Here is a 48365-nt window from a genome sequence, read left to right as displayed (position 1 = left end):
AAGCCTTGCCTAGCAACATATTTGGAGAATTCTAGGCCGCTAGTCCACTTAAGCAGATAAGCAGTACATGCGTTCGAGTACTCGTGAGGAGATTGCGGCGGACTACGCCGCGCTGCGCGAGGTCGTCTCACGCATCGGCGGGCACTCTTACGACGGGTTGACCACCCCGGAGCGCTTCACGTACCTCGAATCTCTCGAACGCGAGATGAGGCGGCTGCCGGTGGCCGGCCACGAGCTGATCAACCAGATCGAGTGCCAAGCCACCCCCTCCGAACTCGGTGGCAAGCTCGCTCACGTGTTGGCCGACCGCCTGCGCATCACCCGCGGCGAAGCGAGTCGCCGGATCAAGGACGCACGCGCTCTGGGAACGCGACAGACGCTGACCGGCGAGCCGCTGGCGCCGCGGTATGCGGCCGCCGCGGCCGCCCAACGCGCCGGACGCATCGGCGCCTCCCACATCGCCGCCATCCACCACTTCTTCGACGAGCTGCCCTGCTGGGTCGATGCCCCGACCCGCGACGCCGCCGAGGCAGACCTGGCCCGCTGGGCGAGCGAGCAGCGCCCAGAGGGCCTGCGCAAAGCCGCCGACCGGCTGACCTGCTATCTCAACCCCGACGGAAAGTTCAACGACGAAGACCGCGCTCGGCACCGGGGACTGACCTTGGGAACCCAAGACAGCGACGGCATGTCACCGGTGCGCGGGTGGCTGACGCCCGAAGCCAGAGCCACCTGGGAAGCGGTGTTCGCCAAACTGGCCGCGCCCGGCATGTGTAATCCTGATGACGACGCGCCGGTGGTCGACGGTGCCCCGCCCGAAGAGGCGGTGCAGCGCGACACTCGCACTGCGCCTCAGCGTAACCATGACGGCCTCAACGCCGCCCTGCGCGCGATGCTCGCGAGCGGAAACCTCGGCCAGCACAATGGGTTACCGGCGGCGATCGTCGTGACCACCACGCTCAACGACCTCGAAGCCGCGGCGGGTAAGGGCTTGACCGGTGGGGGCACCTTGCTGCCCATGTCCGACGTCATCCGCTTGGCCCGCCACGCCCACCACTACTTGGCGATCTTTGACAAGGGCAAACCGCTGGCGCTGTATCACACCAAACGACTCGCCTCACGCGGTCAACGAATCGTCTTATACGCCAAGGACCGCGGCTGCTCAGCCCCAGGCTGCGACGTACCCGGCTACTACTGCGAAGTCCACCACGTCCAAGACTGGGCCACCACGCACCAAACCGACATCGATCAACTCACCCTGGCCTGCGGAACCCACCACCGACTCCTCGACAAAGGCTGGTCCACCCGAAGGCGCGCCGACGGGGACATCGAATGGATCCCACCACCTCATCTCGACTACGGGCAGCCGCGCACCAACACGTTCCACCACCCCGAGAAGCTGATGTCAGACGGGGACGAGGACGACCCCTAGCTAACCGGCTTGCTTAGCAGGCGGGCGGTAGAAGATCACCAGCTGGCCGATCGCCCCGGCGAGGCCGAGCACGACCGAGATCACCAGGCCGCGCCAGCCGTCCATCCAGTTGTGCCCGAACACCACGTAATCCAGGCTGAGCTTTCCGGCGCCCAGGGTGGCGATGGCGACGGCGCTGACCGCCAGGACCAGGTTGTATTCCCAGCCCTCCTTGACGATGAAGAAGCCGTTGGCGCGGTGCACGGTCCAGGCCGCGACCAGCATCAACGACACGAAGCCCGCGGCGGGGATCGGTGTGAGCAGCCCCGCGGCCAGGCCCAGCCCGGCGGCCATCTCGGTCGTCGCGGCCACGGTGGCGTGGAATTTGCCCGGCTTCATGCCGATGCTTTCGAACCACCGCGCGGTGCCCGGGATGCGGCCACCACCGAAGAACTTGTTGTAGCCATGCGCGGCCAAAGTCACGCCCAATACCAGCCGCAGGATCAGTAACCCGACGTCGTAGGGAGTCATACCTGCAAACCTAGATCATGGGGCGGACCGGATAACAGGAGCGCCGAGCAGCTAACTCCGGTGATCCGTGTGGGAACATTGCGGGCGTTCCGACTTTGGCCCATCGGCAGCTGACCAGAAGGGGGTGCACCACGGCGCGTATCGCACGAGGCAGCGGCGCCCGCCGTCATGCGTCTGGGCTCGCTTCTGACGGGCATTCCGTGGTGTTACTGGACGGCACAGCGAGTCACGCCCGACAGCTGCTGGGCAACAAGGGTCACGGCATCGAGGTGATGCGCCGGCACGACCTGCCGGTGCCGCCGGCGTTCTGTATCACCACCGAGGTGGGCCTGCGGTACCTCGCCGATCCCGGGGCGACGATGGACGCGGTCTGGCACGACGTGCTCGACCGGATGAGCTGGCTGGAAGCGCAAACCGCGCGCACGTTCGGGCGAGGTCCGCATCCCCTGCTGGTCAGCGTGCGCTCGGGGGCCACCCAGTCCATGCCGGGCATGATGGACACGATCTTGGACCTCGGCATGAACGACGACGTCGAGCAAGCGCTGACCGCGGCCGGTGCCGCGGCGTTCGCCCGCGACACCCGCCGGCGGTTCGACCGGATGTACCGGCGCATCGTCGGGGTGGACGAACACCAGCCCGTGCCCGCCGACCCCTATGCACAGCTACGCGCCGGCATCGAGGCGGTGTTCGCCTCGTGGAACTCGCCTCGCGCGGTCGCCTACCGCGCGCACTCCGGCGTCGACGATCAGAGCGGCACCGCAGTCGTCGTCCAGGCGATGGTGTTCGGCAACAGCGGCCCCGATTCCGGTGCGGGCGTCCTCATTTCGCGCAACCCCATCACCGGTGACAACGCACCGTTCGGGGAATGGCTACCCGGCGGCCAGGGCGACGACGTGGTGTCCGGATCGGTCGACGTCGAACCGATCACCGCCCTACGCGACGAGCAGCCAGCTGTCTACGACGAGTTGATGGACGCCGCCCGCAGATTGGAGCGACTCGGGCTCGACGTTCAAGAGATCGAGTTCACCGTCGAAGACGGCAAGCTGTGGCTGTTGCAGACACGGGCCGCGGAGCGGTCGGCGCAGGCCGCCGTGCGCCTGGCGCTACAGCTACGGCACGAGGGGCTCATCGATGAAGCCGAGACGCTGCGCCGGGTGACCCCGGCGCACGTACAGACGCTACTGCTGCCCGCGCTACAACCCGAAATACGCTTGGCCGCAAATCTTTTAGCCAAGGGCCTACCGGCCTGCCCGGGCGTGGCGTCGGGTAAGGCATACACCGATGTCGACGAGGCGCTCGATGCCGTCGAGCGGGGCGAGTCAGTGATCCTGGTGCGCGACCACACCAGACCGGAAGACGTCTCCGGCATGCTCGCCGCGCAAGGCATCGTCACCGAGGTCGGCGGCGCCGCCAGCCACGCCGCAGTGGTCAGCCGCGAACTCGGCCGGGTGGCCGTGGTGGGGTGTGGGCACGGAGTCGCCGCGTCGCTGGCCGGCAAGTTGATCACCGTCGACGGCGCCGAAGGCGAAGTGCGCGAGGGTAATCTGAGCCTCTCCGCGTGGTCGGAAAGCGACACGCCCGAATTGCGGGAGCTGGCCGACATCGCGCGACGGATCAGCCCGCTGCGCGCCCACACCTCCGGTTGCCATATGCGACTGGATGACGCCGCGGAGGCCACGGTGGCGGCGGCGATGCACAGCGGGCATGCCGACGTCGTCTCGGCCACTCCGCTGATCGTCATGCTGACCGCGCTGCGCCTGGCGGGTGAGACCACGTCATGACCGAATTAGCTGTGTTGCAAGCGGTTCGGCTGAAAGGCCGGGTCCGTCCCGCCGACCTGGCCGCGACCCTGAACGAGGACCTTGCCGACGTCACGACAATCGTCGAACAGCTCACCGCGGCGGGCCTACTGGCCGACGGTGCGACGGTGCGGATCACCCCCGCCGGGCGCGAGCGGCTCGCGGCGCTGCTCGGCGAGGAGCGCAGTGCTGTCGACCGTGCCGCAATGGCCGCCGCTTACGACGACTTTCGCTCCGTCAACGCCGATTTCAAATCCGTGGTGACGGATTGGCAGCTCAAGGGCGGACCCGGCGGCACTCCCAACACCCACGATGACGCGAAATACGATGCCGCCGTGCTCACCCGCCTCGACGATGTGCACGCGCGTGTGCTGCCGATCATCGAGGTGGCCGCGGCGCAGCTGCCGCGGTTGAGCGCCTACTCGGCGAAATTGGTTGTGGCACTGGGCAAAGTGCGGGACGGTGAGACCGCCTGGCTGACCAGGCCGCTCATCGACTCCTACCACACCGTGTGGTTCGAGCTGCACGAGGAGCTGATTTCCGCCGTTGGCCTGACGCGCGCGGAGGCGGCCAGATCCGGCGACGCGCAGTAGCTACAGCGCCGCGTCGAGCAGCCGCAGGTAGGCGTCGATGTCAGGAACGGCCGACTCCGCCGCGTGCACGCTGACCGCGATGGTGTCGCCAATCCCGTGCACACCGTGCGTCAGCCCCATCACCGGCGACAGTGCCGGGTAGCCGGCCGTCAGCACCACCCGCGCGTCCCCGAAGGTCAGGTCGGCCGGCCCGCGGTAGACGCTGGACACCACGGTGTTGCCGGACACCTGCTCCGGGCGGATATCGAAGTCGAATTGTGCTACACCCCAACGCAATAGGGCCGCGGGCACCGCGGCGAAAGACCGGTCGGCGTAGCGCGTCGCCGGGTGCGCGAAGCGACGCCGGCCGTTGGCCAGCTCCGCCGCGATCCGCTCGGCGCGCGCCTCCAACCCCAGCTTTGGATACAGGCCCACCGTGACGTTCCCGAAGTGGTTGTACGCGTGCGGCGCACCGGGTTTGGCCACCGGGACCTCGGCACCCAGCGTATCGGCGGCATCACCCAGCAGCCGGGACAGCGCCGTGGATATTGCCGTCAGCGCGCCCACGGTGACCGTAGGGCCGCGCACCTGCTTGCGGTGTCGCACCAGCGTCCGCACCGAGCGGGCCGGGCCGGGGCGCGCATTCGTCGGCAGCAGGGGTCGGGGACCGGCCCCGGGGGCCAGCAACCCCGCGCGGGTGTCGCGCTCCAGCCGGCGATGCGCACGAACCGCCTGGGCGGCGCGCCACGGCAAGAACCCGGCCCGTAGCCGTCGCACCGGGGGCACGGGATCTGTTCGGCCGAACAGCCAGCCGGCCATCGCCGATGCCCGTGCCCCGTCGGCCAGGGCGTGCGCGACCTGCATGACCGCCACGGTCCCCGGTCCGGTGACGCCCGGGATGCCCAGCACCGGGGTGAAAACGTGCAGTCGCCAGGGCATCCGGCGAACGTCCAGTTGGTCACCGGCGAGGGCGACGACGGCCGCCAGGCAGCCGGCCCAGGTCTGGTCGTCGAGGTCGTGGCGGACCACCTGGTCGGGCCTGACTGCCGCCGGTACCCACTGCGGGTAGGTCAGCGGTCCACGATCGCGGACCCGCAGCGTCAGCTCCGGGCAGGCGCGCGCCCGCCGGCAGAGTTGCTCGACGACCGCCGGGTAATCCGCGGGCTCACCGTCGAACGCGTACAGCAAGAACTCGTCGTTGGGAATCTTGGCCGACATCCAGTAGAACTGCGCATCGACGGCGGCCATCCGCTGCGCGGCCATTCAGCGGGGTGAGCCGATGAACCCGAGCACCAGGTCGGCGACCTTGTCGGGCTGTTCGAGCTGCAGGAAGTGCCCCGCGTGTTCGACGATGGCCACCTCGCTGCCCGGCGGCAGCACCTTCTCCGCCCAGCGGGCGAAAGCCGGTGTCATGCAGCCATCGTCGCGGCCATGCAGGTACAGGCAGGGCCACACGGGTTCTTCGGTCCACAGCTCGTTCAGTTGGGCATACTGCGCCGGCGGCGGGGTGTTGCGAATCGTCGCGCGGTACGGTCCCAGCGCCGCGCGCCAGCTCTCCGGCGTCCCGATCGCCGCGTCGACGTGGCGCAGATCCTCGTCGGCACGATATCCCGGCGACCACCGCCGCCACAGCAGCGGCACCACCCAGGATGCGGAATGTTCTGGCAGCAAAGGGAATTGGAAGTACATGATGTACCAGCTGCGCAGCAGCTGACGCGCCAGATGGCCGGCCAGCCGCCCCCGATCGGCCGCGCCTGCCTTGCGACGAAAGGCCGCCGAAGGGGGCACCGACATGATCACCGCCTTGGTGAACGGGCTATCAGGCATGGCGGCCAGGCCGGTGGTCGCGATCGCACCCCAGTCGTGGCCGATCACCACGTCAGCGTCGGTGCCGCCCGCTGCTGAGCGCACCCGTAAGGCGTCGTCCATCATCGCCCCGACGTGATAGCTGCCGTCGGCCGGAATCGACGACGGCGCGTATCCGCGCATGAAGGGCGCCACCACCCGCCACCCCGCCTCGACGAGCCGGGGAGCGATCTTGCGAAATCCGTACGGTGTGTCGGGGAAGCCGTGCAGGCACAACGCGATGGGGGCATCGCGTGGCCCCCAAGTGAGTGCCTTCAGGTCCCCAGCAGGGCTGGGCACGTCGATCCACCCTGGTTCACCCATATTGACTCCCTGCTCGGCGCGTCCGCACGGACCAACCTAACGCGTGCGGGTCAAAGACGCACCGACCGCATGCCACAAGTGGTCAAATGGTAGCTGCGGCAGGGAGTTTCGTTACATCTGTGCGGCGGCTCCTTCCAGCTCGGCGATGACGATCTTGCGCATGCCGTACATCGCTTGGGTGGCCGCCGCCGCGCGAGCCCGATCGGGATCGCCGATCAACTCGTAGAGCCGATCCGGGACAATCTGCCAGCTCAGGCCGAACCGGTCTTTGCACCAGCCGCACTGCGATTCCTCGCCGCCATCGGTAAGCCGATCCCAGTAGTAGTCGACCTGGTCCTGGTCCTTGCAGTGGATCGTGAAGGAGACCGCCTCGCTGAAGTGGAAGTGCGGACCTCCGTTGATCCCGATGAACCGGGTGCCGTCCAGCACAAAGCTGCCCGACAGGACCGTGCCCGGCTCGCCGGGTCCGGCCTCCGTGGTTCGGTTGAAGCCCTCGACGTGCGAGTTCGGGAATACCGAGGTGTAGAACCTCGCCGCCTCCTCCAAGTCGTGGTCGAACCATAACGACGGGGTGATCGATGGCATGGGCCGCGGCCTCCTTATCGGCTCGTTGGTGTTCTCACCGATAGACCCCGGCGAGGGCGAAAACTCATCGCGTCGTCGCCCCGGCGAACGGTGCTTATACGCACTATGTAACGTCAGATCGCATGAGTGCCGTCAGCAGCGTCCCCCAGACGGTCGAGTTTTCCGGCGCCGGGGGGATCACCCTGGTCGCCGACGAATGGAATCGCGGGACCGGCGGCGCGGGACGGCCGAGTGTCCTCATGCTCCACGGTGGCGGCCAGAACCGGCATTCCTGGAAAAACACCGGGCAAACCCTCGCCGACGAGGGCCTGCACGTCGTGGCGCTCGACAGCCGCGGACATGGTGACAGCGATCGCGCACCCAACGCCGACTACGACGTCGAGACCTTGACCGCCGACGTCCTGCAAGTGATCGGGGCCATCGGCCGGCCGGTGATGATCATCGGCGCGAGCATGGGCGGGCTGACCGGGATCCTCGCCGCCCACCGGGCCGGGCCCGCCGAGGTGACCCGATTGGTCCTCGTCGACGTGGTGCCCCGATTCGAGAAGGGCGGCAGCGCCCGGATTCGCGATTTCATGATCAGCGGCCTCGACGGTTTCGAGTCGCTGGAGCAGGCCGCCGACGCCGTTGCCGACTATCTCCCGTACCGAGACAAGCCGCGCAGCCCCGAGGGGCTGAAGAAGAACCTGCGCCTACGCGACGGCCGCTGGTACTGGCACTGGGACCCGGCGTTCATGACCAAGCCCGGCGACGATCCCGAGCTGCGGACCGAGAAGTTCGAGCAGGCCGCGAAGAGCCTGTCGATTCCCGTCCTGCTCATCCGCGGGAAGCTGTCCGACGTGGTCAGCCCCGAAGGCGTTCGGCATTTCCTGGCCAGCGTGCCCCGCGCGGAGTTCGTCGAGCTGTCCAACGCCGGGCACACCGCGGCCGGCGACGACAACGACGCGTTCAGCGACGCCGTGGTGAAGTTCGTCAAACGCCACTAACTGCGACGGCGGCGACCCGCTTCGCCCCCGCTAGTTCGCCGGCTTCTCGGCGTGCCCGCCGAACTGCTTGCGCATCGCCGACAGCACCTTGTTGGCGAAGTCATCGAGTGAGCGCGAGGCGAAACGGGACTGCAGCGCGGTCGTCAGCACCGGCGAAGGGACTCCCTCGTCGATCGCCGCGATGGCGGTCCACCGCCCCTCCCCGGAGTCCGAGACCCGCCCGGAGAACTCCTGCAGATCGGGCGAATCGTGCAGCGCGATCGCGGTCAGGTCCAGCAGCCAGGAGCCGATGACGCTGCCGCGGCGCCACACCTCGGCGACCTCGGGGATGTCGAAGTCGTATTGGTAGAACTCCGGATTCGACAGCGGCGCCGTTTCGGCATCACCCTGCTGCACCTGCTTGCCGACGTCGGCGTTGCGCAGGATGTTCAGCCCCTCGGCGAGCGAGGCCATCATGCCGTACTCGATGCCGTTGTGCACCATCTTGACGAAGTGCCCGGCGCCGGACGGTCCGCAGTGCAGGTAACCCTTTTCCGATGGTGCGATCTCGCCGTCGCGCCCGGGAGTGCGCGGCGCCGCGTCCACCCCGGGCGCGACGCTGGCGAAGATCGGCTCCGCGTGTGCGAACGCCTCCTCGTGGCCGCCGATCATCAGGCAGTAACCGCGTTCCCGTCCCCACACGCCGCCACTGGTGCCGCAGTCTAGCAAATGAATCCCCTTGTCGGACAAGGTCTTTGCGTGCTTAATGTCGTCGCGATAGTACGAGTTGCCGCCGTCGATGACGATGTCGCCGGACTCCAGCGTCTTGGCCAGCTCCTCGATGACTCCCGTCGTGATAGTTCCCGCCGGCACCATCACCCAGACGACCCGCGGAGCGGTCAGCTTCTCGGCGAGCTCCTGCAGGGACGACGCTCCGGTGGTCCTCTCCTCCCCCGCCATCGCCTTGACCGCGTCGGGGTTGTGGTCATAGACCACGCATTCGTGCCCGTCCTTGGCGACGCGGCGAACGATGTTCGCGCCCATCCGGCCAAGGCCGATCATCCCGAGCTGCATCTCTTCCTGTTCTCCTTACTGTGACGACGTGTGCTTAGGCAGCCACGGCTGTTGCCAGCTGCGATGACCATGCAGCAGCGACTGCGCCGCCTCGGGTCCCCAGGAGCCCTGGTCGTAGTGATGGATCCGGCTCGGCTTGTCCAGCACGGGTTGCACGATCCGCCACGTCTCCTCGATGGCGTCTTCCCGGGCGAACAACTGGCGGTCCCCGGTGAGCGCGGCGTAAAGGAGCCGCTCATAGGGCCGCACGGCCTCCCCGAGATCCTCGGCGAACGAGGAGTCCAGGTGGACGTCGTGCCATTGGTCGCCGGCTTGGGCGGACAACTGCAGCCGCATCCCGGGATCGGGATCGATGCGCAACACGATCTGGTTGGGCTCGGGCGGCCGGCGATTGGGCAGGAACGAAAATCCCGGGACGTGGTGGAGGAACATCCGCACCTCGGTGACCTTCTCGGGCAGCGCCTTTCCGGCGCGCAGGAAGATCGGCACCCCGGCCCAGCGCCAGTTGTCGATCTCGGTCCGCAGGGCGATGTAGGTCTCGGTTTGCGAATCCTTCGCCACCCCGTCGACGTCGGTGTAGCCACGGTACTGGCCACGCACGCAGCGCTCGGGATTCAGCGCCGGCATCGCGCGGAACACCTCGGCCTTCTTGTCGTTCAGGTCATCGGCGCTGGGACCGACCGGGGGCTCCATCGCGACCAGCGCGAGCACCTGGAGCAGATGGTTCTGCACGACGTCACGCAGGGTGCCCACCGCGTCATAGAACTTGCCGCGGTCCTCGATGCCGAAATCCTCGGCCATGGTGATGTGGATTTCGGAAATGCTGTCGCGGTCCCACAGCTTGGCCAGGCCGTTGTTGGCGAAGCGCAGGTACTGCAGTTCTTCGACCGGTTGCTTGCCCAGGAAGTGGTCGACGCGCAGGATCTGGTCCTCGTCAAGCACCGCGCGCAGGCGGGCGTTCAGGTCGCGCGCCGAGGCCAGGTCGTGGCCGAACGGCTTTTCCACCGCGACGCGTGCGCACTCCAGCAGGTCGGCCTTGGCGAGGTTTTCGACGATCGGCGCGAACAGAGACGGCGGCATTTCCAGGTAGTACAGCGGCCGGCAGTCCTTGCCGATCTCCTTGGCGAGCTGACCGTAGAGCTTCTCGTCGGTGACGTCGCCGTGCAGATAGGACAGCCGCCCCGCGAGCCGGTCGAACACCGCGTCGTCGAACTTCTCACCGGACGCTTTGATGGCGTCGCGCGCCCGCTCGACGAGCTTTTCGAGGGGGATGTCGTCACTGGCCACGCCGATGATCGGGATGTCCAACATCTCGCGAGCCTCGAGGCGGTACAAGGCGCGGTAGGTCATCTTGCGCGCCAGATCACCGGTGATGCCGAATATCACCAGCTTGTTCGACGAGTTGTCACCGCCGTCAGCCAAGCCCGCACCTCCGAAAGTCATCCGATCGGCTCTAGAGACTCACTACCCGCGGCGGTCGGACCCTAACACTAGACACCACAGACAAGGCCCGACAACCGCAAGCCGTCGCGGCCTTGGCAGGATGCTTGCGTGGGTGATGCGCTGCATATCACGGTCTACGTCCTGGCCGCCGTTGCCGCCGTCGAAGCCGTCGCACTCACCGTGCTGTCGCGGCTGCTGGTGCGCAGCCGCCAGGAGATCGACGAGTTGCGACACCGGACCGACACCCGCAGTTGGTTGCTGTCGGGTGGGCGCGAGGCCCTCAAGACCGTGTGGAACACCGCCAACGTAGTGCGCAAGGAGGGCTTCGGTGCGGCCGTGCGCAGTTCGATAGAAGACCTCGCCGACTGGGCGGAGGTGGAGCGGCCCGACCTGGCGCGCGTCACGCCGGACGGCCGGGTGGTGATCCTGTTCTCGGACATCGAGGAATCCACCGCGCTCAACGAGCGCATCGGCGACCGTGCCTGGGTGAAGCTCATTGCGGCACACGACAAGCTGGTGTCGGACCTCGTGCGGCAGCGGTCCGGTCACGTGGTGAAGAGCCAGGGCGATGGCTTCATGATCGCGTTCGCCCGCGCCGACCAAGCGGTGCGGTGCGGCATCGACCTGCAACGTGCGCTACGCAGGGACGCAAAACGCAAGCGGCACGAGGAGATTCGGGTTCGGATCGGCATCCACATGGGTCGCTCGGTGCGCCGCGGCGATGATCTGTTCGGCCGCAACGTCGCGATGGCGGCGCGGGTGGCAGCGCAAGCTGTCGGCGGCCAGATCTTGGTGAGTCAGCCGGTGCGAGATGCCCTTTCCGGCTGTGACGACATCCACTTCGACGGGGGGCGCGACGTCGAGCTCAAGGGTTTTTCGGGCAGCTATTGTTTGTTCGCCGTCGAGGCCCCGGCCGATCCCGATTTGGACTGAAAGCCCTCCTCGTCGTATTCGGCCAGTCGCTGGTGCAGGCGGGACCGGACCTCGTCGGCCGTGTACGCGCGTCGTTTGCGTTGGTCGCGAACCACCAGCGCGCCCCCGGCGACGACGCCGGCGACGCCGGCCAGTCCCAGCCATTTCCACACATTGCGCATGAACACAGAGTATTCACGCTGTGATTAACTTGTGTGCTCTTGCAACCGGAAACAGGCTCAGACACGCCATGGAGACCCTTCGCGACAAGGTCGCCGTCATCACCGGGGCGGCCAGCGGGATCGGCCGCGCGATCGCGGGTGCGCTTACCGACCGGGGCGCGCACATCGTGGCGGTCGACGTGGACGACGACGGTGTTCGCGCCCTGGCCGACGACCTGAGCAGCCGAGGCGGCGCCGTCTTGCCGCAGCGCGCCGACGTCTCGGAATCGGCCGCCTTCGAAGGCATTCGCGACGCTGCGTTGCAGCGATTCGGCCGAATCGACATCGTCGTCAACAACGTCGGCGTGCTGACGAACGGCCTGCCCGAAGACATTCCGGTGAGCGAGTGGCAGCGCATCCTGGACATCAATCTCATGTCGGTGGTGCGCAGCAACGCGGCCTTTCTGCCCCTGCTGCTCGACCAGGGCAGCGGGCATCTGGTCAACACCGCCTCCTTCGCCGGGCTTTTCACCTATTCCTACGACCGGCTGCCCTACGCGGCGACCAAGGCCGCCATCGTGCAGATCAGCGAAGGTCTCGCAATCTATCTGCGGCCCAAGAACATTGGCGTCACACTGCTGTGCCCCGGGCCGGTGCTGACCAACATCGCCGCCGCCGTGCCGAAATTCGGCGGCGGGGCACCGCTGCGCATCCCCGGCGAACAGTTCGAATTACTCGATCCCGCAGCCGTCGGCGAACTGGTCGCCGACGCGATCCTGCGCAACCGCTTCTTCGTGCCCACCCATCCGCAGGTCGTCGACGAGTTGCGCTGCCGCGTCGAAGACTGGGACGCCTACATCGACTACCAGATCTCCCGTGAACCCTGTTGACGCGAACCCGACTGAAAGGCAAACCGAATGGCTGACCCACGCACCCAAGGGCTGGATGTGTTCAAGGACATGCTGCCCGGCCTAATCCCCGACGACGCCACCACACTGCGCGACGGCGGCGTCGCCGACGAACTCGGCGACTTGGGCATCGACCACGTCTTCGGCGCGCTGTGGACCCGGCCCGGGCTGGATCGTCGCTCGCGCAGCCTGGTGACACTCGGCGCGCTCATCGCCCTGCGGGCCACCGACGAGTTGAAATTTCACTTCCCGATCGCGCTGCGCAACGGGCTGAGCATCAAGGAGATCGAAGAGGTGATCTACCACATGACGGGCTACGCCGGCTATCCTGCCGCCGCCACCGCGCGCAACGTCGCACGGGAAGTACTTGCCGGCTCATAATGCTGACCCTCGATCAAGCGCTGAACGAGACTCGCACCGGCGATCTTTGGCTGTTTCGGGGCCGCTCGCGGCCCGACCGCGCGATTCAGACGTTGACGAACGCACCGGTGAATCACGTCGGCATGACGGTGGCCATCGACGACCTGCCCCCGTTGATCTGGCACGCCGAATTGGGCGACAAGCTCGTCGACATGTGGACCGGAACCAACCACCGCGGCGTGCAGCTCAACGATCTGCACCAGGCCGTCTTGCAGTGGACGCAACGCTACGACCAGCGGTGCTGGTTACGTCAGCTGACGCCCCACCCCACCCGCGAACAGGAGAACAAGCTCCTGCGGGTGATCGCACGGATGGACGGCACCGCGTTTCCCACCACCGCCCGGCTGACCGGTCGCTGGTTCCGCGGCCGGCTCCCGACCATTAACGACTGGGTGCGGGGAATCCCGGTGGTGGACAACAAGATTCGAGAGCAGACCCGGCGCCGACGGGAGGAACGCAAGATGAGCCTTTCCACGGCCTATTGCGCGGAGACGGTGGCGATCACCTACGAGGAAATGGGATTGCTCAACACGGATAAGGACGCAAACTGGTTCGACCCGGGCAAGTTCTGGAGCGGTGACACGCTTCCGCTGGCCCCTGGCTATCAGCTGGGCAACGAAATCACCGTCACGATAAGCGAAGTCGGCTAGCCGACCGACATCTCCCCCATCTCCGACCATCCCGTCGCGTCGATCGTCTGGTTGACGATCTTCGGGGTGGACGTCAGGGCCTGTGGGAGTTCTTGCATCGCCTGCTTGAAGTGATCGCTGTTGACGTGGACCCCGCCCGCCTCCCCGTCACGAAAGGCCTCCACCAAGACGTACTCGGCCGGGTTGTCGAGGCTGCGCGACCACTCGAACCACAGGTTGCCTTCCTCGGCACGAGTGGCGGCCGTGAACGAGGCGACGAGTTCTGGCCAGCGGTCCGTCCACTCGGGCTTGGTCTCGAATTTGACGACGATGAAGATCATGGCCGGAGACCGCCTAGCTCGTTCCTGGAAGTTGCGCCCGTACCGATCGCGGCGAGCAGCGCCAGCATATCGCCCACCGACACCGCCGGCTGGGGGTGAGCGCCAGCAAAGTGTGCCCCGGGCGCCGTAATCGACACCCGGGGCACACCATCGCATTGTTTCCGCACGAATCCCGGTCGATTGACGGGTGCGGCAAAGTGGTGCAGGTCACAAACCTCGCGATGTTGGCACTATTTCACTTTTGGCAAGGCGGGAACCGCTCCGGCGAGCCATACCGCAGAAATAATCCGCCCACAAATTGACGCCTTCGCGAATTCAATTCGTTAGGGATTCGCAATTCCGGGATCGCCGGGCGGCGGCATTTCGGGCGCCGGGGGTGCGGGCGGTGCAGGGGCCGTGGCATCGACCAGGACGGGCGGCGCCTCCGGCGGTGGCGGCGGAGCGTCCGGCGGCGGGGGCGGCGCATCCGGCGGCGGGGGAAGAGCGCCCTCGCCGTCCGGCGGCATCGGCAGGAACATATGGTGCGTGAACCCGGCCTGGTAGGCACCGGCACCACCGATGTGCACTCCGCCGTGCTCACCACTGGATACCGGGGTCCCGTCCGGCAGGGTCGCGGCCGTGTGGCCGCCGTTCCACCCGATCACGAGGGCGTTGGGGGCGGTCCCGTATTGAAAGCCGCGCGCCAACAAAGCCGCCTCTTCATTCCCGGTGTTGAACCGGTTACCGAAAACCGGCCTGTCGGACGCCGCATTGGCCACCCAGGAAACAAGTCCCGAGCAATCCGTCCCGGAGGGAGAATCTCCACCCGCAATATAGGGCGTCCCGGATACCTGATTGATCAATGACATCAATGTTGCAAGTACTACCATGGGCGGCGACGCTAGCAATAGCAGTTATTGTTCGCCAAAATTTGTGGCGCACGTCATTCGCAAACCGAATAATGGTCTCTGCCGCACTTTCAGCAAACCTGGCAGGGCGCCAGACGCCGCTGCCAGCAAACGGCTGCGCCGCGGTCAGCTGTAGTCGGACCCGCGTTCGGTGTCCGCCATCCCCCGGTCGATGCCGGCCTTGCGCTTGATGAGCGCGAGGCCGACAGTCACATTCCGAACTTGGCGCGGGCCTCGTCGGTGACTGGAGTAAACAGGTTAACGAGATTTCTATCCGGATCCCTTAGCAGCAGCGCGCGATTGCCCCACGGCATGGTGGTAGGGGTTGTCACAATCTCAGGGACGCGCTCGTGGAGCCGCTCGTATTCCGCGTCCACGTCCTCGACCATGAACTCCACGATCATGCTGCGGTTGGCCGCGGGCTCGGCGGACCCAGGCGCAAACAACGGTACCGTCTTGTCGCTGCCGATGGCCAGCGTGCCAACCGGCGTCGGGATCTCGGCGAAAAGCTCATTGCCCCATACGGCGTGGACCTCGGTGACCATCTCGTAGAACTCGACGAGCCGGTTGACGTCGGCGGTGATGATGCGGGTGGAAACGAACTGCATGGAGCCCTCCCGGCTGCCGTGGCGGTGCAAGCTAGTGCGACGAGGGCATGCTAAGGAACCCCGCCGACAAGAGGGCGGCTTGGAGAGAAACTAGAGCCGTCGCGTTCGCTTAGGCCGGGGTCCAAATACCGTTGTTCCAGAATCCCCAAGTGCCGCGGGTCGGGTTCCACATCAATTGAGCTCCGGGCGCCCACGACGGTGGAGGTGGTGGTGGCGTCGGCGCCCACGCCGGCGGGGGCCCCCAGGGTCCCGCACCCGCCGGGAAACTCTGGCCCGCCGGACCTTGCCAGTCGTGGCACTGGTTCCAGTCCCAGTTGTAGACGATGCCCCAGCTCGGGTCCCATGGATTGCCCGGGCACCAGTGAGCGGTCGGCGCGGGGACCGGGGCCGCCTGAGCCGTGCCGCCGAGCCCGAAGGCGGACAACGCCAACCCACAACCCATCAAAATGCCCGTAGAACCCCGGACCCACCGTCCCGTCTGCTTGACAGCCGCCATCTGTCCAGCATGGTCGAGCCGCGACTCCGCCGCTAGATGTTGAACCGGAACTCGACCACGTCGCCATCGGCCATGACGTAGTCCTTGCCCTCCATCCGGACCTTGCCTGCCGCCTTGGCCGCCGCCATCGAACCCGCAGCGATCAGGTCGTCGTAGGACACGATCTCGGCTTTGATGAAGCCCTTTTCGAAATCGGTGTGGATCACCCCGGCGGCCTTCGGGGCTGTATCGCCCTGGTGAATGACCCACGCCCGCGCCTCTTTTGGGCCCGCCGTCAAAAACGTCTGCAGCTTGAGGGTGTGGAAACCCGCGCGGGCCAGCGCGTCGAGCCCGCGTTCGCTCTGCCCGATCGACTCCAGCAGTTCGGCCGCCGACTCGTCGTCGAGCTCGTTCAGCTCGGCTTCGATGGCCGCATCCAGGAACACCGCGTCGGCGGGCGCCACCAGCTGACGCAGCTCGGCAATCCGCGCCGCGTCGGTCAGCACCGCCTCATCGGCATTGAAGACATACAGAAAAGGCTTGGTGGTCAACAGGTTCAGCTCCCGCAACAGGGACGTATCCACCCCGGCCCCGAACAGCGTCGTGCCGCCGTTCAACGTCTCCTGGGCGGCCACCGCCGCGTCGTACACCGGCCTGCGCTCCTTGGTGGTGCGGGCCTCCTTCTCCAGCCGCGGCAAAGCGCGCTCCAGGGTCTGCAGGTCGGCCAGGATCAACTCGGTCTCGACGACCTCGATATCCGATTTGGGATCCACCTCACCGGCCACATGGGTCACGTCGTCGTCGGAGAACACCCGGACCACCTGGCAGATGGCGTCACATTCGCGGATGTGGGCCAGGAACTTGTTGCCGAGCCCCGCCCCCTCGGACGCGCCCTTGACCAGCCCCGCGATGTCGACGAACGTCACCGGCGCCGGCACGATGCGCTCGGATGCGAAAAGCTCGGCCAGCTTGTCCAGCCGCGGATCGGGGAGCGGAACCACACCCTCGTTCGGTTCGATCGTCGCGAACGGATAGTTGGCCGCCACCACATTGTTGCGGGTCAGCGCGTTGAACAGAGTCGACTTACCGACGTTGGGCAGACCCACGATTCCCAGGCTCAGGCTCACAGGGACCCAAGTCTAGGGGTCGGCGGCGGCGCGGGCTGCCATGGACCTTTCGCGCGCGATCGGCATGGCACGCCCGGGATCGCTACAAGGTATTTACGGGCCTTTGGGCCCATTGCCGGTACGGTCGACATGTGTCAGGACAGCGGGCAACCTCGAGGGTGGACGCCTCCCACCGCTCGATCCACCCAGATATCCCAGGTGTGCCGTGGTACGCCGCGCTGCTTCTCGCCGTCACCGCCACCGCAATCGGTTACGGAATCGACGCCGGTCACAAGGAGCTGACCCATGTCTTCGCCGGCTTCTATATAGCCGGCTGTGTGGCAGCGGTGCTGGCGGTGCGCCAGGACGGGCTGTTCACCGCGATCATCCAGCCCCCGCTGATACTTTTCTTCGCGGTGCCCGGCGCGTACTGGTTGTTCCACGACGCCAAAGTCGGCCATCTCAAAGATCTGCTGATCAACTGCGGCTATCCACTCATCGAGCGCTTCCCGCTGATGCTGGGAACCGCCGGTGTCGTGCTGCTGATCGGGTTGACCAGGTGGTATTTCGGGATGTCGCATCGGGCGACCGCGGCGCCGAACGCGTCCGACGACGCGGAGTCCACCGACGTCAAGTCCGTCGTCGGCGGTATCGCCGCCAAACTGCAGGCGATCTTGCGCCCGGAGTCCGGCCCGGAATCTGACGACGATGCCGGCGCGGCAGCCCCCGCCAAGGCGCGGCGCGGCCGCGGCGCCAGTTCCCCGTCGCGGGCCCGCCGGACGGCGCCCACCGATCGGTCCGCCACCGGGTCGGCCCGAGCCCAATCCCGGCGTACCCGGGAGCCGCTGGACGACGCGGGCGAGCGGCGCTCGAATCGGAGAGGCTCGGCGACCGCCCGGGACTACGACGCCGCGGAACCGCCTCGCCGATCGCGGCGCCGCCCCAGGCCGGATGCCGATCCGGACCCGCGCGGCCAATCGCCTCGGGAAGGCCGTCGGGAGCCGCGCACCCACCGCAGCCCCTACGAGCGGCCCGCGCCGCGCAGCAGCCGTTTCGAGGACCCGTACGACCCGCCCTCGGCGCCGGAGCGTTTCGGCCGCTACGACAGCTACGACCGCTATGAGCCCGCCTACGAGCCGCGGCGCCGCCGCCCCGCCCCGAACGGCAACAACGGGACGCATCACCCCATCTCGCAGGTCCGCTACCGGGGGGCTGGCGCGCCCGACGAGCCCGCAGCCGAGCGGCGCCCTGAGCGCCGCTCACGGACGCATGGCCGGTCTCAGCGACCCCCGACGGATTCCTGGGAATACGACGTCTGAGCGCCATCCGGCGCCCGACGTGTCAGAGCAATGACCGGATCTCGCGCGGCAGCGCGAACACCACGGTTTCCTGTGCCGTGGTGACCGGTTGCACCACGTCGTAGCCGTAATCGGCGAGCCGCTCCAGCACACCGCGCACCAGGACTTCGGGGACAGACGCACCGGAGGTGACGCCCACGGTGGTCACCCCTTCCAACCACGCCGGGTCGATATCGTCGGCCCAGTCGACCAGGTGCGCGGCCGCGGCGCCGCCGCCCAGCGCCACCTCGACCAGCCGCACCGAGTTCGATGAATTCCGTGATCCGACGACGATCACCAGCTGGCACTCGGGGGCCATCGCCTTGACGGCAACCTGCCGGTTCTGGGTCGCGTAACAAATGTCATCGCTGGGCGGATCCTGCAGCTTCGGGAAGCGTTGCCGCAGCCGGTCGACGATTTCCATGGTCTCGTCGACCGACAGCGTGGTCTGCGACAGCCAGATCACCTTGTTCTCGTCCCGGACCGTCACGTTGTCCACGGCGGCGACCCCGTCGACCAGCTGCACGTGTTCGGGCGCTTCGCCGGAGGTCCCGATGACCTCTTCGTGCCCCTCATGGCCGATCAGCAGGATGTCGTAGTCGTTGCGCGCGAATCGCCTGGCCTCGTTGTGCACCTTGGTCACCAGCGGACAGGTGGCGTCGATGGTGTGCAGGTTACGTTCGGCGGCCTCGGCGTACACCGTCGGCGCCACCCCGTGCGCGGAGAACACCACGATGGATCCCTCGGGGACCTCGTCGGTTTCCTCGACGAACACCGCACCGGCTTTTTCCAGCGTGTCCACCACGTGCCGGTTGTGCACGATCTCGTGGCGCACGTACACCGGTGCGCCGTGCTTTTCCAGCGCGCGTTCGACCGTCTCGACGGCCCTATCCACGCCCGCGCAGTAACCACGCGGCTCGGCCAGAAGCACTCGCTTGCGGGCTGGATCGCTGGCTACCGAGCTGGACGCGCCGGGAATTCCCATGTCGACAGTCGGCGGCATGACACCCAGGGTACGTTCTGCCGACACGGGCTTGCCAGCTCGCGCCGGCGGGCTTGGAGTTAGCGGTCGCTTAAGGCAATCTTGGACCCATGGCTACTGCACCGTATGGAGTTCGGCTATTGGTCGGCGCGGCCACAGTCGCCGTCGAGGAGACCATGAAGCTGCCGAAAACCATCCTGATGTACCCCATGACATTAGCCAGTCAGGCGGCACACCTTGTGATGCGATTTCAGCAGAACCTCGCCGAGCTGGCGATCAAGGGTGACAGCACCCTGGAGAACATCTTTCCGCCGAAGGACGAGCAGCCGGAATGGGCCACCTTTGACGAGGACCTGCCCGAAGCGGTCGAAGCGGCCGGCCCCCCCGAGAACGGCGGCGGCGGCGACCGCCGAACCGAGGGACGGTTCGCGTTGTACTCGCTCGCCGACGCCGCGGCCGATGCCGCTCCCCTGAAACAGGGCAGGAATTCCTCGGACGCGCCGGCGAATCCGCAACCGTCGGTGGTGACCGAGCTGGACTATGCGGCGCTGACGCTGGCGCAGCTGCGGGCGCGTCTGCAATCGCTGAGCGTCGACGAACTCGAAGCCCTGCTGACCTTCGAGCAGGCCACCAAGGCCCGCGCGCCGTTTCAGACGCTGCTGGCCAACAGGATCACCCGCGCGAACGCGAAGTGACCCCGGCCGCAGATTCCGAACCGAATTCCGCCGAGAACCCGTTTCCGGTGCGCGCGGTGGCCATTCGGGTCGCGGGCTGGATCGACAAGCTCGGCACGGTATGGGTCGAGGGCCAGCTGGCCCAGATCAGCGCGCGGCCCGATTCCAAGACGGTGTTCATGGTGTTGCGCGACCCGGCCGCCGACATGTCGCTGAGCGTGACCTGTTCGCGCGACCTGGTGGCCAACGCGCCGGTGAAATTGGCCGAGGGCACGCAGGTCGTGGTCTGCGGCAAGCCCTCGTTCTACACCGGCCGGGGCACATTCTCGTTGCGGCTCAGCGAGATTCGCGCCGTGGGCGTGGGCGAGCTGCTGGCCCGGATCGATCGGCTGCGCCGGCTGCTGGACGCCGAAGGACTCTTCGACCCCCGGCTCAAGCGGCCAATCCCCTTTCTGCCCAACATGATCGGCCTCATCACGGGCCGGGCCAGCGCTGCCGAGCGCGACGTGACGACGGTGGCCACCGGACGCTGGCCCGGGGTGCGTTTCGCCGTGCGCAACACGGCGGTCCAGGGGCCGAACGCGGTGGCGCAGATAGTCGAAGCGCTGTACGAACTCGACCGCCACGTCGAGGTCGACGTCATCGTGGTGGCCCGGGGCGGCGGTAGCGTCGAGGACCTGTTGCCGTTCTCCGACGAGACGCTGTGCCGCGCCATCGCGACGTGCCGCACCCCGGTGATCAGCGCGGTCGGGCACGAGCCCGACAATCCGCTGTGCGACCTGGTTGCCGATTTGCGTGCCGCCACTCCCACCGACGCGGCCAAGAAGGTGGTGCCCGACACCGCCGCCGAACAACGCCTGATCGGCGACTTGCGTCGGCGAAGCGCGCAGGCGCTGCGCAATTGGGTGTCGCGCGAACAACGCGCGCTGGCCCAGGTCCGCAGCCGACCGGTGCTCGCCGAGCCGCTGACGGCATTGACGGCGCGCGCCGACGAAATTCACCGGGCCCGGTCGGCGATTCGCCGCGACATCACCCGCCTGGCCGCCGCCGAGACGGAGCGCGTCGGTCACCTGAGCGCGCGACTGGCGACACTCGGACCGGCAGCCACGCTGGCGCGCGGCTACGCCGTGGTACAGGCGGTGCCGGACTCCGGCGCCCCGGCGGTGCTACGGTCGGTCGCCGACGCGCCCGCGGGCAGCCGGCTGCGGGTGCGAGTTAACGACGGCGCCATCGCCGCGGTGAGCGAAGGGCCGACCGATGGCCGGTAAAGACGAACAATCAATTACGCCTATTAGTAAGCTCGGCTACGAAGCGTGCCGGGATGAACTGATCGAAGTCGTCCGTCTGCTGGAGCAGGGCGGCCTGGACCTCGACGCGTCGCTGAAGTTATGGGAAAGAGGCGAAGAACTCGCAAAACGATGCGAAGAACACTTAGCTGGAGCCCGCAAGAGAATCGAGGATGCGCTCGCGGCCGGCCAGGCGGACGACGCCTGATTTCGGCCATTTTGCGAAACCAAAATTATGACGCCTTGCCAAATTGGAACACGTTTCAGTTATGCTTCGGCCCATGGCTGATGCGTTACTGACCACCGAACTCGGCCGCGTCCTGGTCACCGGCGGCTCCGGATTCGTCGGCGCCAACCTGGTGACCACCCTGCTCGACCGCGGGTACCGGGTGCGTTCGTTCGACCGCGCGCCGTCGCCGCTTGCGCAGCACCCGCAACTGGAGGTGCTCGAGGGTGACATCACCGACGCCGCGGTGTGCGCCCAGGCGGTCGACGGCATCGACACCATCTTCCACACCGCGGCGATCATCGACCTGATGGGCGGCGCGTCGGTGACCGACGCATACCGGCAACGCAGCTTCGCGGTCAACGTCGGCGGCACCGAGAACCTGGTGCACGCCGGGCAGGCGGCCGGGGCGAAGCGATTCGTCTACACCTCGTCCAACAGCGTCGTGATGGGCGGCCAGAACATCCCCGGCGGGGACGAGACGCTGCCCTACACCGACCGGTTCAACGACCTGTATACCGAGACAAAGGTCATCGCCGAACGGTTCGTCCTGTCGCAGAACGGTACTGGCGGCATGCTGACGTGCGCGATCCGGCCCAGCGGGATCTGGGGCCGCGGCGACCAGACGATGTTCCGCAAGCTGTTCGAAAGCGTGATCGCCGGCCACGTCAAGGTGCTGATCGGCCGGAAATCGGCCCGGCTGGATAACTCCTACGTGCACAACCTGATTCACGGTTTCATCCTGGCGGCCCAGCATCTCGTCCCCGGTGGCACCGCGCCCGGTCAGGCGTACTTCATCAACGACGACGAACCGATCAACATGTTCGAGTTCGCCCGGCCGGTGGTAGAGGCCTGCGGCGTGAACTGGCCCCGGGTGCGGGTGAACGGCCCGATGGTCCGCGTGGCGATGACCGGTTGGCAGCGGCTGCATTTCCGCTTCGGCATCCCCGCGCCGCTGCTCGAGCCGCTGGCCGTTGAGCGGCTTTATCTGGACAACTACTTCTCGGTCGCCAAGGCGCGCCGCGACCTCGGCTACGAGCCCCTGTTCACCACCGAGCAGGCGTTGTCGGAATGCCTGCCCTACTACGTCGACATGTTCCAGCGGATGAAAAGCCAAGCGGAGGTGGGGTCCCCGAAGCCGACGGTGGGCGGGAGGAGGTAAACGCGCTTACGCGGACGCTGACGAAAACACCGGCCCGGGGCTAAGGTTCCTTCAGCGACGACGACGCGGAGGGCGGCCCCGTTGCATGAATACCGAATTCACGCTCAACCAAAAACGCGCCCTGGCGATACTGACGGCAATCGCCCTGCTGTTCGGTGCGTACTTTCTGCGCGACTACTTCGTGCTGATCGTCGTGGCCGCGGTCGGGGCCTACCTATTCACACCACTGTTCAACAGGTTCAACAGGCGGCTGGGCACCGGCTTGGCGGCGACCTGCACCCTGTTGTCCGCTCTGGTGATTGTCATCGTGCCGGTCACGCTCCTGGTGATCCTGGCGATCGTTCAGATCTCGCGCATGATCGACAGCATCACCGAGTGGGTGAAGTCGACAGACCTGAGCGGGCTTGGTGACCGCACCCTACACGCGGTGAACGAGCTGCTGTCTCGGGTTCCCTTCGCGCACATGACGATAACCACGGAAACGCTGCGCAAGGCGATGGTCACGGTGGGCCGCAACGTCGGTGAATGGGCCCTGCACTTCCTGCAGGGCGCCGTCGGCGGTATCGCCGGCGCCGTCACGTCGGCCATCATCTTCCTGTACGTGTTCGTCGCGCTGTTGGTGCACCGCGAGCGGGTGCGGAGATTGATCGCCGAGCTCAACCCCCTCGGCGACGAGGTCACGGATCTGTACCTGGGCAAAGCCGGAGCAATGGTGCGCGGCACCGTCAGTGGTCAGTTCGTGATAGCGCTCTGCCAGGGCGTCGCGGGCGCCGCGTCCATCTATGTCGCCGGCTTTCACCACGGCTTCTTCATCTTCGCGGTCCTGCTGACCGCGTTGTCGATCATTCCGCTGGGCGGCGGGATCGTGACCATCCCCTTCGGCATCGGAATGATCTTCTACGGCAACATCGCCGGCGGCGTGTTTGTGGTGCTCTGGCACCTCGTCGTGGTCACCAACATCGACAACTTCCTGCGCCCCATCCTCGTTCCGCGTGACGCTCGGCTGAATCCGGCGCTCATGCTGCTGTCGGTGTTCGCCGGCATCGCCATGTTCGGCCCCTGGGGCATCGTCATCGGCCCGGTCTTGATGATCCTCATCGTCACCACCGTCGAGGTGTATCTGGTGGTGTTCAAGGGGGCCGAACTGGGCACGCCCGACCCACCACCGGCCGACGCACAACCCGTCCGCCGCAATTGGTTTCGCCGGCGGGAAAAGGCGGGCGCCGCGCGGTCAGTCGCCGAATAAGACCCGCAGCTACCGGAAGCCCACCATCTGGCTGCCCCAGGCGGCCAGGATATTCGCATCGACATCGTGTGCGACGGTGTCGCGCTTGTCGATGATCAGGCAGGCGCGATCGGCCTCCCGGTAGGGCCGCCAGTCCGGCTCGCCATCCGGACCCGCGGGCGTTGAACGCGCAGCGAAGTTGACCCACCGGGTCCGCATTCTCTTGGAAACCGCCTTGGCGGTCTTGCTGCCGCCCAGTTTCAACGTGGGATCCTTCGGCGCCCCGAGATTGCCCCAGACATAAGGCAATTCGGTGGCATGGGCGGCCCTGACCAACAGCACCTTCAGCAGCGGGGTCGAGTAGTCGAACCGGTACAGGTACACCGGCGCCACCCCGCTGTGCCCCTCGGCCAGCCACACCGACGGCATCCGGAACCCGACGTCGGTCGCGATGCTCATGCTGCGCGCCTTGCGCCGCCAACGCGAATACGTGTACGCCGAACCGATCTCCTCCGGCGTCGGCAGTTGCAGGTCCGGCTGCTCGGCGGCGATCTGGGAGAACATCGACGTGATCGCGTGCGGCGTGATCGGCATCAGCGGCGACCTCATCAGCCGGAACAGCGCCGCCTCATGCTTGTTCGTCCCGATGATCAAAGGAACCGGGTGCGAGCGGCCCTCCTGCGCCAACTTGACCGGATAGTCGTGCAGCAGGTCACCGTCGACGATCGGGACGAACGCGAGCGTGCCCGGGTTCCGCACGGGCACTTCGTCGAACACCTGCTGGGAAGCGGACAGGATCGCGGCGTCGGGAACCCCGAGCAACCGCTGCGCGTCGGACTCGGCGATCCCCAGCTTGTCCAGCAGACTCGACGCCACGCGGCGGCCCCGGTCGCGGTCGTAAACCGACGTGGCCGGGGAGCTTTGGGCGATCGCGGCGGAGAACAGGCCCTCGGCCGCCGGGACGGCGAGCAGCGTCGTGACGATGCCGGCGCCGGCGGATTCACCGAACAGCGTGACCCTGCCGGGATCGCCGCCGAACGCCGCGATGTTGTCGCGCACCCAGCGCAGGGCGGCCAGCACGTCGTGCAGCCCGATGTTGGAGTCGAAACGCCGACGGCCCGTATCGAGCGAGGACAGGTCGACGAAGCCCAGCGCCCCGAGCCGATAGTTGACCGTCACCACGATGACATCACCGCCGCCGACCAACCGGCGACCGTCATAAAGCACCTGACTGCCGGATCCCAGGACGTAAGCGCCGCCGTGCAGCCACACCATCACCGGTTTGCTGTCTCCGGGTTCGGTGTCCGATGACGCCCAAATGTTGAGCCGCAGGCAATCATCGCCCTGCGGCGCGCCCAGATCGAGGGGCATGTTGGGGAAGACCGGCTGCAGGCAGGCGGGGCCGAACGTGGTCGCGTCGGCGACCTCGGTCCATCTCTCCGGCGGCTGCGGGACCCGGAAGCGCAGGTCGCCGACGGGCGGGGCGGCGTACCGGACGCCCTTCCACGTGCTGATACGGCCGTCATCGGCGCCGCGGACGGGGCCGAAGGAGGTTTCGACCACCCGGTCATTGGTCGTAATCGTCATGTGTGGAGCTTTCCTAGCCAAGGCGCTGAGCGAGGAACTCGACCACGCGCTTGCGGGCCTCGTAAGCCGGCTGGCCGTCGACTTCGCGGACCTCGTCGGTCAGCACGGAGTGCGCCCGCTTGCCGAAACCGCCCACGTTGCCCGGCCCGGAGTCGATCTCGATGACCTCGAACGCGTCACCGAGCGGCTCCTTGAGCGCCGCGAACCGTTCGCGGGGCACGGCGCTGTCCTCGCTGAACCGCAGAGCCATCGCGCACAGGCCCTCGTTGGCGCAGCGATCGGCCACGGTGGCCAGTTCGGATTCGCTCAGCCCGGGATCGTGGCGCCGCGAACGACCCAACGGCAGCGGTACCGACGGCTGCGAAAGCACCGGGGCCAGGACGGCGTCGTCGACCGCGACGGCCAGCGCGAAACCGCCTGTGAAGCATTGGCCGATCACGCCGACACCCTTGTCCGGTGTCGACGCGTTGAGGTCACGGGCCAGCGCGCGCAGGAACAACGACACCGGCCGCTCCTTGTTCATCGCGAACGCCGCGAATTCCCTTGCCACACAAGCACGCGTGATGGTGGCCAGCGTGTAGCCGACCGTCGCCGGCTTGCCCGGCTCACCGAACAGCGACGGCATGGCGACGGTGAAGCCGTTGTCCACCAGGTGATTGCCCAGGGCCAGCACACCGGGATGGATCCCGGGTATCTCGGGAATCAGCACCACCCCGGGGCCGCTGCCCTTGCGGTAGACGTCATGGGTGTAACCGCCACCGGTGAACGGCGCCACCGACCATCCGGACAGATCTGCCTGGGGTGCAGTCATGCTCGGCCCTTCTTCAGCGCGCGGGTAACGGCGGCTGCGATTGCGTCGCCGAAGCCAGCGTACGGAACTGATCAGTGTTGCCGGCACCGGTTATCGCGATTTGGGTAACCCCGGACGGGCCGGTGAGGCGGGTGGTCCACACCGGCTCCGCGTCCGCCCCGGTTTGGCCGGCGCCGTTGTAGACGACCCAGTTGGTCCCGGCGACGTCGACCGTTCCGGCCGGATACGCCGACGAATGGATCGACCCCACCAGTTTGTCCTCGTCGGCGTTGCTCTGGGTCAGGCTCATATACATCCCGGTCGGACTGAGGTAGCCGACGACCGAGGTGGCCGCGTTCTGCCGTTGACCGGTCGCGGGGTCGATGCGGCCGCCCTGGATGCCGCCGCGGCTGCCGGAGTTGGCCTGCCAGCCCGCGGGCAGCTTGGGCAGCCGAATGGGGAAGCCGAGCGCCGCGGCATCGGCCCGCAGCGCCGCCGGCGCGTCGTAGGACGGGGCCGCGCCCTGGTGGCTGCCGGGCTGGAACGAGCACATGCCCACCAGGCCGGCCAGCAAAATGCAGCCGAGCACCAACGGCATCAGCGACCAGAACATGTCGCGGCCGTCCTGCAGCAACCGCGGTTTGGCCGGCCTGGCAGCCGGCCCGGGCGCCGGGGCCGGCTCGCCGGCTACATAGGCGTCCGAGCTGGCATTCAGCGGCGGCTCGTCGGTCATCCCCCGAGTATCCCAGTTCCAGCAGACCGATCCGCTTCTGGGACAATCTCCAACCATGACAGTTGAGGGCAACCGCCCGGCCACTGCCGCCGGCCGAGGCTCAGCGCAGGCTCGGCCGCGCGGTGAAGCTCCAGATCGCAACCTGGCGTTGGAACTGGTACGCGTCACGGAGGCGGGTGCCATGGCCGCCGGCCGCTGGGTGGGCCGCGGCGACAAAGAGGGCGGCGACGGTGCGGCCGTCGACGCGATGCGCGAGCTGGTCAACACGGTGTCGATGCGCGGCGTGGTGGTCATCGGCGAGGGCGAGAAGGACCACGCGCCGATGCTCTACAACGGCGAGGAGGTCGGCAACGGCGACGGCCCGGAGTGCGACTTCGCCGTGGACCCGATCGATGGCACCACCCTGATGAGCAAAGGCATGCCGAACGCCATCTCGGTGCTGGCGGTGGCCGACCGCGGCGCAATGTTCGACCCGTCGGCGGTGTTCTACATGAACAAGATCGCGGTAGGGCCCGAGGCCGCCAACGTGCTCGACATCACCGCGCCGATCGCCGAGAACATCAAGGCCGTCGCCAAGGTGAAGGCGCTGTCGGTGCGCGACATGACGGTGTGCATCCTGGACCGGCCGCGGCACGCGCAGCTCATTCATGACGTCCGGGCGACCGGGGCCCGCATCCGGCTGATCACCGACGGTGATGTCGCCGGCGCCATCTCGGCCTGCCGGCCGCAGTCGGGCACCGACATGCTGGCCGGGATCGGCGGCACCCCGGAAGGCATCATCGCCGCCGCCGCGATCCGGTGTATGGGTGGTGCCATCCAGGCACAGCTGGCGCCCAAGGACGAGGAGGAACGCCAAAAGGCGATCGACGCCGGCCACGACGTCGACCGGGTGCTGACCACCGAGGACTTGGTGTCCGGCGAGAACGTCTTCTTCTGCGCCACCGGGGTCACCAACGGCGACCTGCTCAAGGGCGTGCAGTACTACCCCGGCGGCTGCACCACGCAGTCGATCGTGATGCGGTCGAAGTCGGGCACCGTGCGCATGATCGAGGCCTACCACCGGCTCTCGAAGCTCAACGAGTACTCCGCCATCGACTTCACCGGCGACAGCACTGCCGCCTATCCCCTGCCCTGACCGAAAACCAGCGAGGACTGCTACCTATGGCCGACAGCGCCACCGATACCGAATACCGCATCGAACACGACACCATGGGCGAGGTCCGGGTACCCGTAAAGGCGTTGTGGCGCGCGCAAACCCAGCGCGCGGTGGAGAACTTTCCGATCTCGGGCCGGGGCCTGGAGCGCACCCAGATCCGCGCGCTGGGCCTGCTGAAAGGCGCCTGCGCACAAGTCAACAAGGACCTCGGGCTGCTGGCACCGGAGAAGGCGGACGCGATCATCGCCGCGGCCGCCGAGATCGCCGACGGTCAACACGACGACCAATTCCCCATCGACGTCTTCCAGACCGGGTCGGGCACCAGCTCCAACATGAACACCAACGAGGTGATCGCGAGCATCGCGGCCAGGGGCGGTGTCACGGTGCACCCCAACGACGACGTCAACATGTCGCAGTCGTCCAACGACACCTTCCCGACCGCCACCCACATCGCGGCGACCGAGGCCGCGGTGCGTCACCTGATCCCGGCGCTCGAGGTGCTGGACGAAGCGCTGGCGAGCAAGGCTCGCGAGTGGCACACGGTGGTCAAGTCGGGCCGCACCCACCTGATGGACGCCGTTCCGGTGACGCTCGGCCAGGAATTCAGCGGCTATGCCCGCCAGATCGAGGCGGGGATCGAGCGGGTGCGCGCCACGCTGCCGCGGCTCGGTGAGCTGGCGATCGGCGGGACCGCGGTGGGCACCGGCCTCAACGCCCCCGACGGCTTCGGCGCCAGAGTGGTCGAGACGTTGATCGCCTCCACCGGTCTGAACGAATTGCGCACGGCCGCTAACTCTTTCGAGGCTCAGGCAGCGCGCGACGGCCTGGTCGAGGCTTCCGGCGCGCTTCGCACCATTGCGGTGTCGTTGACCAAGATCGCCAACGACATCCGCTGGATGGGATCGGGCCCGCTGACCGGCCTGGCCGAGATCCAGCTGCCGGACCTGCAGCCGGGTAGCTCGATCATGCCGGGCAAGGTGAATCCCGTTCTTCCGGAAGCGGTTACGCAGGTGGCCGCGCAGGTGATCGGCAATGACGCCGCGGTCGCCTGGGGCGGTGCGAGCGGTGCCTTCGAGCTCAACGTCTACATCCCGATGATGGCCCGCAACATCCTCGAGTCGTTCAAGCTGCTGACCAACGTGTCGAAGCTGTTCGCGGAGCGCTGCATTACCGGACTGGTCGCCAATGTCGACCACCTACGCGAGCTGGCCGAATCGTCGCCGTCGATCGTGACGCCGTTGAACTCGGCGATCGGCTACGAGGAGGCCGCGGCGGTGGCCAAGCAAGCCCTCAAGGAGCGCAAGACGATTCGCCAGACCGTGATCGACCGTGGCCTGATCGGCGACAAGCTGTCGGAAGAAGAACTGGACCGCCGGCTGGATGTCTTGGCGATGGCCAAGGTCAAGCCGGAAAAATAGGCGGGGTGATGCAGCGATGACGGCTCCTCCCGGCGGCCCCTACGATCAAGGGCCCTACGGAAATCCGTATGGGCAGGAACCCCAGTGGGGAGGCCAGCCGCAGGGCGGTCAATACCCGTACCCGCCGACCGGCCCCTACCAGTATTCGCCCCAGCCGTATCCACAAGCGGGACAGCAATTCCCGCCCGGACCCTATCCGCCCGGACCTTACCCGCCGGGACCGCCACCGGGCGGGCCCAGCTCGAAACTTCCCTGGCTGATCATCGGTGGCCTCGTCATCCTGGCCGTCATCGCACTGGTGGCGACCCTGATGGTGATGCGCGGCGGCAGCCACAGCAAGCCGTCGACCGCCGCGCCCTCGTCGACGACCACCACGGCCAGCCAGCCGAGGGGTTCGCAGACCGCCACCGACTGCACCCCGAACGTGTCCGGCGGAGAGATGCCCCGGACCGACTCGATCACCGCCGGCAAGCTCTCGTTCCCGGCCGCCGCGGTGCCCCCCAACTGGACGGTGTTCTCCGACGACCAGGGTCCGAACCTGATCGGCGCGGTGGGCGTCGCCCAGGACGTGCCCGGGGCCAATCAGTGGATGATGACGGCCGAGGTCGGCGTCACGAACTTCGTCGCCAGCATGGACGTCACCGCGCAGGCGTCGAAGTTGCTGCAGTGCATCGTCAACGGGCCCGGTTATGCGAACGCGTCGCCCACACTGGGCCCGACGAAGACGTCGTCGATCACCGTGGACGGAACCAAGGCCGCCCGCGTCGATGCCGACGTCACGATCGCCGACCCCACCCGCAACGTCAAGGGAGATTCCGTCACCGTCATCGCCGTCGATACCAAGCCGGTCACCGTCTTCATCGGCAGCACCCCCATCGGTGACGCCGCGTCGGCGGACATCATCGGCCGGATCATCGCCGCGCTGAAGGTCAACAAATCCTGAGGCGGGTTCCGTCGCCCTAGCCGGCCGGGGATGCCGGTGCGGATACGTGGGTGGTTTCGGATCGTCCCCGCAGGACGGTGGAATAGCATTCGGCCCAATGCGTTCCCTCGGATTCGTCGGCCCGCTCGATGGCCGCCGCCGCACACAGGATCCGCCGGTCGGCGGTCTTGGCGAGATCGGCCAGCCGCGCGGCCTCGTTGACCGCGTCCCCGATCACCGTGTACTCGTATCGGTTTTCGGCGCCGATATTGCCGGCGAAGACGCGGCCCGCCGAGACACCGATGCCGAAATCGACCGGCAGTCGCCGCAGTTGGGTGCCCAGGGCGCGGGCGGTCGCCAGGGCCGCCGATGCCGGCTCGTCGGTCGGCAACGGCACTCCGAAGACGGCCAGCGCCGCATCCCCGGCGAATTTGTTGATCAGCCCGTGGTTTTCATCAACGGCGTTGACGACGATGCGAAAGAAATGGTTGAGAATTTCGGCTACCTCTTGCGGGGGACGGCTTTCCGCCAGTTGCGTCGAGCCCACCAGGTCGATGTAGAGGACCGCCGCCTCGACCACATCTCCCGACAGCGATGCACCCTCTTTGATGGCGCGCTGGGCGACGTCCGTTCCCACGTGGCGCCCGAATAGGTCGCGCAACCGGTCACGCTCGGCCAGCCCGGCCACCATGCGGTTGAAACCCGTTTGCAGACGCCCGATTTGGGAGCGCTCGTACGCCCCGACGTAGGTTCCGATGTGGCCGTGTTCGACCTCCGCCATGGCGTCGACTACCTCGCCGAGCGGATCGGATATGGACCTGGACGTCAAGATCATCGTCGGCAGCCCGAGCACCAGCGCCGCCAGCGACACCACCAAGATCGGCACATCCAGCGACGCGGACCTGTCGATCAGCCACCCATACGAGCGAAGGACGACCAGCGTCGCGATCACCCCGATGGGGAAGGCGCTGCACAAGAACCACAGCAGGACCAGTCGCGCGTAGACGCCGGGCACGGCCATCCGCGGCTCGCCGCCCAGGGTGGCGGCGCGCATGATGGGGCGCAGGATGCGCTGCGCCAGCAGCATCGCCGTGCCGGCGGCGGCCGGTCCGCCGAGCAGCACGCCGAGCGTGATGGGCAGCAGCAGCTGCGCCCCGCCGCCCAGGTTCAGCAACATGAAGATGGTGCCGCTGACCGCCCAGGCCCCGAACAGGATCGCCGACTGGCGGCCGGGTAACTTCATCGCGGCTTCCCGCTGCTCCTGGGTCGGTTCGGCGCCGGCCGCGTACCAACGCAGCGTCGGGGCCGCGCTCAGAATCCCGGCCGCCGCGACGCCGATGATGCCCAACAAGACGAGCACCACCACCGCAGCCGTGTTGGTTTGCGCGAAGTCGGCGTTGGCCCTGACGGACGTGTGGCCCCGCAGCGGGACCAAGATGGCGGCCGCTTCGATGACGGCCAGCACGTAGGACAGGGCGAGGTCGACCCCGTATTGAATCGCCAACCGGCGGGCGGACGTTCGTTGCCCGGCCCCGGCTCGCGGCCACCGATTCCGCAGCCGGGCGGCCGCGCGCACCCCAAGGCTTGTGCTAGGCACCGTTGTTCGGGCCGCCGGAGTTCTGGCCCGGGATGTCGGTGATCGGGAAGTTGGGCATCGGCTTGGGCGAAGACGTGTTCGGCAGCGTCGGGATGTCGCCGGCCGGGATGTCGTGGAGTTCGTTCGCGGGCGGCCCGTTTTCGCGGCTGCCGTAGCTGCTGCCGGGCGCCCGCGGGCCCAGCAGTTCGCTGACCGTCACCATCCGGTAGCCGTTGGCCTTGAGCACCGGGATGAACTGGTAGACTAGGTCGACGGTGCTCGAGTAGGTGTTATGGAACAACACCACCGAACCCGGCTTGATGTACGTCATCAGCATGTACCGCGTTGCCGCGGTGTTCGAGTCGTTCGCCCAGTCGAAAGGGATGACGTCCCAGAGGATTTCAGCGAGCCCGAATTTGGCCGCGGTCTGCCGGACCGCATCGGTGGACAGTCCGCCCGCGGGTCGATACAAAGTCGGCGTCCGCCCGGTCGCGGCGGTGATCGCGTCGTTGGCCTTGGCGAATTGGGGGGCGATGTCTTCCGGTGGGATCGTCGCCATGTTGGGGTGTTCCCACGTGTGGCTGCCGATCTCCATCCCCGCATCGGCGATGCGCTTGGCGCCCGCCGGGTTGGCGGCGACCTTGTTGCCGATCAGGAAGAAGGTCGCCTTCGCATCGTCGTCCTTGAGGATTTGCAGCAATCGCTCGTCGAACGGACCGGGCCCGTCGTCGAACGTCAGCGCGACGCACTTGACCACCGAGCAGCTGAGGTTGTCGGCGCGCGTCACGTGACCGGTCAACCCGCCGATCACCAGCACCGCAACGGCCGCGACGACACCGACGACCGTGCGCCAATAGCGCCAGGCCTGGCTGTCGGGTCTTTTCGGCACGGTGGAAGCCTACCGAAATCACCGGTCACTGCGGTCCGGCGATCTCCTCGAGCATCTCGGTGACCAGCGCGGCGATCGGCGACCGCTCGCTGCGCAACAGGGTGATGTGGGCGAACAGCGGGTGGCCTTTGAGCTTCTCGATCACCGCGGCGACCCCGTCGTGCCGGCCGACCCGCAGGTTGTCACGCTGGGCGATGTCGTGTGTCAGCACCACCCGCGACCCGGCACCCAGCCTGGACAGCACCGTCAGCAGAACGTTGCGTTCCAGGGACTGGGCCTCGTCGACGATGACGAACGAGTCATGCAGCGACCGGCCCCGGATGTGGGTCAGCGGCAGCACCTCGAGCATGCCCCGCGAGAGCACCTCCTCCAGCACGGCCGGGCTGGCCAGACCCTCGAGCGTGTCGAAGACCGCCTGCGCCCAGGGCCCCATCTTTTCGCTCTCGCTGCCAGGCAGGTAGCCCAGCTCCTGGCCGCCGACCGCGTACAGCGGGCGGAAGACCACCACCTTGCGCTGGGTCCGCCGCTCCAGCACGGCCTCCAGGCCCGCGCACAGCGCCAGCGCCGACTTGCCGGTGCCGGCCTTGCCGCCCAGCGACACGATGCCCACCGACTCGTCGAGCAGCAGGTCGAGCGCCACCCGCTGCTCGGCAGAACGGCCCCGCAGGCCGAATACCTCGCGGTCGCCGCGAACCAACTGGACGCGCTTGTCCGCGTTGACCCGGCCGAGCGCATGCGAGCTGCCGCCGAGCAGCCGAATACCGGTGTGGCAGGGCAGGTCTCGCGCCGCGGCCAGATCGATCTCGCCTTCGGCGAACAGCGCGTCGATGTCCTCGGTGGCGGTCTCCATCTCGCGCATCCCCGACCATCCGGAAGCCACCACATCTTGCGCGTGATACTCGTCGGCGGCCAACCCGACTGCGGCGGCCTTGACGCGAAGCGGAATGTCCTTGCTGACCAACGTAACTCGCTTGCCTTCGGCGGCTAGGTTGGCGGCGCAACTCAGTATCCGGCAGTCGTTGTTGTCGCTGCGGAAACCGGCCGGTAGCACCGCGGGATCCGTGTGGTTGAGCTCGACGTGAAGCGTACCGCCTTGTGCCCCAACGGGAATGGGCTGATCGAGCCGTCCGTGCACGAGCCGGAGATCGTCGAACAGACGCAACGCCTGACGAGCGAACCACCCCAGCTCGTGGTGATGCCGTTTGGCCTCCAGTTCACTGATCACCACCAGCGGGACCACCACCTCGTGCTCGGCGAACCGGCTGCACGCCCAGGGGTCGGACAGCAGCACAGAGGTGTCGATCACGTAGGTCCGGATTTCGGTCACGTAGCGCTCCTCGAGCGGGATAAGCCCGCGCGGACCCGCACAGGCATGTCGGCGGGAACTGCGACACCAGGACCGGGGCCGGTCCTTCCGTTGTGGTGACGGGAGGTGCCGCCCTGGCAGCAGAGCATGACGCTGACCATCGAGATCGACGCTACTCTCGTCGCCGCTTCGCAGCAGCGCAGGCGCGCCGACGACGAGCGCCGCGCGCGAAGATCGGCCTAGCCGATGACGAATTGCTTGAGGGCGGGCTCGTCGGCCACACCCCATGCGGTAATGCGATCCGAGATCGCCTGCCGCAGCTGTTGTTCGTCGAAGATGCCCGCATCGGCGACGTTGCGCAGCTTGTCCCGATAGGAGTCGATGTCCGCGCCGGGTACTTGCAGATCAGCCGCGCGCGCCGCGATCGCCGCGATCGTCTCGTCGCGGGTGTATTCGAGGCAGTGCTCGACGAGGTTGGAGAAGAACAGTTCGTGCCGCCGCTCGTCGCGCGCGATGCGGTCGATGAGCCCGGCCAGAATGGGCTCTTCGAGCTTCGCCGCCAGGTTCTCGCAGAAGACGGCGTACGTGCGCTCGGTGAGCGCCATGTGCACCAGGGTTTCCACCTGCGTGTAGGTGTCCGCGCGGTAGCCCTTCATGACGTACTGGACCCGGGCCTCCTCGTTGGCGGTCGGGTCGACCTCACGGGTCACCACCAGGTACTCGCGCAGCGCGATGGCGTGCAGGTGCTCCTCCGCGGTCCACCGGCCCAGCCAGCGGCCCCACCAGTCTTCGAGGATGAAGTGCTCGACGAGTTCGCGGTGGTGCCCGGCCAGGTTGTCCTTGAGCAGAAGCAGGATCTCGCAGGCGTCCGTGTACTCCCGGGGCAGCGTCGCGTCGGACGGGTCCCAGTCCCGGCCGCCGAGGAAGGCGAAGTTCTCGCCCCGATCGAACGGCACGTAGTCGTGAGCGAACCAGAGTTCCTCGGTGTTGAGGTGGCGGTCCATGTTGGCCTCGCACACCGGCTCGAGTTCCAGGGTCAGCGCGTTAGCTACAGGTTTCTGTGCCATGCGGTTACTGTAACTCGCGTACACAGGTTCGTGAAATCGCCCGGGCCGTGTCGCGGCAACTGGTGACTTTGGTCCTTTCGCCGCGATCAGCGGTCGACCAGCGTCCACTCCTCGAGACCGTCGTACAGCGGGAAGTCGCGGGCCAACCGCGTCACCCGCTGCCGCAGCGCGGACAGGTCTGCCGCGGTGCCGGCCGCCAACGCGGTGGCGATGACGTCGGCGACCTCGGTGAATTCCGTATCCCCGAAGCCGCGGGTCGCGAGCGCCGGCGTGCCCACCCGCAGACCCGACGTCACCATCGGCGGCCGCGGGTCGTTGGGCACCGCGTTGCGGTTGACCGTGATGCCGATTTCGTGCAGCAGGTCCTCGGCGGCCTTGCCGTCCAGCGGGGAGTCGCGCAGGTCCACCAGCACCAGGTGGACATCGGTGCCGCCGCTGACCACCGACACACCGGCCTTGGTGACGTCGGGAGCGGTCAGCCGGTCGGCGATGATGCGGGCGCCGGACAGGGTGCGCTGCTGGCGGTCGGCGAACTCGGGGGTGCCGGCGATCTTGAGCGCGACGGCTTTGCCCGCGACGACATGCATCAGCGGCCCGCCCTGCTGGCCGGGGAACACCGCGGAGTTGATGGACTTGGCGTACTCCTGCTTGCCCAGGATCAGGCCGGAACGCGGGCCGCCGAGCGTCTTGTGCACGGTCGTGGACACCACGTCCGCGTGCGGCACCGGCGAGGGGTGCAGCCCCACGGCGACCAGTCCGGCGAAGTGGGCCATGTCCACCCAGAGCTTGGCGTCGATCTCGTCGGCGATCGACCGGAACGCCGCGAAGTCCAGAATCCGCGGGTAGGCCGACCAGCCGGCGATGATGACCTTGGGGCGGAACTCGCGGGCCTTGGCCCGCACCGCGTCCATGTCCACCAGATGCGTCGTGGGATCCACACCGTAGAAGCCGGTTTCGTAGAGCTTGCCGGAGAAGTTGAGCTTCATCCCGTGGGTGAGGTGGCCGCCGTTGGCCAGGTCGAGGCCCAGCAGCCGGTCCCCCGGCGTCATCAGCGCGTGCAGCACGGCGGCGTTGGCCTGCGCGCCCGAATGTGGCTGCACATTGGCGAAGTCGGCGCCGAAGAGCGCCTTCGCCCGGTCACGGGCGATGTTCTCCACGACGTCGACGTACTCGCAGCCGCCGTAGTAGCGCCTGCCGGGCAGGCCCTCGGCGTACTTGTTCGTCAGCACGCTGCCCTGGGCCTGCAGCACCGAGCGCGGCACGAAGTTCTCCGAGGCGATCATCTCCAGGGTGTCGCGCTGGCGGCCCAGCTCTTTGCCGAGCAGCTCGGCGATGTCGGGGTCGACCTCGGCGAGCGAGGCGGACATCACGGAGGTGGAGGGGCGGGCGTCGGGTGCAGCAGTCACGGGTGCCAGTCTATCCAGCGACGGTTTAGCCAGCCCAGCCGTCGGGCGCGCGTCCGCCCCTGCAACACTTGCACTATGCCGCGGCTGAGCGAGCCGAGCCCCTACGTGGAGTTCGACCGAAAGCAATGGCGCGCGCTTCGCATGTCGACGCCGCTGGCCCTGACCGAAGAGGAATTGGTTGGCCTGCGCGGTCTCGGCGAGCAGCTCGACCTGCTCGAAGTGGAAGAGGTCTACCTGCCGCTGGCCCGGCTGATCCACCTTCAGGTCGCTGCCCGCCAGCGGTTGTTCGCCGCCACCGCGGAGTTCCTCGGCGAGCCGCAACAAAACCCGGACCGGCCGGTGCCGTTCGTGATCGGCGTGGCCGGCAGCGTAGCGGTCGGCAAATCAACCACCGCCCGCGTGCTGCAGGCCCTGCTGGCCCGCTGGGATCCCCACCCACGGGTGGACCTGGTGACCACCGACGGCTTCCTATACCCGAATGCGGAACTCGATCGGCGAAACCTGATGCACCGCAAGGGTTTTCCGGAGAGCTATAACCGCCGGGCGCTGATGCGGTTCGTGACGTCGGTCAAATCCGGCTCGGACTATGCATGCGCGCCGGTCTACTCGCACCTGAAATACGACATCATCCCAGGCGCCAAGCACGTCGTTCGCCATCCCGACATCTTGATCCTGGAGGGCCTCAACGTCCTGCAGACAGGTCCGACCCTGATGGTGTCGGACCTGTTCGACTTCTCGCTGTATGTGGACGCGAGGATCGAAGACATCGAGCAGTGGTACGTGTCGCGGTTCTTGTCGCTGCGCGGCACGGCCTTCGCCGACCCGGAATCACACTTCCACCACTACTCGGCACTCAACGACACCAAGGCGGTCGCCGCCGCGCGCGAGATCTGGCGGTCGATCAACCGGCCCAATCTGGTCGAGAACATCCTGCCGACCCGGCCCCGCGCCACCCTGGTGCTGCGCAAGGACGCCGACCACTCCATCAACCGACTCCGGCTGCGCAAGCTCTAAGCAGCGTCCAAGCAGCGTCCAAGCCGCGTCCAAGCAGCAGTTGTGGCGGTTAGGCCGTCTCGAGACGACGCACGCCCAGGTACTGCAGTCCGGCGAACGCCGCGGTGTACACACCGACAGCCAGCGTGGCGGCAATCCCGGTCGCGGACAGCGGCAACGCTTCCGCGGCCACGATCGCGCCAAGCGTGAACACGACGTTGGCCACGATGACGCCGACTCCGACGCGGCGCAGGTTCGGTGCCGCCGCGAGGAGGAACACAGCCAAGCCGCCGAGCACGAAAAAGGCGCCCAGGCTGTACTCCTGCAGCGACGTCAGGCCCGTCAGCGACGAAAGCGGGTCGGCGAGAAAGGCGATGGCCAAACCGCACAATCCCGTCAGTGTGGCGTCGGCGCGCATGGCGAAACGCAGCAGCGAGTCGGTCGCGTCGTACAGGGGTCGAGTCGCCAGACCGTGTGCGCCAGATGCATACATCATGTGATTACTCCTCGCGATGGCGATTTGGGTCGAACATCAGCGTGCCGTCGGCCCACTGCCATATCGACTCGTGGCACTGCCAACTACTGCCACGCATACAAAGACCCGCGGGTTCGCTCGGCTATTCCCGTCCGCGAGTCCGAATCGGGATTGTTATTCGACAGACGCCAGTCTGGTGTTCTTCTGCCCCAGCAGTCACAGAATCTCGGGGCACGACGCCGCCCGCCTCCAACGGTGCCGGAAATGACGGACGGGCCGAACGTGTTTCGGACTAGTCGCTGGCCACCGGGACCCGCCCGCGCAGGTCCGCAGCGATCAGCCGGGCGGCGGCGTTCTGCCAGTTGTGCAGCGAGCGCTGCGGGACCTCGGTCACCAACCACTGCCAGGCCTGGCGGGCGGTGGGATCCAGTCCGGCGGCGGTGGCGTTCTGCGCGTACGCACGCACGCCGACGACGTAGGGGAAGTACAGCGAGTTGTAGTGGCGCCACTGCTCGGTGGTCCCGAAATCACCGGCGTCGCGGGGTTTGAGCCGCCCGATCGCGTCGGCGAGCACCGCCTTGAGTTCGTTGGCCCGCTCCAGCGGATGATCGGATGCGCCCCGGGCGGCGAGCCGCTCATCGATGACGGGCAGCGTGGTCAACGGGCTGGCGACCAGCTTGCTCAGGTCGCCGTAGTGCCCCAGGGCGCGGCGGGTGAGCCTGGCGAATGTGACGTCGTCGACGTGGTCGAGCGGATCCACCGACCGCAACGGCAGTGCCGCGCCGGTGTTCCGCAGCGCCGCTCGATCCTCCCGCAGCGCAGGCGATTTCGAGAACGCCAGCCGGTCGAGAACCCCGGCCAGCGGATCCGCGAGCACCTGCACGGCGATCGCGACCGCCAGGCTGGTGAACAGCAGGACGGTGAGCGCGGTCTGGGCGGCGACGTCCTCGCGGGTCAGCGCCAGGCCGATCAGCGCCTGCCCACCGAACAACACCGCCACCGCCACCGAGCCGGCGAACGAGCGGAGCATGTCGGCGCGCAACGCCTGGCCCTCGTCGAACGCGTCCCACAGGGCGACGGCGATCCCGAGCGAAAGGACGTCGAAACTCGTCGACGCGAGCGCCACCCAGCTGGGCACCAGGCCCAGCGGAATGATCAGGATGGCATTGCCCAGCGCGAAGAACAGGGTCGCGACGACGGCGAGTCCGACGGCTGCCCGCGGCCGGCGCGGCTGCCGCAACGCGACGACCATCGCGCCAAGGGTGGATACCGAGATCACCGCGAACATCAGCCAGTGGCCCGTCCGCAGCGGCCCCTCGACGCTGCCGGCCAGCATCGCCCCGAACAGAGTCAGCGCGGCGACCCCGGCCACGAGCAACACCTCGCGGGTGCGCGCCCTCGAGCCGTCGCTGGGCCGGGACAGCTCGACGAGCACCGCGAACCACGCCACGCCGGGAATGGTCACCAGGTAGATCTCAACGCGACTGAGCAGGTGCGCGTACGCGGGGCTGGCGGTCCGCACGGCATCCAGCCCTACCACGAGCGCGAAACCGCACAGCCCGGTCGCCGCCAACACGAGCACCGGCTTACGCGGATCGCGAGCCAGCAGGTACAAACCGAGCCACCCGCTCAGCGTGAACACCACCGCCGACAGCGCAGCCATGCACCTAGTCTGGCACGGGATTTACCCCGAGCCGACCTGCTACTTGCCGTACCTGCGATGCCGCTGGCTGTAATCGCGCAGCGCGCGCAGGAAATCGACCCGGCGGAAGGCGGGCCAGTGCGCTTCGGTGAACCACATCTCCGAATATGCGCTCTGCCACAGCAGAAACCCGGAGAGACGTTGCTCCCCCGACGTGCGGATGACCAGGTCGGGATCGGGTTGCCCAGAGGTGTAAAGGTTTTCGGAGATGCCATCGACGCTGACCGCCTCGATCAGCTCTTCGGCGGTCGCACCGTTGGCGAGTTCCTTACTCAGCAATGCCCGCACCGCATCGACGATCTCGCGACGGCCGCCGTAACCGACCGCGACGTTGACGTGGAACGGTGCCACGACGGGCGTGGACTCCACCGCGTCGCGCAGCCGCCGCGCCGGTTCTTCGCCGAGCAGCTCCAGATCCCCGACGGTGCGCACACTCCAGCGGTTTGCCGGTGCGCAGATCTCCTCGACGACATCGGTGATGATCTCGATGAGTCCCGCCAGCTCGTCGGGGTCGCGTTGCAGGTTTTCGGTGGACAGCAGGTAGACCGTGGTCATTTCGATGCCGGCTTCCTGGCACCAGCGCAGCATCTCGGCGATCTTCGCGGCACCCATCCGGTAGCCGTAGCTGACGTCGGTGTATCCGGCATCGCGCGCCCACCGCCGGTTGCCGTCACACAGGACCGCGATGTGGCGGGGCAGGTGGGATTTGGAGGAAGCCAGCTCCTGCCGCAGCCGCAGCTCGTAGACGCGATACAGCGGCTCTTTGAGACGCGGCGGGATAATTTCCACGGAGATTCAGCCTACTGTGAGCTGCGCCAAATTCCCCTGCGATTCCGGCCCGGTTTCAAGCCGGTCACGCGCGGGCGGAGACCATGCCGTGGCCGTCGCCGATTACTGTTGAGGTTGAGCAGCCACTGGCAATTCCCCGACCTGCAAGATGAGGGCACAGGATTATGAGCAGCCAGACGAGCACGTCTGCCAATTCGGACGGTTCGGATCGCGAGTCCGAGGCCATCGCGCCCGGCAACACCGTCGAACAGCTTGTCGAGGGTGCCGCCCACGTTCTGACCAAGCCCCGGATGCGCGGCTGGATCCACTTCTTCTCCGCGTGGCTGGCGATCATCGCCGGCGCCACCCTGGTGTCGGTGTCGTGGGCCGCCTCCTCGCCGCGGGCCGGTCATTCGACGCTGGTCTACGCGGCGGCGACGGTGGCGATGTTCGCCGTCAGCGCCACCTATCACCGGGTGCATTGGAAATCCGCGGCGGCCCGCAACCTCATGAAGCGGCTCGACCATTCGATGATCTTCGTGTTCATCGCCGGCAGCTACACGCCGTTCGCGCGCCTGGCCATGCCGCAGCAGACCGGGGTGGAGGTGCTGTGGATCGTATGGGGCGGGGCGCTGGCGGGGATTCTGCTGAAGGTGTGCTGGCCGTCGGCACCGCGCTGGCTGGGTGTGCCGCTATACCTGCTGCTCGGGTGGGTGGCCGTGTGGTACTGCCCGACGATCCTGCACAAGGCCGGGGTGGCCGCGATGGTGCTGCTGGCCGTCGGCGGCGTGTTCTACAGCGTCGGTGGGATCTTTTACGGGCTCCGTTGGCCCGACCCGTGGCCCACGACGTTCGGCTATCACGAGGTTTTCCACGCCTTCACCGCGATCGCGGCGATCCTGCACTACATCGCCATGTGGTTCGCGGTGTTCTACGTCGGCGACCACGCATGGCTGGTGCGCTGAGCGGCTACAGCTGTGTGACGTCCGCCGCCGACCAGTAGGCCTTCATGTGCGCGATCTTGCCGTCCTCGTTGAACGCCATCACGTCGATCGGCTCGATCACCATCCGGTGTTCCCCCGCGATGATCGTGAGGCGGAAATGGAAGGCCGCCTCGTTGCCGGCGACCCGCAGCGTCACCAGTTCGCATTCGCGCTGCACATCGTTGACCGCGGAGTAGAAGCGGTGGATCGCCTGGTGGCCGATGTGCACCTCGCCGCCGACGGGGTCCTCGACTGTCGCGTCATCGGCGTACAGCTCGACCAACTCGTCGGCGCCGCCCTTGGCGACCAGTTCGATGTAGCGGTTGACCGTGTCGGTGATGTGTTCGGCGCTCGGCATGACACGTCACGCTACCGTGGCGCGGCCAGCGCCCCCGCGAGGTCTTCGGCGGTGGTGACCGGCAAGTCGCACACCCGGCCGCGGCACACGTAGGCGGCGTCGGCGCCGGCCACCCGGTCACGCGCCGCGAGCAGTGTCGACGAGTCCTGTTCGCCGCCCACGACGATCGACCCACCGGGCGCCAACCGCCGCGCGTCGGCCAGCAGCGCCGACCGCGACGGATCGCAGGCGACCGCGATCTGCAGCGGTCCGCGAACGGCGGCTTCCGCCACGGCCAGCCAATGTCCCGCCGAGCGCGGCGCGCGTTCCAGCAGCACCGAATGCGCGTTGAGTCCCTCGGCCGCCGCCCGCAGATACCGCTCCGCGCGCCCACCGTCGACCAGGTGCGCCGCGGTCAGCAGCGCCTCGGTGATCGACGACGCCCCCGACGGCGTCGCCCCGTCCAGCGGGTCGGCCGGCCGCAGCATCAACCGCTCGGCGTCGTCGGCGGTGTCGAACCAGCGGCCGGGCCGCTCCGGGTCGGCGAAATGCCGCAGCGCGGTGTCGAGCAGGTCGGTCGCCGCGGTAAGCCAGGCGGCGTCGGCGGTCAGCTGGTAGAGGGCGAGCAGGCCGGTGGCCAGCATCGCGTGGTCTTCGAGGATGGCGGCGCTGTCGCCGACCACCCCGCCCAGGCTGGCGCGCCGCAGCCGCCCGTCGACGATGTGCAAGCCCAGCAACGCGGTCGCGCAGTCCCGCGCGGCTTGGGCCAGTTCAGCCTCGTCCAGGGCCACGCTTGCCTCGGCCAGCGCGGTGATGGCCAGGCCGTTCCAGGACGTGACGACCTTGTCGTCGCGCCCGGGCTGGGCGCGGGTCAGCCGGGCGGCCAGCAGCGCGGCCCGGAGACGTTCGAGCCGTTGCGGATCGTCGGGGTCGGCGGGCAATCGCAGAACCGACGTGCCGTGTTCGAAGGAGCCAGTCGCGGTGACCGCGAAAACGGTTGCGGCCCAAGGGCCGTCGTCGGGACCGAGCACCTCGGTCAGCTGCTCGGGCGTCCAGACATAGGTCGAGCCCTCCCGCCCGTCGGCGTCGGCGTCCAGCGACGACGTGAACATCGCGCCGTCGGCCAGATCGTCGAGCAGGAAGCGCGCGGTCTGGGCGGTGACGCGGCGCGCCAGCGGATCACCGGTCCGCCGGGCCCAGTGCGCGTAGGCGCGCAGCAGCAGCGCGTTGTCGTACAGCATCTTCTCGAAATGCGGTACCACCCAAGCGTTGTCGACGCTGTAGCGGGCGAACCCGCCCGCGAGCTGGTCGTAGATGCCGCCGCGGGCCATCGCGTTGCCGGTGCGCACCACCGCCTCCAGCGCCGCCTTCGACCCGGTGCGCTCGTAATTGCGCAGCAGCGCCTCGAGAATTGCCGACGGCGGGAATTTGGGCGCGCCGCCGAAGCCGCCGTGCACCGGGTCCTGGTCGCCCAGCACCGCGGCCACCGCGTGGTCACACAGCGCCGGCGCGACGTCCGGCCCACCGGAGGGCAGCCCGGACGCCATCGCACGCAGCTCGCCGGCGATATGGTCGGACGCCTCCTCCACCTCGCCGCGGCGCTGCTGCCAGGTGGCGGATACCGCCGAAAGCAGCTGCAGGAAGCCATCTTTGGGGTAGTACGTACCACAGAAGAAAGGCCGGCCGTCCGGCGTCAGGAAACACGTCATCGGCCAACCGCCGTGCCCGGTCAGCGCCACGGTGGCATTCATGTAGACGGCGTCGAGGTCCGGGCGTTCCTCGCGGTCGACCTTGATGCAGACGAATCCGGAGTTCATGGCGGCGGCCACCTCGTCGTCCTCGAACGATTCGTGGGCCATGACGTGACACCAGTGGCAGGCCGCGTAGCCGATGGAGAGCAGGATCGGCACGTCACGCTCGGCCGCGGCCTCGAGCGCCTGCGGGGTCCACTGCTGCCAGTGCACCGGGTTGTCGGCGTGCTGGCGCAGATACGGGCTGGTGGCCAGCCCGAGGGTGTTCGTCGCGGTGGCGTCAGCCGGGCTCATCGCCGGGGCCCGGTGCCCGCTCCGATCCGTTCGCGTGGCCCGGGCTGCGTCCGTCGGCCTCGTCGACCGCGTCGGTGCCTTGGTCGGCGGCCTGGTCGGGCTCGGGGTGCTTGGGGTCGAACGACTTGGGCACCTTTTTCAATTGCCGGTTCATCGATCGCAGCAGCAACAGCGTGGCGATCAACAGCAGGACGACGATCAGCAGCCCGATCGGGCTGGCCTTACCGAAGTCGGGCCCGGTGTGCTGCGGCGCGCCGTCCGCCTGCCAACCGGCGGCCGTGCTTGCGACGAAAAACAGGTGGTTCACCGGTCACTCTCGATTCCGGCGAACAGGTCGTCCTCGGGCAGCCGGACGGGAACCCGCGAGCGCGCCAACTCGAACTCCTCCGTCGGCCAGAGCCGCTGTTGCCATTCGATGGGCGCGGCGAAGAAGTCGTGCTCCGGGTCGATCTGGGTGGTGTGCGCCCGCAGCGCGTCGTCGCGTTGGCTGAAGTACGCCGAGCACTCGACGCGCGTCGTCACCCGGGACTCGAACGGGTCGTGCGAGGCGTCCCAGTGCTCGAGCCACTTCTTGAACGGGGGCTCGTGACCGTGTTTGACGGCCTCGTCGTGCAGCAACTGCATCCGGGCCCGCAGGAATCCGTGGATGTAGTAGAGCTTGGACGCCACCCACGGCTCGCCCGCGTCGGGAAACCGCCGATAATCTCCGGCCGCCTCGAAGGCGCCGACCGAAACCTGGTGGCAGCGAATGTGATCCGGATGCGGGTAGCCACCGTTCTCGTCGTAGGTGGTGATCACGTGCGGGCGGAACTCGCGGACCACGCGCACCAGCGACTCGACCGACTCCTCCAGCGGCACCGTCGCGAAGCATCCTTCGGGCAGCGGGGGCGGCGGGTCCCCATTGGGCAAGCCGGAGTCGACGAAGCCGAGCCAGGTGTGCTCGACACCGAGGATCTCGGCGGCCTTCGCCATCTCGTCGCGGCGGATCTCGGCGATGTGGCCGTGCACTTCGGGCAGGTCCATCGCCGGGTTGAGAATGTCGCCGCGCTCACCGCCGGTCAGCGTCACCACCAGCACCCGGTGGCCCTCGTCGGCGTAGCGGGCGAGGGTGGCTGCGCCCTTGCTGGACTCGTCGTCGGGGTGGGCGTGCACCGCCATCAACCGCAGTTCGCTCACGTGCCCCCTTGTCGGTCTGCCGGTCGCCGGTTACGAACCTATAATTCCAGTTCTTCAGATCGTTGCATGCTGTCGGCCGGCGTCCGGCAGCCGACCACTCAGGCGTACCCAGGCATGACCGAACCTTCCCCTTCCCGTCCCGAGGCCCGCTACGGGCGTTCCGTGCGCTCGCGGGTGCCCCGGCGTTGGGTGATCATCGGGCTGGGTGCGCTGGTGGTCGCAGCCGGCCTGGTGATTGCCGTCGTCGGCTACCACCGGCTGGGCACCAGTGCGGTGACGGGCACGCTGGCCAGCTATCGGGTGATCGACGAGGAGACGGCGTCGGTAACGATCAGCGTGACGCGATCCGATCCGTCCCGGCCGGTGGACTGCATCGTGCGGGTCCGGGCCAAGGACGGCAGCGAGACGGGCAGGCGGGAGGTGCTGGTCCCACCGTCCGGGGCGGCCACGGTGCAGCTGACGACCACGGTGAAGTCCAGCAAACCGCCGGTGATGGCCGACATCTACGGCTGCGGCACCGACGTACCCGCCTATCTGCGGCCGGCCTGACGCAGTAACAACAGCCGAACTGCGAATTTGGAGTCATCAATTGTTTGCGCGGTGGTAACATGGGTGAATGCACGGTTCCTGATGGGACCGTGTATTGCTGCATTAAGGCCGTGAGCACAACGGATCGGCAGCACACGGGGAGGAGACCCGGATACTCCCGGCGGCGGGGTTAACAGGCTTACGCGGTTACGCGGAACGACAACATGAGGAGCACGACGAGATGACGGACACTTCGGTGACCTGGCTGACCCAGGAGTCACATGACAAGTTGAAGGCGGAACTCGATCAGTTGATCGCGAATCGTCCGGTCATCGCCGCGGAGATCAACGACCGCCGTGAAGAAGGCGACCTGCGCGAGAACGGCGGATACCACGCCGCCCGTGAAGAGCAGGGCCAGCAGGAGGCCCGCATCCGTCAGCTGCAGGACCTGCTCAACAACGCGAAGGTCGGCGAGGCGCCCAAGCAGTCCGGCGTCGCGCTGCCCGGTTCGGTGGTGAAGGTCTACTACAACGGCGACAAGTCGGATAGTGAGACATTCCTGATCGCCACCCGCCAGGAGGGCGTGAACGACGGCAAGCTCGAGGTGTACTCGCCCAACTCACCGCTGGGCGGCGCCCTGATCGACGCCAAGGTGGGCGAGACCCGCAGCTACGTCGTGCCCAATGGCAACACCGTCGAGGTCACGCTGGTCAGTGCGGAGCCCTACCACTCCTAGCCCGCTCTCGGGGCGGTGCTAGCCCAGATGGTGGCGACCCGCTTCGCCCGCCTCCACCGCGCTCGCGATCGCCGCGATCGCCACTAACCCAGCGCCTGGTCGAGGTCGGCCAGCAGGTCGGCGATGTCTTCGATGCCGACTGACAGCCGCACCAGATCGTCGGGCACTTCCAGTTGCGAACCGGCGGTCGACGCGTGCGTCATGGCGCTGGGGTGCTCGATCAGTGACTCGACGCCGCCGAGCGATTCGGCCAGGATGAACACTTCGGTGCGGGCGCACAGGTCGCGGGCGGCTTGCCGGCCGCCCCGCATACGCACCGACACCATGCCGCCGAAGCCGCGCATCTGCCGAGCGGCGATGTCATGCCCGGGGTGGCTGGGCAGGCCGGGGTACAGCACGGTGCTCACCGCCGGATGCCCGGCGAGGAATTCCGCAACGGCCGAGGCGTTTTCGCTGTGTCGCTGCATCCGCAGCACCAGGGTCTTCAGGCCGCGCATTGCCAGGTAGGCGTCGAACGGGCCGGGCACCGCGCCGGCCCCGTTCTGCAGAAAGGCGAAAGCCTCGTCCAGCCCCGCGTCATTGGTGATCAGCACCCCACCCACGACGTCGGAGTGGCCGCCGATGTACTTCGTGGTCGAATGCAGCACCACGTCGGCGCCCAGCGTCAACGGCTGCTGCAGCGCGGGCGAGGCGAACGTGTTGTCCACCAACACCTTCAGCGAAGACCGTTTGCCTAGCTCGGCGAGGGCCGCGATGTCGGCGATGGACAGCAGTGGGTTGGTCGGTGTCTCCACCCAGATCAGGCGGGTCTGCGGCGTGATCGCGGCGCGGACGGCGTCCACGTCGGACAGCTCCACCGGCGTGTAGCGAACGCCCCATTGGGTGAACACCTTGTCGATCAGCCGGAAGGTGCCGCCGTAGGCGTCGGTGGGGATGATCACGTGGTCGCCGGGCCGCAGCATGGCCCGCAGGGCGCAGTCGGCGGCCGCCATGCCGGAACCGAACGCCCGCCCGTAGCTGCCTTCTTCGACGGCCGCGAGCGACGCCTCCAGCGCGGCGCGCGTCGGGTTGCCGGTGCGTGCGTATTCGAACCCGCCGCGCAGCGCACCCACACCGTCTTGGGCGAACGTGCTGCTGGCGTAGATCGGGGCGTTGACCGCCCCGGTCGCCGGGTCCGGGCGGTAGCCGGCGTGAATCGCTTTGGTGGCGAGTCCGGTGAAGTGTCCGTTGCGGTCGTCGGTCATCGACGACCAGCCTAGGTGACGGCCGCCTCGGTCACCGCGCCCCACACCACTAGCCCGGTTGGTGCTCGGTCCCGTCGAGCGGCAAGCAGACCGTCGTCATGATCTTGTCCGCCAACGTTTGCCGCTTCGAATCCCACAGCGGGAAAAGGAAACCGATGAAGCAGATGATGGCGTCGACGAAGTGCGCGAGGGAACGCACGACGGACATCCCGAAACCGATTGGCTGGCCGGTGACCTCGCTGACCACCTTGAACTTCATCACCGACTTGCCGACGCTCGACCCGGTGGTGCCCTGGCGGTAGCCGTAGTTCCAAACCAAATAGAACAGCCCCACCAGCGACGCCAACCACTGCGCGGCCATGCCGATGGTCGAGTTCTGGGTCGCGCAGTACTGGTTGACGGCGTACTGCGTGACGTCGGTGATGCACGACGTCTGCTGGGTGGCGACCAGGATCCCGGTCCCGATGCCGTGCACGACGGCGTACGGGAGGATGTCGATGATGAATGCCACGAGCCGGCTGAGCCACGGCGTGTAGGACTCCGTCGGCAACGCACGGATCGCCGGTCCGGGAGGTGGTGGCGCGTACCCACCGGAGGACGGCGGGGGCGGCGGGTAGGAGCCGCCGGGCGGCGGCTCCTACCC

Annotated in this window: 50 protein-coding genes and 1 pseudogene; 21 read left to right on the top strand and 30 right to left on the bottom strand. The window is 67.6% G+C overall.

Features of this window, described 5'->3' with window-relative positions:
- Window positions 1-67 precede the first annotated feature (67 nt).
- Window positions 68-1429: an HNH endonuclease signature motif containing protein gene (locus tag AWC17_RS03685; RefSeq protein ID WP_046186543.1), complete on the top strand. Its 1362-nt coding sequence runs from the start codon at window positions 68-70 to the stop codon at window positions 1427-1429.
- Here AWC17_RS03685 and AWC17_RS03680 read toward each other — a convergent pair whose 3' ends face one another.
- Window positions 1430-1939, bottom strand: coding sequence for a DoxX family protein (locus AWC17_RS03680; protein WP_046186542.1), 510 nt, complete (start codon window positions 1937-1939; stop codon window positions 1430-1432).
- Between the two features lie 200 nt (window positions 1940-2139).
- Between AWC17_RS03680 and AWC17_RS03675 the strand changes: the two genes are divergently transcribed.
- Both AWC17_RS03675 and AWC17_RS03670 read left to right on the top strand, forming a co-directional pair.
- Window positions 2140-3720: a pyruvate, phosphate dikinase gene (locus AWC17_RS03675; protein WP_046186541.1), complete on the top strand. Its 1581-nt coding sequence runs from the start codon at window positions 2140-2142 to the stop codon at window positions 3718-3720.
- Window positions 3717-4331, top strand: coding sequence for a winged helix DNA-binding protein (locus AWC17_RS03670; protein WP_046186540.1), 615 nt, complete (start codon window positions 3717-3719; stop codon window positions 4329-4331). Before AWC17_RS03675 ends, AWC17_RS03670 begins: the two co-directional genes overlap by 4 nt.
- Here AWC17_RS03670 and AWC17_RS03665 read toward each other — a convergent pair whose 3' ends face one another.
- The 3 genes from AWC17_RS03665 to AWC17_RS03655 form a co-directional block, all read right to left on the bottom strand.
- Entirely contained in the window at window positions 4332-5573 is a 1242-nt protein-coding gene (locus tag AWC17_RS03665) for a WS/DGAT domain-containing protein (RefSeq protein WP_085164246.1), read from the bottom strand. It lies immediately after the preceding gene.
- Window positions 5574-6479 (bottom strand): alpha/beta fold hydrolase, encoded by a 906-nt coding sequence (locus tag AWC17_RS03660; RefSeq protein ID WP_046185564.1) that lies wholly within the window; start codon window positions 6477-6479, stop codon window positions 5574-5576.
- A gap of 111 nt (window positions 6480-6590) precedes the next feature.
- Window positions 6591-7064, bottom strand: coding sequence for a VOC family protein (locus AWC17_RS03655; protein ID WP_046185563.1), 474 nt, complete (start codon window positions 7062-7064; stop codon window positions 6591-6593).
- 122 nt (window positions 7065-7186) lie between these two features.
- On the opposite strand from AWC17_RS03655, the gene AWC17_RS03650 reads away from it, so the two are divergent.
- A complete protein-coding gene (locus AWC17_RS03650) occupies window positions 7187-8050 on the top strand; it encodes an alpha/beta fold hydrolase (protein WP_046185562.1) in 864 nt (287 codons plus the stop codon).
- A gap of 30 nt (window positions 8051-8080) precedes the next feature.
- Here the strand turns inward: AWC17_RS03650 and gnd are convergent, their stop codons facing one another.
- Window positions 8081-9103, bottom strand: coding sequence for a phosphogluconate dehydrogenase (NAD(+)-dependent, decarboxylating) (gnd, locus tag AWC17_RS03645; protein ID WP_046185561.1), 1023 nt, complete (start codon window positions 9101-9103; stop codon window positions 8081-8083).
- Window positions 9104-9118: 15 nt separating this feature from the next.
- Window positions 9119-10525 (bottom strand): glucose-6-phosphate dehydrogenase, encoded by a 1407-nt coding sequence (locus AWC17_RS03640; protein ID WP_046185566.1) that lies wholly within the window; start codon window positions 10523-10525, stop codon window positions 9119-9121.
- Between the two features lie 129 nt (window positions 10526-10654).
- On the opposite strand from AWC17_RS03640, the gene AWC17_RS03635 reads away from it, so the two are divergent.
- Window positions 10655-11479, top strand: a complete 825-nt coding sequence (locus AWC17_RS03635; protein WP_046185560.1) for an adenylate/guanylate cyclase domain-containing protein — start codon at window positions 10655-10657, stop codon at window positions 11477-11479.
- Here the strand turns inward: AWC17_RS03635 and AWC17_RS03630 are convergent.
- Window positions 11431-11640 carry a hypothetical protein gene (locus tag AWC17_RS03630; protein WP_047323742.1) on the bottom strand — a complete coding sequence of 70 codons (210 nt, stop codon included), beginning with the start codon at window positions 11638-11640 and terminating at the stop codon, window positions 11431-11433. The genes AWC17_RS03635 and AWC17_RS03630 overlap by 49 nt on opposite strands.
- A gap of 68 nt (window positions 11641-11708) precedes the next feature.
- Between AWC17_RS03630 and AWC17_RS03625 the strand changes: the two genes are divergently transcribed.
- Genes AWC17_RS03625 through AWC17_RS03615 form a run of 3 tightly spaced genes read left to right on the top strand, consistent with a single transcriptional unit; the run spans window position 11709 to window position 13597 of the window.
- Window positions 11709-12509, top strand: coding sequence for an SDR family oxidoreductase (locus AWC17_RS03625; protein WP_046185559.1), 801 nt, complete (start codon window positions 11709-11711; stop codon window positions 12507-12509).
- Between the two features lie 27 nt (window positions 12510-12536).
- Window positions 12537-12908 carry a carboxymuconolactone decarboxylase family protein gene (locus AWC17_RS03620; RefSeq protein ID WP_046185558.1) on the top strand — a complete coding sequence of 124 codons (372 nt, stop codon included), beginning with the start codon at window positions 12537-12539 and terminating at the stop codon, window positions 12906-12908.
- Window positions 12908-13597, top strand: a complete 690-nt coding sequence (locus tag AWC17_RS03615) for a hypothetical protein (RefSeq protein ID WP_046185557.1) — start codon at window positions 12908-12910, stop codon at window positions 13595-13597. The genes AWC17_RS03620 and AWC17_RS03615 overlap by 1 nt, the downstream gene beginning before the upstream one ends.
- Here AWC17_RS03615 and AWC17_RS03610 read toward each other — a convergent pair.
- The 5 genes from AWC17_RS03610 to ychF form a co-directional block, all read right to left on the bottom strand.
- A complete protein-coding gene (locus tag AWC17_RS03610; protein WP_046185556.1) occupies window positions 13594-13917 on the bottom strand; it encodes a putative quinol monooxygenase in 324 nt (107 codons plus the stop codon). The two genes, AWC17_RS03615 and AWC17_RS03610, sit on opposite strands and share 4 nt — an antisense overlap.
- Before the next feature lie 323 nt (window positions 13918-14240).
- Complete coding sequence (locus AWC17_RS03605) at window positions 14241-14786, bottom strand: glycoside hydrolase (protein ID WP_082147643.1); 546 nt, start codon at window positions 14784-14786, stop codon at window positions 14241-14243.
- Window positions 14787-15013: 227 nt separating this feature from the next.
- Window positions 15014-15412, bottom strand: a complete 399-nt coding sequence (locus tag AWC17_RS03600) for a VOC family protein (protein WP_046186938.1) — start codon at window positions 15410-15412, stop codon at window positions 15014-15016.
- A gap of 109 nt (window positions 15413-15521) precedes the next feature.
- Window positions 15522-15908, bottom strand: a complete 387-nt coding sequence (locus AWC17_RS03595; RefSeq protein WP_231588703.1) for an Mtp family mycobacterial-type pilin — start codon at window positions 15906-15908, stop codon at window positions 15522-15524.
- A 32-nt stretch (window positions 15909-15940) separates the two neighbouring features.
- Entirely contained in the window at window positions 15941-17014 is a 1074-nt protein-coding gene (ychF, locus tag AWC17_RS03590) for a redox-regulated ATPase YchF (RefSeq protein WP_046186937.1), read from the bottom strand.
- A gap of 131 nt (window positions 17015-17145) precedes the next feature.
- On the opposite strand from ychF, the gene AWC17_RS03585 reads away from it, so the two are divergent.
- Entirely contained in the window at window positions 17146-18312 is a 1167-nt protein-coding gene (locus AWC17_RS03585; protein WP_208618356.1) for a DUF6542 domain-containing protein, read from the top strand.
- Between the two features lie 22 nt (window positions 18313-18334).
- On the opposite strand, the gene AWC17_RS03580 is transcribed toward AWC17_RS03585, so the two are convergent.
- Window positions 18335-19333, bottom strand: a complete 999-nt coding sequence (locus tag AWC17_RS03580) for a 4-hydroxy-3-methylbut-2-enyl diphosphate reductase (protein WP_046185724.1) — start codon at window positions 19331-19333, stop codon at window positions 18335-18337.
- Between the two features lie 89 nt (window positions 19334-19422).
- Here AWC17_RS03580 and AWC17_RS03575 point away from each other — a divergent pair, with 89 nt between their 5' ends.
- The 5 genes from AWC17_RS03575 (at window position 19423) to AWC17_RS03555 (ending at window position 23906) form a co-directional block, all read left to right on the top strand.
- Window positions 19423-20007: a lipid droplet-associated protein gene (locus AWC17_RS03575; protein ID WP_046185723.1), complete on the top strand. Its 585-nt coding sequence runs from the start codon at window positions 19423-19425 to the stop codon at window positions 20005-20007.
- Entirely contained in the window at window positions 20004-21254 is a 1251-nt protein-coding gene (gene xseA / locus AWC17_RS03570) for an exodeoxyribonuclease VII large subunit (RefSeq protein ID WP_046185722.1), read from the top strand. The genes AWC17_RS03575 and xseA overlap by 4 nt, the downstream gene beginning before the upstream one ends.
- Window positions 21244-21480, top strand: coding sequence for an exodeoxyribonuclease VII small subunit (locus AWC17_RS03565; RefSeq protein WP_046185721.1), 237 nt, complete (start codon window positions 21244-21246; stop codon window positions 21478-21480). The genes xseA and AWC17_RS03565 overlap by 11 nt, the downstream gene beginning before the upstream one ends.
- Before the next feature lie 61 nt (window positions 21481-21541).
- A complete protein-coding gene (locus AWC17_RS03560; RefSeq protein WP_046185720.1) occupies window positions 21542-22660 on the top strand; it encodes a 3-beta-hydroxysteroid dehydrogenase in 1119 nt (372 codons plus the stop codon).
- Between the two features lie 85 nt (window positions 22661-22745).
- Window positions 22746-23906 (top strand): AI-2E family transporter, encoded by a 1161-nt coding sequence (locus AWC17_RS03555; protein WP_046185719.1) that lies wholly within the window; start codon window positions 22746-22748, stop codon window positions 23904-23906.
- A 9-nt stretch (window positions 23907-23915) separates the two neighbouring features.
- On the opposite strand, the gene AWC17_RS03550 is transcribed toward AWC17_RS03555, so the two are convergent.
- The 3 genes from AWC17_RS03550 to AWC17_RS03540 are packed head-to-tail and all read right to left on the bottom strand — an operon-like array spanning window position 23916 to window position 26995.
- Entirely contained in the window at window positions 23916-25472 is a 1557-nt protein-coding gene (locus AWC17_RS03550) for a carboxylesterase/lipase family protein (RefSeq protein WP_046185718.1), read from the bottom strand.
- A 13-nt stretch (window positions 25473-25485) separates the two neighbouring features.
- Complete coding sequence (locus AWC17_RS03545) at window positions 25486-26283, bottom strand: dienelactone hydrolase family protein (RefSeq protein WP_046185717.1); 798 nt, start codon at window positions 26281-26283, stop codon at window positions 25486-25488.
- A 13-nt stretch (window positions 26284-26296) separates the two neighbouring features.
- Complete coding sequence (locus tag AWC17_RS03540; RefSeq protein WP_085164243.1) at window positions 26297-26995, bottom strand: DUF4245 domain-containing protein; 699 nt, start codon at window positions 26993-26995, stop codon at window positions 26297-26299.
- Window positions 26996-27050: 55 nt separating this feature from the next.
- On the opposite strand from AWC17_RS03540, the gene glpX reads away from it, so the two are divergent.
- From glpX to AWC17_RS03525, 3 genes are read left to right on the top strand one after another with little or no spacing between them, the layout of a single operon-like run.
- The gene (gene glpX, locus AWC17_RS03535; RefSeq protein WP_082123197.1) at window positions 27051-28130 is read left to right on the top strand and encodes a class II fructose-bisphosphatase; all 1080 of its coding nucleotides are present in this window, start codon (window positions 27051-27053) and stop codon (window positions 28128-28130) included.
- A gap of 26 nt (window positions 28131-28156) precedes the next feature.
- Window positions 28157-29569 (top strand): class II fumarate hydratase, encoded by a 1413-nt coding sequence (locus tag AWC17_RS03530; protein ID WP_046186580.1) that lies wholly within the window; start codon window positions 28157-28159, stop codon window positions 29567-29569.
- 16 nt (window positions 29570-29585) lie between these two features.
- A complete protein-coding gene (locus AWC17_RS03525; protein WP_046186581.1) occupies window positions 29586-30512 on the top strand; it encodes a hypothetical protein in 927 nt (308 codons plus the stop codon).
- A gap of 16 nt (window positions 30513-30528) precedes the next feature.
- Here the strand turns inward: AWC17_RS03525 and AWC17_RS03520 are convergent, their stop codons facing one another.
- The 5 genes from AWC17_RS03520 to glyA all read right to left on the bottom strand — a co-directional run bounded on the left by AWC17_RS03520 (window position 30529) and on the right by glyA (window position 36696).
- The gene (locus AWC17_RS03520; RefSeq protein ID WP_141224446.1) at window positions 30529-31995 is read right to left on the bottom strand and encodes an adenylate/guanylate cyclase domain-containing protein; all 1467 of its coding nucleotides are present in this window, start codon (window positions 31993-31995) and stop codon (window positions 30529-30531) included.
- An 85-nt stretch (window positions 31996-32080) separates the two neighbouring features.
- On the bottom strand, window positions 32081-32956 hold the full coding sequence (locus tag AWC17_RS03515) for a polysaccharide deacetylase family protein (RefSeq protein ID WP_046184989.1): 876 nt from the start codon (window positions 32954-32956) through the stop codon (window positions 32081-32083).
- Window positions 32957-32981: 25 nt separating this feature from the next.
- Window positions 32982-34283 (bottom strand): RNA 5'-3' helicase PhoH2, encoded by a 1302-nt coding sequence (phoH2, locus tag AWC17_RS03510; RefSeq protein WP_046184988.1) that lies wholly within the window; start codon window positions 34281-34283, stop codon window positions 32982-32984.
- Between the two features lie 218 nt (window positions 34284-34501).
- Window positions 34502-35329 carry an acyl-ACP desaturase gene (locus AWC17_RS03505; protein WP_085164241.1) on the bottom strand — a complete coding sequence of 276 codons (828 nt, stop codon included), beginning with the start codon at window positions 35327-35329 and terminating at the stop codon, window positions 34502-34504.
- Window positions 35330-35415: 86 nt separating this feature from the next.
- Window positions 35416-36696: a serine hydroxymethyltransferase gene (glyA, locus tag AWC17_RS03500; protein ID WP_046184986.1), complete on the bottom strand. Its 1281-nt coding sequence runs from the start codon at window positions 36694-36696 to the stop codon at window positions 35416-35418.
- A 114-nt stretch (window positions 36697-36810) separates the two neighbouring features.
- Here glyA and coaA point away from each other — a divergent pair, with 114 nt between their 5' ends.
- Window positions 36811-37749, top strand: a complete 939-nt coding sequence (coaA, locus tag AWC17_RS03495) for a type I pantothenate kinase (RefSeq protein WP_046184985.1) — start codon at window positions 36811-36813, stop codon at window positions 37747-37749.
- A 49-nt stretch (window positions 37750-37798) separates the two neighbouring features.
- Here coaA and AWC17_RS03490 read toward each other — a convergent pair whose 3' ends face one another.
- From AWC17_RS03490 to AWC17_RS03480, 3 genes are all read right to left on the bottom strand, one after another.
- A complete protein-coding gene (locus AWC17_RS03490; protein ID WP_046184984.1) occupies window positions 37799-38224 on the bottom strand; it encodes a hypothetical protein in 426 nt (141 codons plus the stop codon).
- 271 nt (window positions 38225-38495) lie between these two features.
- Window positions 38496-39866 carry a hypothetical protein gene (locus tag AWC17_RS03485; protein WP_046184982.1) on the bottom strand — a complete coding sequence of 457 codons (1371 nt, stop codon included), beginning with the start codon at window positions 39864-39866 and terminating at the stop codon, window positions 38496-38498.
- Between the two features lie 39 nt (window positions 39867-39905).
- Window positions 39906-40694 (bottom strand): (2Z,6E)-farnesyl diphosphate synthase, encoded by a 789-nt coding sequence (locus AWC17_RS03480; RefSeq protein ID WP_046184981.1) that lies wholly within the window; start codon window positions 40692-40694, stop codon window positions 39906-39908.
- 164 nt (window positions 40695-40858) lie between these two features.
- Here AWC17_RS03480 and trhA point away from each other — a divergent pair, with 164 nt between their 5' ends.
- On the top strand, window positions 40859-41638 hold the full coding sequence (gene trhA / locus AWC17_RS03475; protein ID WP_046184980.1) for a PAQR family membrane homeostasis protein TrhA: 780 nt from the start codon (window positions 40859-40861) through the stop codon (window positions 41636-41638).
- Window positions 41639-41642: 4 nt separating this feature from the next.
- On the opposite strand, the gene AWC17_RS03470 is transcribed toward trhA, so the two are convergent.
- Genes AWC17_RS03470 through mca form a run of 4 tightly spaced genes read right to left on the bottom strand, consistent with a single transcriptional unit; the run spans window position 41643 to window position 45214 of the window.
- The gene (locus AWC17_RS03470; protein WP_046184979.1) at window positions 41643-42014 is read right to left on the bottom strand and encodes a nuclear transport factor 2 family protein; all 372 of its coding nucleotides are present in this window, start codon (window positions 42012-42014) and stop codon (window positions 41643-41645) included.
- A gap of 11 nt (window positions 42015-42025) precedes the next feature.
- Complete coding sequence (locus tag AWC17_RS03465; RefSeq protein ID WP_047323739.1) at window positions 42026-44038, bottom strand: thioredoxin domain-containing protein; 2013 nt, start codon at window positions 44036-44038, stop codon at window positions 42026-42028.
- A complete protein-coding gene (locus AWC17_RS03460; protein WP_046183122.1) occupies window positions 44025-44345 on the bottom strand; it encodes a hypothetical protein in 321 nt (106 codons plus the stop codon). Before AWC17_RS03460 ends, AWC17_RS03465 begins: the two co-directional genes overlap by 14 nt.
- Window positions 44342-45214 (bottom strand): mycothiol conjugate amidase Mca, encoded by an 873-nt coding sequence (gene mca, locus AWC17_RS03455; protein ID WP_047323740.1) that lies wholly within the window; start codon window positions 45212-45214, stop codon window positions 44342-44344. The genes AWC17_RS03460 and mca overlap by 4 nt, the downstream gene beginning before the upstream one ends.
- A 114-nt stretch (window positions 45215-45328) precedes the next feature.
- On the opposite strand from mca, the gene AWC17_RS03450 reads away from it, so the two are divergent.
- Together AWC17_RS03450 and greA are read left to right on the top strand one after the other, a co-directional pair.
- On the top strand, window positions 45329-45763 hold the full coding sequence (locus AWC17_RS03450; RefSeq protein WP_046183142.1) for a DUF4307 domain-containing protein: 435 nt from the start codon (window positions 45329-45331) through the stop codon (window positions 45761-45763).
- A gap of 220 nt (window positions 45764-45983) precedes the next feature.
- Window positions 45984-46478 (top strand): transcription elongation factor GreA, encoded by a 495-nt coding sequence (greA, locus tag AWC17_RS03445; protein WP_046183124.1) that lies wholly within the window; start codon window positions 45984-45986, stop codon window positions 46476-46478.
- Window positions 46479-46561: 83 nt separating this feature from the next.
- On the opposite strand, the gene AWC17_RS03440 is transcribed toward greA, so the two are convergent.
- Both AWC17_RS03440 and AWC17_RS03435 read right to left on the bottom strand, forming a co-directional pair.
- A complete protein-coding gene (locus AWC17_RS03440) occupies window positions 46562-47722 on the bottom strand; it encodes a cystathionine gamma-synthase (RefSeq protein WP_047323741.1) in 1161 nt (386 codons plus the stop codon).
- A gap of 49 nt (window positions 47723-47771) precedes the next feature.
- Window positions 47772-48356: pseudogene (locus AWC17_RS03435) on the bottom strand (RDD family protein); the annotation flags it as partial.
- Between the last annotated feature and the right edge of the window lie 9 nt (window positions 48357-48365).

It is taken from the genome of Mycobacterium nebraskense, from assembly GCF_002102255.1.
In the GTDB taxonomy this organism is placed as follows: Bacteria; Actinomycetota; Actinomycetes; order Mycobacteriales; family Mycobacteriaceae; genus Mycobacterium; species Mycobacterium nebraskense.
The sequence above is the reverse complement of the archived record's forward strand: the minus strand, read 5'-3'. Positions and strand labels throughout refer to the sequence as shown.

What these genes read in the sequence shown, in the direction of transcription:
- AWC17_RS03685 (WP_046186543.1), top strand. Translation starts at nt 68, where the DNA reads ATGCGTTCGAGTACTCGTGAGGAGATTGCGGCGGACTACGCCGCGCTG.
- AWC17_RS03680 (WP_046186542.1), bottom strand. Translation starts at nt 1,939, where the DNA reads ATGACTCCCTACGACGTCGGGTTACTGATCCTGCGGCTGGTATTGGGC.
- AWC17_RS03670 (WP_046186540.1), top strand. Translation starts at nt 3,717, where the DNA reads ATGACCGAATTAGCTGTGTTGCAAGCGGTTCGGCTGAAAGGCCGGGTC.
- AWC17_RS03665 (WP_085164246.1), bottom strand. Translation starts at nt 5,573, where the DNA reads ATGGCCGCGCAGCGGATGGCCGCCGTCGATGCGCAGTTCTACTGGATG.
- AWC17_RS03660 (WP_046185564.1), bottom strand. Translation starts at nt 6,479, where the DNA reads ATGGGTGAACCAGGGTGGATCGACGTGCCCAGCCCTGCTGGGGACCTG.
- AWC17_RS03655 (WP_046185563.1), bottom strand. Translation starts at nt 7,064, where the DNA reads ATGCCATCGATCACCCCGTCGTTATGGTTCGACCACGACTTGGAGGAG.
- AWC17_RS03650 (WP_046185562.1), top strand. Translation starts at nt 7,187, where the DNA reads ATGAGTGCCGTCAGCAGCGTCCCCCAGACGGTCGAGTTTTCCGGCGCC.
- gnd (WP_046185561.1), bottom strand. Translation starts at nt 9,103, where the DNA reads ATGCAGCTCGGGATGATCGGCCTTGGCCGGATGGGCGCGAACATCGTT.
- AWC17_RS03630 (WP_047323742.1), bottom strand. Translation starts at nt 11,640, where the DNA reads ATGCGCAATGTGTGGAAATGGCTGGGACTGGCCGGCGTCGCCGGCGTC.
- AWC17_RS03625 (WP_046185559.1), top strand. Translation starts at nt 11,709, where the DNA reads ATGGAGACCCTTCGCGACAAGGTCGCCGTCATCACCGGGGCGGCCAGC.
- AWC17_RS03620 (WP_046185558.1), top strand. Translation starts at nt 12,537, where the DNA reads ATGGCTGACCCACGCACCCAAGGGCTGGATGTGTTCAAGGACATGCTG.
- AWC17_RS03615 (WP_046185557.1), top strand. Translation starts at nt 12,908, where the DNA reads ATGCTGACCCTCGATCAAGCGCTGAACGAGACTCGCACCGGCGATCTT.
- AWC17_RS03610 (WP_046185556.1), bottom strand. Translation starts at nt 13,917, where the DNA reads ATGATCTTCATCGTCGTCAAATTCGAGACCAAGCCCGAGTGGACGGAC.
- AWC17_RS03605 (WP_082147643.1), bottom strand. Translation starts at nt 14,786, where the DNA reads ATGGTAGTACTTGCAACATTGATGTCATTGATCAATCAGGTATCCGGG.
- AWC17_RS03600 (WP_046186938.1), bottom strand. Translation starts at nt 15,412, where the DNA reads ATGCAGTTCGTTTCCACCCGCATCATCACCGCCGACGTCAACCGGCTC.
- AWC17_RS03595 (WP_231588703.1), bottom strand. Translation starts at nt 15,908, where the DNA reads ATGGCGGCTGTCAAGCAGACGGGACGGTGGGTCCGGGGTTCTACGGGC.
- AWC17_RS03580 (WP_046185724.1), bottom strand. Translation starts at nt 19,333, where the DNA reads ATGCCGCCGACTGTCGACATGGGAATTCCCGGCGCGTCCAGCTCGGTA.
- AWC17_RS03575 (WP_046185723.1), top strand. Translation starts at nt 19,423, where the DNA reads ATGGCTACTGCACCGTATGGAGTTCGGCTATTGGTCGGCGCGGCCACA.
- AWC17_RS03565 (WP_046185721.1), top strand. Translation starts at nt 21,244, where the DNA reads ATGGCCGGTAAAGACGAACAATCAATTACGCCTATTAGTAAGCTCGGC.
- AWC17_RS03560 (WP_046185720.1), top strand. Translation starts at nt 21,542, where the DNA reads ATGCTTCGGCCCATGGCTGATGCGTTACTGACCACCGAACTCGGCCGC.
- AWC17_RS03555 (WP_046185719.1), top strand. Translation starts at nt 22,746, where the DNA reads ATGAATACCGAATTCACGCTCAACCAAAAACGCGCCCTGGCGATACTG.
- AWC17_RS03550 (WP_046185718.1), bottom strand. Translation starts at nt 25,472, where the DNA reads ATGACGATTACGACCAATGACCGGGTGGTCGAAACCTCCTTCGGCCCC.
- AWC17_RS03545 (WP_046185717.1), bottom strand. Translation starts at nt 26,283, where the DNA reads ATGACTGCACCCCAGGCAGATCTGTCCGGATGGTCGGTGGCGCCGTTC.
- AWC17_RS03540 (WP_085164243.1), bottom strand. Translation starts at nt 26,995, where the DNA reads ATGACCGACGAGCCGCCGCTGAATGCCAGCTCGGACGCCTATGTAGCC.
- glpX (WP_082123197.1), top strand. Translation starts at nt 27,051, where the DNA reads ATGACAGTTGAGGGCAACCGCCCGGCCACTGCCGCCGGCCGAGGCTCA.
- AWC17_RS03530 (WP_046186580.1), top strand. Translation starts at nt 28,157, where the DNA reads ATGGCCGACAGCGCCACCGATACCGAATACCGCATCGAACACGACACC.
- AWC17_RS03525 (WP_046186581.1), top strand. Translation starts at nt 29,586, where the DNA reads ATGACGGCTCCTCCCGGCGGCCCCTACGATCAAGGGCCCTACGGAAAT.
- AWC17_RS03505 (WP_085164241.1), bottom strand. Translation starts at nt 35,329, where the DNA reads ATGGCACAGAAACCTGTAGCTAACGCGCTGACCCTGGAACTCGAGCCG.
- glyA (WP_046184986.1), bottom strand. Translation starts at nt 36,696, where the DNA reads ATGTCCGCCTCGCTCGCCGAGGTCGACCCCGACATCGCCGAGCTGCTC.
- coaA (WP_046184985.1), top strand. Translation starts at nt 36,811, where the DNA reads ATGCCGCGGCTGAGCGAGCCGAGCCCCTACGTGGAGTTCGACCGAAAG.
- AWC17_RS03490 (WP_046184984.1), bottom strand. Translation starts at nt 38,224, where the DNA reads ATGATGTATGCATCTGGCGCACACGGTCTGGCGACTCGACCCCTGTAC.
- AWC17_RS03485 (WP_046184982.1), bottom strand. Translation starts at nt 39,866, where the DNA reads ATGGCTGCGCTGTCGGCGGTGGTGTTCACGCTGAGCGGGTGGCTCGGT.
- trhA (WP_046184980.1), top strand. Translation starts at nt 40,859, where the DNA reads ATGAGCAGCCAGACGAGCACGTCTGCCAATTCGGACGGTTCGGATCGC.
- AWC17_RS03470 (WP_046184979.1), bottom strand. Translation starts at nt 42,014, where the DNA reads ATGCCGAGCGCCGAACACATCACCGACACGGTCAACCGCTACATCGAA.
- AWC17_RS03465 (WP_047323739.1), bottom strand. Translation starts at nt 44,038, where the DNA reads ATGAGCCCGGCTGACGCCACCGCGACGAACACCCTCGGGCTGGCCACC.
- AWC17_RS03450 (WP_046183142.1), top strand. Translation starts at nt 45,329, where the DNA reads ATGACCGAACCTTCCCCTTCCCGTCCCGAGGCCCGCTACGGGCGTTCC.
- greA (WP_046183124.1), top strand. Translation starts at nt 45,984, where the DNA reads ATGACGGACACTTCGGTGACCTGGCTGACCCAGGAGTCACATGACAAG.
- AWC17_RS03440 (WP_047323741.1), bottom strand. Translation starts at nt 47,722, where the DNA reads ATGACCGACGACCGCAACGGACACTTCACCGGACTCGCCACCAAAGCG.